The 57,671-nt window shown below is 68.9% G+C and carries 46 protein-coding genes (1 of these 46 only partly in view); 35 read left to right on the top strand and 11 right to left on the bottom strand.

Annotated features, from left to right (window positions below; genetic code table 11):
• Positions 1–24: 24 nt before the first annotated feature.
• Genes ABD231_RS06290 through ABD231_RS06280 form a run of 3 tightly spaced genes read left to right on the top strand, consistent with a single transcriptional unit; the run spans position 25 to position 4,365 of the window.
• A complete protein-coding gene (locus ABD231_RS06290; RefSeq protein ID WP_344146410.1) occupies positions 25–2,634 on the top strand; it encodes a preprotein translocase subunit SecA in 2,610 nt (869 codons plus the stop codon).
• A 31-nt stretch (positions 2,635–2,665) separates the two neighbouring features.
• Positions 2,666–4,069: a replication-associated recombination protein A gene (locus ABD231_RS06285; RefSeq protein ID WP_344146407.1), complete on the top strand. Its 1,404-nt coding sequence runs from the start codon at positions 2,666–2,668 to the stop codon at positions 4,067–4,069.
• Positions 4,066–4,365: a nuclear transport factor 2 family protein gene (locus ABD231_RS06280; RefSeq protein WP_344146404.1), complete on the top strand. Its 300-nt coding sequence runs from the start codon at positions 4,066–4,068 to the stop codon at positions 4,363–4,365. Before ABD231_RS06285 ends, ABD231_RS06280 begins: the two co-directional genes overlap by 4 nt.
• Here the strand turns inward: ABD231_RS06280 and ABD231_RS06275 are convergent.
• Together ABD231_RS06275 and ABD231_RS06270 are read right to left on the bottom strand one after the other, a co-directional pair.
• A complete protein-coding gene (locus ABD231_RS06275; RefSeq protein WP_344146402.1) occupies positions 4,362–4,778 on the bottom strand; it encodes a SitI3 family protein in 417 nt (138 codons plus the stop codon). The two genes, ABD231_RS06280 and ABD231_RS06275, sit on opposite strands and share 4 nt — an antisense overlap.
• Before the next feature lie 307 nt (positions 4,779–5,085).
• Entirely contained in the window at positions 5,086–5,280 is a 195-nt protein-coding gene (locus ABD231_RS06270; protein ID WP_344146400.1) for a hypothetical protein, read from the bottom strand.
• Positions 5,281–5,472: 192 nt separating this feature from the next.
• Between ABD231_RS06270 and ABD231_RS06265 the strand changes: the two genes are divergently transcribed.
• The 12 genes from ABD231_RS06265 to ABD231_RS06210 all read left to right on the top strand — a co-directional run bounded on the left by ABD231_RS06265 (position 5,473) and on the right by ABD231_RS06210 (position 17,324).
• On the top strand, positions 5,473–5,883 hold the full coding sequence (locus ABD231_RS06265) for a DUF948 domain-containing protein (protein WP_132402025.1): 411 nt from the start codon (positions 5,473–5,475) through the stop codon (positions 5,881–5,883).
• A complete protein-coding gene (locus tag ABD231_RS06260) occupies positions 5,880–6,119 on the top strand; it encodes a DUF6167 family protein (protein WP_344146396.1) in 240 nt (79 codons plus the stop codon). The genes ABD231_RS06265 and ABD231_RS06260 overlap by 4 nt, the downstream gene beginning before the upstream one ends.
• Before the next feature lie 4 nt (positions 6,120–6,123).
• Entirely contained in the window at positions 6,124–8,793 is a 2,670-nt protein-coding gene (gene alaS, locus ABD231_RS06255) for an alanine--tRNA ligase (RefSeq protein ID WP_344146393.1), read from the top strand.
• A gap of 19 nt (positions 8,794–8,812) precedes the next feature.
• On the top strand, positions 8,813–9,259 hold the full coding sequence (ruvX, locus tag ABD231_RS06250) for a Holliday junction resolvase RuvX (RefSeq protein ID WP_344146390.1): 447 nt from the start codon (positions 8,813–8,815) through the stop codon (positions 9,257–9,259).
• Positions 9,256–10,428 (top strand): endolytic transglycosylase MltG, encoded by a 1,173-nt coding sequence (mltG, locus tag ABD231_RS06245; RefSeq protein WP_344146387.1) that lies wholly within the window; start codon positions 9,256–9,258, stop codon positions 10,426–10,428. Before ruvX ends, mltG begins: the two co-directional genes overlap by 4 nt.
• Positions 10,429–10,432: 4 nt before the next feature.
• On the top strand, positions 10,433–11,257 hold the full coding sequence (locus tag ABD231_RS06240; RefSeq protein WP_344146384.1) for a shikimate dehydrogenase: 825 nt from the start codon (positions 10,433–10,435) through the stop codon (positions 11,255–11,257).
• Positions 11,244–12,686, top strand: coding sequence for an FAD-binding oxidoreductase (locus ABD231_RS06235; protein WP_344146381.1), 1,443 nt, complete (start codon positions 11,244–11,246; stop codon positions 12,684–12,686). The genes ABD231_RS06240 and ABD231_RS06235 overlap by 14 nt, the downstream gene beginning before the upstream one ends.
• Before the next feature lie 13 nt (positions 12,687–12,699).
• Entirely contained in the window at positions 12,700–13,737 is a 1,038-nt protein-coding gene (locus ABD231_RS06230; RefSeq protein WP_344146378.1) for a DUF2330 domain-containing protein, read from the top strand.
• Positions 13,727–14,434, top strand: coding sequence for a prepilin peptidase (locus ABD231_RS06225; protein WP_344146375.1), 708 nt, complete (start codon positions 13,727–13,729; stop codon positions 14,432–14,434). The genes ABD231_RS06230 and ABD231_RS06225 overlap by 11 nt, the downstream gene beginning before the upstream one ends.
• An 88-nt stretch (positions 14,435–14,522) precedes the next feature.
• Positions 14,523–16,115 carry an FAD-binding oxidoreductase gene (locus ABD231_RS06220; protein WP_344146372.1) on the top strand — a complete coding sequence of 531 codons (1,593 nt, stop codon included), beginning with the start codon at positions 14,523–14,525 and terminating at the stop codon, positions 16,113–16,115.
• 81 nt (positions 16,116–16,196) lie between these two features.
• Positions 16,197–16,661 (top strand): hypothetical protein, encoded by a 465-nt coding sequence (locus ABD231_RS06215; protein WP_344146369.1) that lies wholly within the window; start codon positions 16,197–16,199, stop codon positions 16,659–16,661.
• Positions 16,662–16,670: 9 nt separating this feature from the next.
• Positions 16,671–17,324 carry a hypothetical protein gene (locus ABD231_RS06210; RefSeq protein ID WP_344146366.1) on the top strand — a complete coding sequence of 218 codons (654 nt, stop codon included), beginning with the start codon at positions 16,671–16,673 and terminating at the stop codon, positions 17,322–17,324.
• A 5-nt stretch (positions 17,325–17,329) separates the two neighbouring features.
• On the opposite strand, the gene ABD231_RS06205 is transcribed toward ABD231_RS06210, so the two are convergent.
• A complete protein-coding gene (locus ABD231_RS06205) occupies positions 17,330–18,418 on the bottom strand; it encodes an ADP-ribosylglycohydrolase family protein (RefSeq protein WP_344146363.1) in 1,089 nt (362 codons plus the stop codon).
• Positions 18,419–18,540: 122 nt separating this feature from the next.
• Here ABD231_RS06205 and ABD231_RS06200 point away from each other — a divergent pair, with 122 nt between their 5' ends.
• The 4 genes from ABD231_RS06200 to aroB are packed head-to-tail and all read left to right on the top strand — an operon-like array spanning position 18,541 to position 21,605.
• Positions 18,541–18,753 (top strand): hypothetical protein, encoded by a 213-nt coding sequence (locus ABD231_RS06200; RefSeq protein WP_344146360.1) that lies wholly within the window; start codon positions 18,541–18,543, stop codon positions 18,751–18,753.
• A gap of 55 nt (positions 18,754–18,808) precedes the next feature.
• A complete protein-coding gene (gene aroC, locus ABD231_RS06195) occupies positions 18,809–20,014 on the top strand; it encodes a chorismate synthase (protein ID WP_344146357.1) in 1,206 nt (401 codons plus the stop codon).
• On the top strand, positions 20,011–20,511 hold the full coding sequence (locus ABD231_RS06190) for a shikimate kinase (RefSeq protein WP_344146354.1): 501 nt from the start codon (positions 20,011–20,013) through the stop codon (positions 20,509–20,511). The genes aroC and ABD231_RS06190 overlap by 4 nt, the downstream gene beginning before the upstream one ends.
• Complete coding sequence (gene aroB / locus ABD231_RS06185; protein ID WP_344146351.1) at positions 20,508–21,605, top strand: 3-dehydroquinate synthase; 1,098 nt, start codon at positions 20,508–20,510, stop codon at positions 21,603–21,605. The genes ABD231_RS06190 and aroB overlap by 4 nt, the downstream gene beginning before the upstream one ends.
• Here the strand turns inward: aroB and ABD231_RS06180 are convergent.
• Together ABD231_RS06180 and ABD231_RS06175 are read right to left on the bottom strand one after the other, a co-directional pair.
• On the bottom strand, positions 21,598–22,443 hold the full coding sequence (locus tag ABD231_RS06180; protein ID WP_344146348.1) for an NAD(P)H-binding protein: 846 nt from the start codon (positions 22,441–22,443) through the stop codon (positions 21,598–21,600). The genes aroB and ABD231_RS06180 overlap by 8 nt on opposite strands.
• 28 nt (positions 22,444–22,471) lie before the next feature.
• Positions 22,472–23,698, bottom strand: a complete 1,227-nt coding sequence (locus ABD231_RS06175; RefSeq protein WP_344146345.1) for an SGNH/GDSL hydrolase family protein — start codon at positions 23,696–23,698, stop codon at positions 22,472–22,474.
• 119 nt (positions 23,699–23,817) lie between these two features.
• Here ABD231_RS06175 and ABD231_RS06170 point away from each other — a divergent pair, with 119 nt between their 5' ends.
• Positions 23,818–26,673, top strand: a complete 2,856-nt coding sequence (locus tag ABD231_RS06170; protein WP_344146343.1) for a helix-turn-helix transcriptional regulator — start codon at positions 23,818–23,820, stop codon at positions 26,671–26,673.
• Here the strand turns inward: ABD231_RS06170 and ABD231_RS06165 are convergent.
• Positions 26,659–28,650, bottom strand: coding sequence for a HelD family protein (locus tag ABD231_RS06165; RefSeq protein ID WP_344146340.1), 1,992 nt, complete (start codon positions 28,648–28,650; stop codon positions 26,659–26,661). The two genes, ABD231_RS06170 and ABD231_RS06165, sit on opposite strands and share 15 nt — an antisense overlap.
• Before the next feature lie 64 nt (positions 28,651–28,714).
• Between ABD231_RS06165 and ABD231_RS06160 the strand changes: the two genes are divergently transcribed.
• From ABD231_RS06160 to ABD231_RS06150, 3 genes are all read left to right on the top strand, one after another.
• Positions 28,715–29,305: a TetR/AcrR family transcriptional regulator gene (locus ABD231_RS06160; protein WP_344146337.1), complete on the top strand. Its 591-nt coding sequence runs from the start codon at positions 28,715–28,717 to the stop codon at positions 29,303–29,305.
• A gap of 5 nt (positions 29,306–29,310) precedes the next feature.
• Positions 29,311–29,748, top strand: coding sequence for a type II 3-dehydroquinate dehydratase (aroQ, locus tag ABD231_RS06155; RefSeq protein WP_344146334.1), 438 nt, complete (start codon positions 29,311–29,313; stop codon positions 29,746–29,748).
• Between the two features lie 314 nt (positions 29,749–30,062).
• The gene (locus ABD231_RS06150) at positions 30,063–30,728 is read left to right on the top strand and encodes a helix-turn-helix transcriptional regulator (protein WP_344146331.1); all 666 of its coding nucleotides are present in this window, start codon (positions 30,063–30,065) and stop codon (positions 30,726–30,728) included.
• A 56-nt stretch (positions 30,729–30,784) separates the two neighbouring features.
• Here ABD231_RS06150 and ABD231_RS06145 read toward each other — a convergent pair whose 3' ends face one another.
• The gene (locus ABD231_RS06145; RefSeq protein WP_344146328.1) at positions 30,785–36,466 is read right to left on the bottom strand and encodes a choice-of-anchor D domain-containing protein; all 5,682 of its coding nucleotides are present in this window, start codon (positions 36,464–36,466) and stop codon (positions 30,785–30,787) included.
• 171 nt (positions 36,467–36,637) lie between these two features.
• Here ABD231_RS06145 and ABD231_RS06140 point away from each other — a divergent pair, with 171 nt between their 5' ends.
• Genes ABD231_RS06140 through ABD231_RS06130 form a run of 3 tightly spaced genes read left to right on the top strand, consistent with a single transcriptional unit; the run spans position 36,638 to position 42,377 of the window.
• Positions 36,638–37,276, top strand: a complete 639-nt coding sequence (locus tag ABD231_RS06140) for a Pvc16 family protein (RefSeq protein ID WP_344146325.1) — start codon at positions 36,638–36,640, stop codon at positions 37,274–37,276.
• Entirely contained in the window at positions 37,273–39,273 is a 2,001-nt protein-coding gene (locus ABD231_RS06135) for an ATP-binding protein (RefSeq protein ID WP_344146322.1), read from the top strand. Before ABD231_RS06140 ends, ABD231_RS06135 begins: the two co-directional genes overlap by 4 nt.
• The gene (locus ABD231_RS06130; protein WP_344146319.1) at positions 39,273–42,377 is read left to right on the top strand and encodes a hypothetical protein; all 3,105 of its coding nucleotides are present in this window, start codon (positions 39,273–39,275) and stop codon (positions 42,375–42,377) included. The genes ABD231_RS06135 and ABD231_RS06130 overlap by 1 nt, the downstream gene beginning before the upstream one ends.
• Here the strand turns inward: ABD231_RS06130 and ABD231_RS06125 are convergent.
• Positions 42,367–42,984, bottom strand: coding sequence for a class I SAM-dependent methyltransferase (locus ABD231_RS06125; protein WP_344146316.1), 618 nt, complete (start codon positions 42,982–42,984; stop codon positions 42,367–42,369). The genes ABD231_RS06130 and ABD231_RS06125 overlap by 11 nt on opposite strands.
• The gene (locus tag ABD231_RS06120) at positions 42,984–43,340 is read right to left on the bottom strand and encodes a cupin domain-containing protein (RefSeq protein ID WP_344146313.1); all 357 of its coding nucleotides are present in this window, start codon (positions 43,338–43,340) and stop codon (positions 42,984–42,986) included. The genes ABD231_RS06125 and ABD231_RS06120 overlap by 1 nt, the downstream gene beginning before the upstream one ends.
• 241 nt (positions 43,341–43,581) lie before the next feature.
• On the opposite strand from ABD231_RS06120, the gene ABD231_RS06115 reads away from it, so the two are divergent.
• The 7 genes from ABD231_RS06115 to ABD231_RS06085 all read left to right on the top strand — a co-directional run bounded on the left by ABD231_RS06115 (position 43,582) and on the right by ABD231_RS06085 (position 49,883).
• Positions 43,582–45,138 carry a phage tail sheath family protein gene (locus tag ABD231_RS06115; RefSeq protein WP_344146310.1) on the top strand — a complete coding sequence of 519 codons (1,557 nt, stop codon included), beginning with the start codon at positions 43,582–43,584 and terminating at the stop codon, positions 45,136–45,138.
• Positions 45,139–45,165: 27 nt separating this feature from the next.
• The gene (locus tag ABD231_RS06110) at positions 45,166–45,615 is read left to right on the top strand and encodes a phage tail protein (RefSeq protein ID WP_344146307.1); all 450 of its coding nucleotides are present in this window, start codon (positions 45,166–45,168) and stop codon (positions 45,613–45,615) included.
• Positions 45,615–46,076 carry an RING finger protein gene (locus tag ABD231_RS06105; RefSeq protein ID WP_344146753.1) on the top strand — a complete coding sequence of 154 codons (462 nt, stop codon included), beginning with the start codon at positions 45,615–45,617 and terminating at the stop codon, positions 46,074–46,076. Before ABD231_RS06110 ends, ABD231_RS06105 begins: the two co-directional genes overlap by 1 nt.
• Positions 46,022–46,231, top strand: coding sequence for a DUF6760 family protein (locus ABD231_RS06100; RefSeq protein ID WP_344146304.1), 210 nt, complete (start codon positions 46,022–46,024; stop codon positions 46,229–46,231). Before ABD231_RS06105 ends, ABD231_RS06100 begins: the two co-directional genes overlap by 55 nt.
• Positions 46,231–48,522 (top strand): hypothetical protein, encoded by a 2,292-nt coding sequence (locus ABD231_RS06095; RefSeq protein ID WP_344146301.1) that lies wholly within the window; start codon positions 46,231–46,233, stop codon positions 48,520–48,522. The genes ABD231_RS06100 and ABD231_RS06095 overlap by 1 nt, the downstream gene beginning before the upstream one ends.
• Positions 48,523–48,526: 4 nt before the next feature.
• Entirely contained in the window at positions 48,527–48,964 is a 438-nt protein-coding gene (locus tag ABD231_RS06090; RefSeq protein ID WP_344146298.1) for a phage tail protein, read from the top strand.
• Positions 48,965–49,253: 289 nt separating this feature from the next.
• On the top strand, positions 49,254–49,883 hold the full coding sequence (locus ABD231_RS06085; protein WP_344146295.1) for a tetratricopeptide repeat protein: 630 nt from the start codon (positions 49,254–49,256) through the stop codon (positions 49,881–49,883).
• A 118-nt stretch (positions 49,884–50,001) separates the two neighbouring features.
• On the opposite strand, the gene ABD231_RS06080 is transcribed toward ABD231_RS06085, so the two are convergent.
• Positions 50,002–52,725: an ATP-binding protein gene (locus ABD231_RS06080; RefSeq protein ID WP_344146292.1), complete on the bottom strand. Its 2,724-nt coding sequence runs from the start codon at positions 52,723–52,725 to the stop codon at positions 50,002–50,004.
• Positions 52,725–55,526: an ATP-binding protein gene (locus ABD231_RS06075; protein WP_344146289.1), complete on the bottom strand. Its 2,802-nt coding sequence runs from the start codon at positions 55,524–55,526 to the stop codon at positions 52,725–52,727. Before ABD231_RS06075 ends, ABD231_RS06080 begins: the two co-directional genes overlap by 1 nt.
• Positions 55,527–55,696: 170 nt before the next feature.
• Between ABD231_RS06075 and ABD231_RS06070 the strand changes: the two genes are divergently transcribed.
• Entirely contained in the window at positions 55,697–56,401 is a 705-nt protein-coding gene (locus tag ABD231_RS06070) for a CIS tube protein (protein WP_344146286.1), read from the top strand.
• Position 56,402: 1 nt separating this feature from the next.
• Positions 56,403–57,671 carry the 5' portion of a VgrG-related protein gene (locus ABD231_RS06065; protein ID WP_344146283.1) on the top strand. The gene runs 564 nt beyond the window's last position, so 1,269 of the gene's 1,833 nt are visible here — the first part of the coding sequence; the start codon lies at positions 56,403–56,405; the stop codon falls past the right edge of the window.

Genomic DNA, 57,671 nt, shown 5'->3' with positions numbered 1-57,671 from the left:
GTCAGGCTGTACGTTGCCGTCATTATGGCTCTGAAAATCACCTCGCGCTTTCGCCGGCTGCTGCAGCGCCCCGGATCGATCGACCTCGGCCCTTACGAGCGGCTCTCGCAGCTGGTTCTCGAGGCGGAGGAGTCTGTCGAGCCGCTGACCGACGAGGAGCTCACCGAGTCCGTCAGTGAGCTCCGGACCACCGGCGGGCTGCACGAGGACGAGCAGATCGAGTTCCTGGCACTGGCCCGGGACGCGGCCCGGCGCACGCTGGGTGAGTCGGCGTTCGACGGCCAGATCGTCGGCGCGCTGGCGATGCTGCAGGGCCGTGTGGTGGAGATGGCGACCGGTGAGGGCAAGACGCTCGCCGGTGCGTTCGCCGCGGCCGGGTACGCGGTCGGTGGCCGCAAGGTGCATGTGCTCGCGGTCAACGACTACCTGGCCCGCCGCGACGCGGAGTGGATGGCGCCGGTCTACGAGCTGCTCGGGGTGACCGTGTCGCACGTCGGCCAGGCTTCCACTCCGGAGGAGCGGCGGACGGCGTACCAGGCTGAGGTTTGCTACGTGCCGGTCAGCGAGGTCGGCTTCGACGTACTGCGGGACCGGCTCGTCAACGACGTGTCCGAGCGGGTGACGACCGAGCCGGACGTGGCGCTGGTCGACGAGGCCGACTCGGTGCTGATCGACGAGGCCCGCGTGCCGCTGGTGCTCGCCGGTGCGACCCGGACCGAGGAGCTGGACGACGACGTCGTACAGATCGTCCGCACGCTGCGCGCCGGGGTCGACTACGAGATCGACGGTGACGGCCGGACGGTCGCGCTGACCGATCGCGGTACCGACAAGGTCGAGAAGGCCTTCGGCGAGCGCATCGCCGTACCGGAGGCCGACGCCACCGAAGACGTGGCCGACGCCTCCGATGACGTTGACGAGACCGGCGCGGACGCTGAGGACAAGGACGCCGAGGACAAGGTCGAGGTGGAGGCGGCGCCGCCGAGCGTCAACCTGTACGACGACGAGAACCTCGACCGGCTGACCCAGATCAACGTCGCGCTGCACGCCGAGGTGCTGCTGCGCAAGGACGTCGACTACCTGGTCCGCGACGGCAAGGTCAGCCTGATCAACAACAACCGCGGCCGGATCGCCAAGCTGCAGCGCTGGCCCGACGGTCTGCAGGCCGCCGTGGAGGCGAAGGAAGCCGTCCCGGTCAGCGACTCCGGCGAGATCCTGGACAGCATCACCGTGCAGGCCCTGATCAAGGGTTACAAGTCGCTGTGCGGCATGACCGGTACGGCGGTTGTGGTCGGCGAGTCGCTGCAGGAGTTCTACGACGTCGAGGTGGCCGTCGTACCGCCGAACAAGCCGAACGTCCGCAAGGACGACATCGACCGGCTGTACCTGACCGTCGAGCAGAAGAACGTCGCCCTGGTCGAGCACATCGCCGAGGTGCACGAGACCGGCCGCCCGATCCTGATCGGCACCCACAGTGTCGAGGAGTCCGAGCAGCTCAGCGACCGGCTCGAGGCCGCCGAGATCCCGCACGTCGTCCTGAACGCGAAGAACGACGCCGAGGAAGCGGCCATCATCGCCGAGGCCGGTGTCCCCGGCACGGTGACGGTCTCCACCCAGATGGCCGGTCGCGGTACCGACATCCGCCTCGGTGGCAAGGACGAGACGCACGACAAGGACAAGGCCATCGAGCTCGGCGGCCTGTACGTGATCGGCACCGGCCTGCACGCCTCCCGCCGGCTCGACGACCAGCTGCGCGGTCGAGCCGGCCGTCAGGGTGACCCCGGTGGTTCGCTGTTCTTCGCCAGCCTCGGCGACGAGCTCGTCGTCCGGTACTCCGTTTCGTCCGGCCTGCGCCCGCACCCGGACAAGGCCGGGCGGCTCACCGACCGCAAGTCGATCGGCATGCTCGACCACGCCCAGCGGGTCGCGGACGGCGCCAACGCCGAGCTGCACCGCACGACGTGGCAGTACCACCGGCTCACCGGTCAGCAGCGCTCGATCCTGCTCGCCACCCGCGAAGAGGTACTCACCGAGGACCTGGCCGCGACCGAGCTGTCCGAGCGGGTCAAGGAGAAGTACGACGAACTGGTCGAGGAGCACGGCGAGGACAAGGTGAAGGACGCCGCCCGGCGGATCGCCCTGCACCACCTCGACCGCCGCTGGACCGACCACCTCGCCTACCTGGCCGACCTCCGCGAAGGTATCCACCTGCGCTCGCTGGCCGGCGGCATCGTGCACATGAAGCCGATCGACGAGTTCAACAAGTCCGCGATCGCGTCCTTCGACACCCTGATCGCCGATGCCTGGAAGGACGCCGCCGAAACCTTCGCCGAGGCCTCCATCACCGACGCCGGCCTCGACGAGGCGGCCTCCGGCGTACCGCGCCCGACCGCCACCTGGACCTACCTCGTCAACGACAACCCCTTCGGCACCGAAGCCGACCGAATCCTCGGCCGCCTCCGCAACGCCATCCGCCCCCAGTCGGGTGCGGAGGCCGAGGAGATCCTCCCGGAGAAGTTCGACGAGGACGAACTCCCGGAGGAGCTGCGTGACGTTGACGAGGCCGACCTGCCCGAGGAGCTCCGCGCGGCGGATGACTCGGACGACGAGGACGATGTGAAGGACAGCAAGAAATAACTGTCCGTAGAGGTAGGTAGGCTCTCACCTTGTGAGTGAGGGTTTGTTCGATCTGCCGGGAGCTCCTGCGCCTGCTCGGGGTGGCGGGAGCTTGGCCGACGTGGATCACACGGCGGCGCCGCTGGCTGTCCGGATGCGGCCGCGGAGTCTCGACGAGTTGGTGGGACAGCAGCATCTGCTGGCACCGGGGTCGCCGTTGCGACGGCTGGTCGAGGGCGACCAGCCGATGTCGCTGCTGCTGTGGGGTCCGCCCGGGACCGGGAAGACGACGATCGCAGCCGTCGTCTCGCACCAGACGAACCGGAAGTTCGTCGAGCTGTCGGCGGTGACTGCGGGTGTGAAGGACGTTCGGCAGGTGATCGACGGGGCGCGGCGGGACCTCGCCCGGCCGGGCGGTGCTGTCGAGACCGTGCTGTTCATCGACGAGGTCCACCGCTTCACGAAGGCCCAGCAGGACGCGCTGCTGCCCGGCGTCGAGAACCGCTGGGTCACCTTGGTCGCCGCTACCACGGAAAACCCGTTCTTCTCGGTCATCTCACCCCTGTTGTCCCGCTCCTTGCTCCTCACCCTCGAGTCGCTCACGGACGATGACATCTCCGTGCTGCTGGACCGAGCCCTCGCCGACGAGCGCGGCCTGGCCGGAGAGTTCACGCTGGCGGACGACGCGCGCGATCACCTGCTCCGGATGGCTGGGGGAGACGCGCGCCGCGCCCTCACCTACCTCGAGGCAGCGGCTGGTGGGGCCCGTGCCAAGGCCGCTGCGACTGCTGGCGACGACTCTCCACCCACCACCCCATCCACCATCGATCTGGAGACGCTGGAGACGGCGGTTGATCAGGCTGCGGTGCGGTACGACCGGGCGGGGGATCAGCACTACGACGTGGCTTCGGCGTTGATCAAGTCGATTCGTGGCTCGGACGTGGATGCTGCGATGCACTACCTGGCGCGGATGATCGTGGCCGGTGAGGATCCGCGGTTCATCGCCCGTCGGCTGGTGATCTCGGCCAGTGAGGACATCGGCATGGGCGATCCGACGGCCCTCGGTGTCGCGGTTGCTGCGGCGGACGCCGTACAGCTGATTGGTATGCCGGAGGCGCGGATCAACCTGGCGCAGGCGGTTGTGGCGCTGGCGCTGGCTCCTAAGTCCAATGCGGTCATCACCGCGGTCGACGCGGCGATTGCGGATGTGAAGGCCGGCAAGATCGGGCCGGTTCCGTCGCATCTGCGGGACGCCCACTACGCCGGTGCCAAGAAGATCGGCCACGGTGCGTCGTACCAGTACTCGCACAACGACCCTCGCGGCGTCTCCGCCCAGCAGTACGCGCCGGACGTCATCGACGGAACCGACTACTACACGCCCACCCGCCGGGGCGGCGAAGCGGCGTACGCGGACCGGGTCGAGGCCATCCGCAAGATCCTCCGGAACCGCAAATGACCCGTCTCGAGGACCACGTCACCGCCTTCAACCAAGCCGTCACGACCGGCGACTGGGACACCTTCGCGGACCGCTTCGCCGAGACCGCCCGGATGACCTTCGTCGGCGTCCCGGCCGGCCCCTTCGAAGGCCGGACCGCAATCGCCGCCGCCTACAACGCCAATCCGCCGGCCGAGACCATGACTCTGCTGAACGACACCGGTCACTTCCAATGGGCCGGTGGCGGGACCGGCCGGATGGAGCTGACCTGGACCGCTGACAGCAAGGTCCAGGAGCTGACCGTCACCTTTGACTAGTCCTCCGGGTAGGGCATCGACGCCCGGCGCTCGAACGACCACGGCAGCAGTTCGGGCGTCCAGAACAAGTCGCTGACCACCAACTGAGTACCCCGACGCAGCAGTAGGATCCGCTCGAAGTCCTGCTGCAGTACGGCGTCGCCCGGTTCCGCGGCGAGCAGCGTGATCACGTGCTGCGCGATCTCGGCGTACTGCGGCTCCGGCTCGGCGACCTTGTCGAGCCGGAAGCCGACCCCGATCTCGGGTTCACCGAGGACCAGGCTGGGATGTCCGTCGCGGTGCACCGTGAGGCGCAGGCCCGTCGACGTCCGATGGGTGGTGACGGGCGGCTGCCAGACCTGCGGTGTCAGCAGGCCGCTGATCGCCTCCGGAGACGCCGGCGTACAGAGCTGGAAGGTGTACTCGATCGCCACCTCGCCACGGTAAGGGTTGGAGGGGCTGGTTAGGCTGCAAGCGGCCTGGGGGTGAAGGGTTTTGTGTGTTCAACCTCGGTCGGCATGCCCGGAAGTCCGGTCCACGACACAGCCGGCGGCGGTCGCCGTTGGTGGTGCTGGGGGTGATCGCCGCGGGGGCGGTCGCTGCGACCGGTGGCTGGCTGGTGTTCCCGTTCGTGGGCAACGAGCCGGAGAGTGGGCAGGAGGCCCGGCAGCCGTCGATCGCGCGGAGTTCGGCGCCGTCGCGACAGGGCGTGCGGCCGTCGCTCCCGGTGGGCCGGCCGATTCAGCCGTGGGTGCCGCGCAGTACGCCGAAACCACGCTGGGCGCCGACAGTTCGCCGTACGACGGCCGCCGCGCCCGAGCGCGTTCCGCGACCGCTGTCCACGACCGCCGCGACGCCAACCCCCAGCCCCACAACGAGCTCACCGACCCCCACGACGCCGAGCCCGACCCCTACGCCCACACCGACGACGCCCACGCCAACTCCCTCCCCGAGTCCCACACCCACTCCGGTCCCGACCTCGACTCCAACCACTCCGTCACCCACCCGGTGACCCGGTTTGGTGGGGGACTGTTATGTGGGGGATGGTGTCCTGGACGGTTGTGCGGTATGGGCGCGCGATAGGGTCGTGCGGTCCACGAGGTCGCAACGGAAGGTGGATCGTTTTCCATGAGCGTCGGTGAAGTCGCAGGGCTGATAGCGGCCTGCGCACTGCTCATCCTGGTGGGCCTGCTGGCCTATCCGATCCTGAAGCTGGGCAAGGTGCTGGACGAGACCCGGATCATGGTCAAGGGCGTCTCCGACTCCAGCGTGCCGCTGCTCGGCGAGGTGACCACGACGGTGGCGACCACGAACGCGCAGCTGGCCAAGGTGGACACGATCACCGACAACGCGACCACGGTGACCACCAATGCGGCGGCGCTGGTGTCGCTGTTCTCGGCGACTGCGGGCGGGCCGCTGGTGAAGGCGGCGGCGTTCACGTACGGCGTGCGCCGGGCGCTCGGCGAGCAGCAGCGCAAGGACGTGAGCCGCCGGGTGAAGGACGAGATGAAGGCCGAGCGGAAGGCGCGGAAGCGGTGAAGCGAATCTTCTGGCTGATCGTCGGGATCGCCGTGGGTGTCTACGCGGTGACCCGGTTGAAGAAGCGGGCGCAGGTGCTCGCTCCCGAGGCTGTGCAGGAGTCGGCGGCCAAACTCGCCGCCGCGGTCCGGCACTTCGGTGACCAGGTCCGTGAGGGCATGGCGGAGCGGGAGGCCGAGCTGCGCGAGTCCCTCGGCATTGAGACGGCACAAGACGAACGTGAGGACTACCGGTAACACCATGGAAACCAGTGAGATCAGGCGGCGGTTCCTGAGCTACTTCGAGGACCGCGGCCACACGGTGGTGCCGAGTGCGCCGTTGCCGTCGCCGGACCCGAACCTGCTGTTCAACGTGGCCGGCATGGCCCAGTTCGTGCCGTACTTCGTCGGCCAGCAGACGCCGCCGTACGCGCGCGCGACCAGTGTCCAGAAGTGTGTCCGGACGCTCGACATCGAAGAGGTCGGGAAGACCACCCGGCACGGCACGTTCTTCCAGATGAACGGCAACTTCTCCTTCGGCGACTACTTCAAGGAGCAGGCGGTCCAGTACGCCTGGGAGCTCGTCACCAAGTCGCAGGCCGACGGCGGTTACGGCTTCGACGAGTCCAAGCTGTACGCCTCGGTGTACTACGAGGACGACGAGGCGATCGACATCTGGAAGCGGGTCGCCGGCCTGCCCGACGACCGGATCGTGCGGCTCGGGATGAAGGACAACTTCTGGTCGATGGGCATCCCCGGCCCGTGCGGCCCGTGCTCGGAGATCCTGATCGACCGCGGCCCGGAGTTCGGCGCGGACCGGGACTGGGAGGCGGGCGACCGCTACCTGGAGTTCTGGAACCTGGTCTTCATGCAGAACATCCGCGGTGAGGGTGGCGGCAAGGAGGGCTACCCGATCCTCGGCGAGCTGCCGAAGAAGAACATCGACACCGGTCTCGGCCTCGAGCGCGTCGCGTACCTGCTGCAGGGCGTCGACAACATGTACGAGATCGACGAGATCTTCCCGGTGATCGAGCAGGCCTCGGAGCTGACCGGCCGCAAGTACGGCGTGGACCAGGTCGACGACGTCCGGTTCCGGGTCATCGCCGACCACGTCCGCAGTGCGCTGATGCTGATCGGCGACGGCGTCACCCCGGGCAACGAGCAGGGCGGTTACGTCCTGCGCCGGCTGCTGCGCCGCGCGATCCGCTCGGTCCGCCTGCTGGGCTACGAGGACCCGAGCCTGGTCGAGCTGCTGCCGGTCAGCCTGCAGCAGATGAAGAAGTCGTACCCGGAGCTGGAGGCCGACTTCGGCCGGATCAGCCAGGTCGCGTACGCCGAGGAGGAGGCGTTCCGCCGCACTCTCACGGCCGGTACGACGATCTTCGACGTGGCCGTGAAGGAGACCAAGGCCGGTGGCGCGCACCAGCTCGAGGGCGCGAAGGCGTTCCAGCTGCACGACACCTACGGGTTCCCGATCGACCTGACCGTCGAGATGGCCGCCGAGCAGGGCCTGAACGTCGACACCGAGGGTTTCCGGTCGCTGATGAAGGAACAGCGCGACCGGGCCAAGGCCGACGCGCGGGCCAAGAAGGCCGGCCACGCGGACACCACCGGCTACCGCGAGCTGCGCGAGTCCGGTGTCACCGAGTTCACCGGCTACCAGGAGCTCAGCACCGACTCGCGGGTCCGCGGTCTGCTGCGTGAGGGTGTCGTCGCGAACGCGGCCGAGCAGGGCGAGACCGTCGAGGTCGTGCTGGAGAAGACCCCGTTCTACGCCGAGTCCGGTGGCCAGATCGCTGACGAGGGCCTGATCGTGGCCGACGGCGTGAAGCTGAAGGTGCTCGACGTCCAGCGTCCGGTCAAGGGCCTGATCGTGCACAAGGTCGAGGTTGTCGAGGGTGTTCTGCGCCCGGGTCTCGACGTGCACGCCGAGGTCGACCACGAGTGGCGGGTCTCGGCCTGCCAGGCGCACTCCGGCACGCACGTCGTGCACGCGGCCCTGCGCCAGGTGCTCGGCCCGAACGCGCTGCAGAGCGGTTCGTACAACAAGCCCGGTTACCTGCGACTCGACTTCGCCTGGTCGTCCGCGCTGGACCAGGCCACTCGCTCCGAGATCGAAGAGGTCGCGAACCTCGCCGTACGGCAGGACCTGCCGGTCGCGGCGCAGTACATGACCCTGCCGGAGGCTCGGGAGTGGGGCGCGCTGGCACTGTTCGGTGAGACGTACGACGAGCAGGTGCGGGTCGTGGAGATCGGCGGCCCTTGGTCGCGTGAGCTCTGTGGTGGCACGCACGTGAAGCACTCGTCGCAGGTCGGCGCGCTGACTCTCACGAGCGAGTCCTCGGTCGGCGCCGGTGTGCGTCGCGTCGAGGCCTTCGTCGGCATGGAGGCGCTGCGCTACCTGGGCAAGGAGCGCGCACTGGTCCGGCTGCTTAGCGAGAACCTGAAGGCTCGTCCGGAGGAGCTGCCCGCCAAGGTCGCCGACCTGGCCGAGCGGCTGCGGGCGGCGGAGAAGGAGCTCCAGCAGATCCGCGCCGCGCAGGTGCTGCAGGCCGCGGCCGAGCTGGCGAGCAGCCCCAAGGACGTCTTCGGCGTCCAGTACGTCGGCCACCGAGCCCCCGACGGCGTGAATGGCGGAGACCTGCGCAAGCTGGCCCTGGACATTCGTGGCCGGATGGGCGAGGACAAGCCGGCCGTCGTGGCCGTCCTGAGCGTGAACGACGGCAAGCCCGGCATCGTGATCGCGCTGAACGACACTGCCCGTGAGTGGCGGCTGTCGGCCGGTGACCTGGTTCGTGTCGCTGCCGAGAAGCTCGGCGGCAAGGGCGGCGGCAAGGCTGACGTCGCACAGGGTGGTGGCACGGACGCGTCCGGTGCCGACGCCGCCCTGGCCGCTGTCGAGCACACCGTCGGCCACCTGGTCACGGGCTGACACCCGGATGAGACGGGGCGTGCGGATCGCACTGGATATCGGAGACGCCCGGATCGGCGTCGCCAGCAGCGATCCGCACGGAATCCTGGCCACCCCGGTGGAGACGATCCGCCGGGGGCCCGGCGATCTGGGTAGGATCGCGGCACTCGCCGCCGAACTGGAGGCGTTCGAGATCGTGATCGGTCTGCCACGCTCCCTGTCCGGGGGCGAGGGGCCGGCCGCGGTGAAGATCCGGGAGACGGCGAAGCAGGTGCAGGACTTGGTGCAGGTGGGGAACGCAGGGCTCGCGGTGCGCCTGGTGGACGAGCGGTTCACCACGGTCACCGCCGAACGCGTGCTGCGCGAACGCGGGAAGAAGGGCGCCAAGCGCCGGGCCGTGGTCGACCAGGCCGCGGCCGTCGTGATTCTGCAGCATGCGCTCGATCTCGAGCGGGAGACCGGGAACCCACCGGGGAGGGCCTTGTGACGAGACCGACGGTGGACGACGACGACCTGGACCTGGGGCTGCGCCCGGAGAGCCGGCTCGAGCGTCGCCAGAACCGCCGCAAGCAGCGCGCCCGGAGGGGTTTCGGCTGCTTCGCGGTGCTCATCTCGCTGCTGGTCGTCGGCTCGCTGGTCGGCGGCGCGGTGGTCGGCTTCGGCAAGGGCAAGGACGCGCTGGAGAAGGTCTTCGCAGCCCCCGACTACGAGGGTGAAGGCACCGGCGTGGTCACGGTCGAGATCACCAAGGGCCAGAGCAACTCCTCGATCGCGGACACCCTGGAGAAGAAGGAAGTCGTCAAGAGCGCCAAGGCGTTCGAGCGGGTGGCCCGCAACGACAGCCGCTCGCTGCAGATCCAGGCCGCGACGTACACGCTGCGCAAGCACATGTCCGCGAAGGCCGCGCTCGAGCTGATGCTGAACACGGACGAGTCGATCAAGGTGCTGCGATTCAGCGTCTCGGCAGGCAAGACCAAGACCGAGGTGATCGGCATCCTGCAGGCCCCGAAGCTGAAGCTTCCGGCCGGCGCTGCGGCAGCCGCAATGGGCAAACCGGCCACGCTCGGACTCCCGGCGTACGCGCATGGCAATGCCGAAGGCTTCCTGTTCCCGGGCACGTACGACGTGCCGAAGGGCGCGACCGCGACCTCGATGATCAAGCAGATGACCGCGGAGTACGCGAAGAACGCGGCCGCGCTGAACTTCGTGAAGACCGCCCAGGCCAAGGACCTGGACCCGTACCGCGCGCTGATCGTGGCCAGCATCGTGCAGGGCGAGACGAACCGGAAGCAGGACTACGCGAAGGTCGCCCGGGTGATCTACAACCGGCTGCAGGCCGGGATGAAGCTGCAGATGGACTCGACCGTGCACTACGCGGTCGGCCGTACCGGCGGCGTGTTCACGACCGACGAGCAGCGCGACATCGACTCGCCGTACAACACGTACAAGCACGCGGACCTGCCGCCGGGCCCGATCGGTTCGCCGACCAAGGACACGATGCGGGCCGCGATCAACCCGGCCAAGGGCCCGTGGATGTACTTCACGCTGGTCAACCTGGACACCGGTGAGACCGCCTTCGCGACCACCTCGACCGAGCACCAGGCCAACGTGGCCAAGCTCCAGGCGTGGTGCAAGGCCAACAAGGGCCGGTGCTGACCGCATGACGCGTTGTGCCGTGCTCGGGTCGCCGATCGCGCACTCGTTGTCGCCGGCCATGCACCGGGCCGCGTACGCCGAGCTCGGGCTCGACTGGCGGTACGACGCCTTCGAGGTGGCCGAGGACGAGTTGCGCGGGTTCGTCGCGTCGCTGGGTGATGACGTCCGGGGGTTGTCCCTGACGATGCCGTTGAAGCGGGTCGCCCTCGAGCTCGTGGATACCGTCGACCCGGTCGCGGAGCTGATCGGTGCGGCGAACACGATGGTGTTCGAGGCGGACGGATCGCGGTCCGCGTACAACACCGACGTACCGGGGCTGGTGAACGCGTTCGCCGAGCGCGGCATCACGGTCGCGGACTCCGCCATCGTGATTGGCGGGGGAGCGACGGCGGCGTCGACGCTGGCCGCCCTGCGGAGTATGAAGGTCAGCGAGGTGACCGTTGTCGTCCGCGACCGGTCGAAGGCGGAACGGCTGCTCGACCTCGCCGCCGAACTGGGACTCCGGACTTCGGTTGCAGATTTTTCCCAGATCGAGCAAACCGGAGGGTTCGATCTGTGCGTCTCAACAGTGCCTGGTGGAGCAATCGATCCATGGGCGGGCCATTTCGCGAACGTCGCCCCGGTGGTGTTCGACGTGGCCTACCACCCATGGCCGACCCAGCTCGCCATCGCGGCGCACCGGATCGGTACAGAGCTGTTGAACGGGCTTGATCTCCTTGTGCACCAGGCGACTCTCCAAGTGGAGATGATGACAGGTAGGTCGCCTGCACCGCTGGCGGCCATGAGAGCCGCAGCACGTGAGGAGCTCAACGATCGTGAGCCAGCTTGACCGCCGTACCGTTCTGAAGGCAGGCGGCGCCGTCGCCGCCCTGACCGTAGCCTCCGCTCCTCAAGCGATGGCTGCCGCACCGAACTGGAACCGGCTGTCCAGATCGCTCCAGGGCGGCAAGCTCTTCATGCCCTCGACACCCGGGTACGCCGCTGCTCACCAACTCTTCAACCCGCGCTGGGATTCGGTGCAGCCGGCCGCGGTCGTCCGCGCCGCGAAGACCGCCGACGTCATCAGCACGATCAACTTCGCCCGGGACAACAAGCTCGTGCTGGTGCCGAAGGGCGGCGGCCACTCGTACGTCGGCGCATCCGTGATCAGCAAGGGCATCCAGCTCGACGTCGGTCCGCTGCGCGGGATGACGTACGCGAAGAACGGCGTACTGACCGTCGGTGCCGGCGCGCGCCTGTACGACGTCCACGCGTTCCTCGACCGGTATGGTCGCTCGCTGCCGACCGGGACCTGCCCGACCGTCGGTGTCGCCGGGCTCACCCTCGGCGGTGGGATGGGCATCCACACTCGCGCGTGGGGTCTGACCTGTGACCGGGTGGTCGGGATGAGCGTGGTCACCGCCGATGGCAAGGCGCGCGTGATCAACGCCAAGTCCGACCCGGACCTGTTCTGGGCGCTGCGTGGTGGTGGCGGTGGCAATCTGGCCGTCGTCACGTCGTTCCAGTTCGCGACGATCCCGGCCGCGAAGATCGGGTTCTTCCGGCTGACCTGGCCGGAGGCTCGCGCGGCCGCTGTCGTTGCCGGCTGGCAGAAGTTCATCCAGCACGCCGCGAGTACGGCGTGGGGCAACCTGCATCTCGATGCCAAGAGCAACGGAACCGTGTCGGTCCACGTGCTCGGTATCTCGACCACCGGCAACGCGGCCGCGGCGGCTGCACAGCTGGAGTCGTTCGTCGGCTCGAAGGCGACCGCGCGTTCGATCACCGTCAAGACGCACATGGAGGCGGTGAAGTACCTCGGCGGCGGCACGACCAGCCCGCGCACCGGGTTCCTCGCCGGGTCCGACGTCCTGCGGGCGCCGATGAACGCGTCGTCCATCAACGCGCTGATCGGTGCGGTCAAGTCCGCGGCGCGCGCCAAGACTCCGGCCGCCGCGATCATCGACCCACTCGGCGGACAGGCCGCCAAGCAGCCGGCCGGTGGTGCAGCCTGGCCGTGGCGCTCCGCACTCGGCGTTATCCAGTGGTACGTCGGGACCGTCGCGCACCCGTCGTCGGCCCAGCTGAAGGCCGCGCAGACGTTCATCGATCACGGTCATGGCGCGGTCCGCTCGTTCTCGGCCGGCGGCTACGCCAACTACGTCGAGGCCCGCCGCGGCGTCGGCACGTACTACGGCAGCAGCCTGCCCCGGTTGCGCGCCGTGAAGAAGAAGTACGACCCGCAAGGCTTTTTCCACACCCCGTACACCTTCGTTTAGCTAATCTCCCGCCATGAGGTTGTGGCGGGGGATTGCAGGAGTGCTGGCGCTCGGATTCGTGGCGGCCGGGGTGACGCCCGCTTGGGCGTGCGCCTGCGGCGGCTATCTGCCGAGCCTGGAGTCACGGGCCCGGGCGTCGGGCGAGAAGGCGTTGGTCCGGTACGACGATCGCGGGGTCGAGGAGATCACGCTTTCGATGGCGATCAACGGGTCGTCGAAGAAGGCCGCTTGGATCATGCCGGTGCCGAACCCGGCCAAACTCGAGCTCGGGGACACCAACCTGTTCCCGCGGCTCGACGAGGTGACGGCACCGAAGGTCGTCGAGCGTACGACGTACTGGCCGTTCCGCGGTCTCGACCTGATGGAGCGGGACGGCGCCTCGGCCGGTGCTGCGCCGGGCGGTGGGGTGAACGTGCGGGAGCAGATGACGCTCGGGCCGTTCGAGATCGCCCGCCTGGGTGGCAGCAGCGGGACCGCGGTGACCGACTGGCTGCGCACGAACGGGTACGTCGTACCGGACAGTCTCGGCGGCAACCTGAAGCCCTACGTGAGCGAGGGCTGGGAGATCGTCGCGGTGAAGCTGGCGCCGAAGTCGGCCGATGAGAGCCTGGGTGGTTCGACACCGCCGCTGCGACTGACGTTCGACTCCGACAAGATCGTCTACCCGATGCGGTTGAGCAAAGGCGCGACCACCCCGCAGGCCGTGACCGTGTACGTCGCTGCCCCGCATCGCGTCGACCCGACTGTGCTGCCGGTCGCGGGGCTCCAGCCGACGCTCCTGTACGCCGGTCGTGCGCAGGACCCCGCGCTGACGGCGCCGGCGGACTTCCTGACTGCGTTCGAGGTCATCTATCGCGAGCCGGGGCAGATCACCTCCGACTTCACGTTCGCCAAGGCGGCGACCGACGAGCCGTACCAGCGGATCGAGTACATCACCCGGAACGAGCCGGTCTGGAGCACGATCGGCGTACTGGTCGCTGCACTCCTCCTGATCGTCGGCGGTTTTGCGCTGTTCCGGAGGCGGTCTAGGCTCCAGGATCGTGCCGGCTGACAACGCGTTGCTCGCCGCAGGGGTTGGGGTAGTCCTCTGCGGGCCGACGGCGTTCGTCCTCGGCCCGTGGCTGATGCGACGGATCCCCGAGCCGGAACTCGAAGAGGGCGACACGAAGATCCCGTACGCCGACCTGGCCGGCCCGCGCGCGTCGTACTGGTGTGGTGGGCTGGCCGCTGTCTCCGGCGGACTGCTCGGCTGGGTACTCGGTACTGACGCTGCGCTGGCCGCCTGGCTGCTGCTCGCGGTGGCCGGTGCGGTGCTCGGCTACATCGACGCGCGGACGCGGTATCTGCCGTCGGCGATCATCTGGCCGTCGTACGCCGTGATCGGGCTGGCGCTGGTCACGGCGGCCCTGGTGTCGGGGGAGTGGGGCTCGTTGCGGCGGGCCGCGATCGCGGGAGTGATCGGGTTCGGCGTGTTCTACCTGCTGTGGTTCGCGTTTCCGCGCGGGGTCGGGTTCGGTGATGTGCGGTTGTCCGGGCTGCTGGGGATCGCGCTCGGATGGCTCGGCTGGGGTGAGTTCGCCAGCGGCCTGTACGGCGGGTTCTTCCTCGGCGCGGTGGTCGGGATCGTGCTGATCGTCGCCAGGGTGATGACGCGCAAGCAGATGGTGCCGTTCGGCCCGTTCATGCTGATCGGCGCGCTCGCCGGGGTGTTCGTCGGGGGACCGTTGGAGCGGCTCTACGCCGGATAGCTGACCCATCCTCTCCACCAGATGGCTGATGTGAGCGAACCCCGCGTTTTCGTAGGTTCGAACCAGTCGAACTAGTGGGGAGAACGACATGCCAATCAGCCGCCGTGGACTACTGGCCGGCACCGCCGCAACCGGAGCCGGACTCGCGGTCCCGATCACCAGTGCTGCTACCGCATCAGCCATTGGAACCGTTGCTGCCGGCGAGAAGATCCGGCCGGGTGACGCGCGGTACGCCGACCTCGTGCAGCGCGGTCAGAACAAGCGGTTCACCGCCAAGCCGGAGTACGCGCGGGTGATCCGGTCGACCGAGGACGCCGTACGGGCTGTGCAGGAAGCGGTTCGGGCTGGGAAGCGGATCGCGGTTCGCAGTGGCGGACACTGCTTCGAGGACTTTGTCGACTCGAGCGACGTCCAGGTGCTGCTCGACATGTCGACGTACGACGATGTCACCTTCGACGAGCGCTACCGGGCCTTCTCGATCGGGGTCGGGGCGACGCTGGAGAAGGTCTACAAGGATCTGTTCTACGGCTGGGGTGTGACGCTTCCGGCCGGTGGCTGCCTCGGTGTCGGGGTGGGCGGTCACTTCGCCGGGGGCGGGTATGGGCCGCTGTCGCGCAAGTACGGATCGGTGGTCGACCACCTGTACGGCGTCGAGGTGGTCGTCGTCGACAAGCACGGCCGGGCGCGCTCGGTGGTCGCGACTCGCGACAACGCGCACAGCGATCTGTGGTGGGCGCACACCGGCGGCGGTGGCGGGAACTTCGGTCTGGTCACCCGCTACCTGATGCGGTCGGCCGGTGCGACCGGCCGAGACCCGTCGGAGTCGTTGCCGAAGGCCCCTTCCGAGTTGCTGTCGAACGTCATCGTCTACGACTGGAAGACGATCGGGAAGGCCGGGTTCGTCCGCGCGGTGCGGAACTTCTTCGCCTTCTTCGAAGCCAACAACAGCGCCGATTCGCCGTACGCGACCTTGTACAGCCCGTTCATCCTGTCGAGCTCGTCGACCGGCGGCTTCCTGATGTCGAACCAGCTGGACGCCTCGGTCCCGAACGCGGCCGGGCTGCTGAAGACGTTCACCGACGCGATGCTCGCCGGGCTCGACCCGAAACCGCAGGTGTACGGCGGCGGTGCCGGACCGTTCCTGGTCACCACGATCCAGCGCTCGATCGCGGCCGGGCCGAACACGACCCGCAACAAGTGGAAGGCCGGCTACCTGCGCAAGGGCTACACCGACGCGCAGATCGAGACCATCCACGCGCAGCTCAACGACGCGAACAACACGGCTGCCGAGACGTCGATCCTGCTCATCCCGTACGGCGGCAAGGTGAACACGGTCAAGTCCGACGCGACCGCCAACGCGCAGCGCGACGTGATGGCCAAGATGGTGATGTCCGTCAGCTGGAACGACTCGGCAGAGGACGCGAAGCACCTGGCCTGGGCCCGGAAGTCGTACGCCGATCTCTACCGCGAGACCGGGGGAGTCCCGGTACCGAACGCGACCAACGCCGGGTCGTACATCAACTACCCCGATGTCGATCTGGCCGATCCGGCGTACAACAAGTCAGGCGTGCCGTGGCACGACCTGTACTACCTGGGCAACTACCCGCGGCTGCAGCAGATCAAGTCCACCTGGGACCCGCGGAACGTCTTCACCCATCGGTTGGCCATCCAACCTGCGTGAAATGGTCGTGAGAGATCGGTGAGATGCCTCCCCCGGAGAGTGGTTGAACGCGAACACCACCTTCCGGGGGAGACACCTCTCATGAAATTGCGACGTATCCATCTGGCGGCCGGCACGGTGCTGGCCGGCCTGGCTCTGACACTGAGCGGCTGCTCGGACTCCGGTTCGACCGACGCCGGTAAGGAGCCGACCACGCAGTCCACCACTTCCGCACCCAAAGCACAGACTGGCGGTGGGTCGGCTGAGGGCTTCTGCGCGGCGATCGAGAACGGTGGCGGGTTCGATCTCAGCAACTGGAGTCAGCCGCAGAAGGACCCCGCGTTCCGCGAGAAGCTGATCAAGCGGTTCGCCGCCCTGGTCGACGCGGCGCCGACCGACCTGAAACCGTCCATGCAGGACGTCGCCGTCGGCTACGAGGAGCTCTCGGCCGGCAAGGTCTCGGAGGCTGACCAGGCGAAGATCGCCAAGTACGCGAAGGCGATCACCGCGCTGAACGCGTGGATGCAGACGAACTGCCCGAACCTGAAGAAGCCTGCGGCGGGCTGACCGATGCGGATGAAAGCGTTGTTGCTGGCCGGCTTCGAGCTCGGCCTGCTGATCACGATCCTGACCGCCTGCGGAGACACGACCGCCCCGAACGGGCTGCCGGCCAAACCGCCCACGCCGACGAGCGGTTCGGCGACTCTCCCTGCGACGTCCGGTACGCCGGTGCCGGGGACCACCGGCGTACCGGGCACGAACGGCCCTTCACAGGGGAACGGGCCGTTGCCGGCGGTGTGCGCGGCGCAGTCGGTCCCGGCCTTGTGCGTGACCTTCAACCTGACAGGGGCGACCACAGTGACAGGGTCGAACTGGGTGTACGCCGAGATACCCGATGCCAACCTGCCCGATTCGACCTGCCCGGAGTACGGCGCCAGCACCCTGGAGTCCGACGAGCCCGGCCTGCCAAAGGTCAACAAGGTCATCGGCACCGAGGCGATCGAGGCCACATTCACCGCCGACAAACCAGGTGACGGCGCCGGCGTCGAGGGCGCGGAAGCCAGCGGCTCGATCGTCATCGACGACGTGACCTACGAGGCCGAAGACGGCACCGCAAAGATCGACCTCAACCGCGACGGCTCCGGCAAACTAGTCCTCCCTCGCCTGGTCGGCGGCTCCGGCAGCCTCTCCGGCAGCATCAGCTGGCGCTGCATCGACCCAAAGGAGTAACCCTTCTACCAGCCGGGGTAACGAGCAGCCTCATGCCCCCGCTGGGAGAACTCTCGCACGAAGTCGTCAGCCAGCTCGAGAATCACTTGACGGCCCTCGACGGCGCCTGCCAGTTCCGGCGGCAACGCACTCTCGCCATGGAGAGCACCCAGGATGTTCCCGCAGATAGCACCCGTCGAGTCGCTGTCCCCGCTATGCGTCACTGCCAACGCCAACGCATCCAATAACTGCCCCGGCTCCGGGTAGGCGAGTGCCGCGTACACCCCAATCGCCAACGCCTCCTCAGCCACCCAGCCCCCGCCCAGCTCTTCCACCCGCACTGGCCCATGCCCCGGGGCCGTCGCCGCCTGATGCCGAGCGCCCGCGAGCGCCGTACTGGTCTCCTCATGGCCTTCATGGCGAGTCAGCAGTTCGGCAGTGGCATCAAGCGCCGCTTCCAGCCCGGCCCCACCGCAGATCTCATGCACGATCGCGGCCAACGCCCCCGATGCCAACTTCCCAGTCGGATGCCCATGCGTATACCCCGCTGCCTCAGCCGCCGCATCGAACACCCCCGCGGTCCCGAACCGCTCCGGCAACAACCCGAACGGCGCCACCCGCATCACCCCGCCACACCCCTTCGAGCTGTTCACCGCCTGGACGCCGTACTGCGTGATCCGCGGCCCGCCCTGACGCGCTCCTCGCAGGGCGCCAAGGCAGGTGTTGCCTGGGGCACGGCGGGCGTACAGCCACTGCTCCGCCTGCAGCCAGCCGTCGCGCTCACCACTCGGCGCGGATCGCTGCTGGGTGTCCAGCCAGCGGTCGTAGGCGTGGTGGACGGGAGCCAACGTCAGTCCCAGGCCGCGATCCGAACGGACGCCGGCCCGAATCAGCCCTTCGATCGTGAACAGCGTCATCTGAGTGTCGTCGGTGACGGTCCCGGGTGGCCAACCGGCGCCTCCGGTCACGAACGTCCGCAAGAGCTGTGGGTGCTTCTTGAGGATCTTCCGCCCGCTCTCGAACTCCACCGGAGCCCCCAGCGCGTCCCCGATCGCCCCACCCAGCAAAGACCCTCGCACCCGGCTCCGCCAAGTCTCCAGCGCCTCACGATTCATGGCAGAACCCTATCGATGGTGGTGCCAGCGCTACCCCCAAGACGGGATTCAGCGCCAGTTCGCAACCATTCGCCCGCTCCTAGGGTCGTAAGTACCAACAGACGACCGGCAAGGAGCGCACGATGACCACCAGATTCCGTCGGAACGCCGCCCGCGTGGCCGCCGCGGCACTGGCTACCACTGCGCTCACCGGCGCCGCCCTGGCCGGCGCTTCCGCCGCCACCGCGACCACGAACTGCGCCGCGTCCCCGATCGTGAAGACCTTCGACACCGTCCTGAAGTTCCGCAACGGCTTCACCTCGGACTCCACCACCGACTCCACCACCTGCCGCTGAGTCCGCAGTTGAGACCGGGGTCCGGTGGGCGGAGCGGGCGTGGGAGGATGGCGGCATGCTGCGCTGGCTTACCGCCGGCGAGTCGCACGGACAAGCGCTCGTCGCCGTACTCGAAGGTCTTCCCGCTGGGGTCCAGGTCACCACGGACGATGTGGCCGATGCTCTGGCCCGTCGTCGGCTGGGGTATGGCCGCGGTGCCCGGATGAAGTTCGAGCGGGACGAGGTGACGTTTCTCGGCGGGTTCCGGCATGGGGTGACCATGGGGAGCCCGTGTGCGATCCAGGTCGGGAACACCGAGTGGCCGAAGTGGCAGCAGGTGATGAGCGCGGATCCGGTGGATCCGGCCACACTCGCCGACCTCGCCCGGAACGCGCCGCTGACGCGGCCGCGTCCCGGTCACGCCGACCTCGCGGGGATGCAGAAGTACGGCTTCGACGAAGCCCGGCCGGTGCTCGAGCGGGCCAGCGCGCGGGAGACCGCGGCGCGCGTCGCACTCGGCGAGGTCGCGGCCCGCTTCCTGCGCCAGGCGTACGGCGTGACGATCGTCAGCCACGTCGTCGAGCTCGGCACGGTCAAAGCGCCGTACGGCGTCATCCCGTCGTACGCCGATGTTGCCAAGCTGGACGAGGATCCGGTGCGGTGCCTCGACGCCGACGCGAGTAAGCAGATGGTCGCCGAGATCGACGCCGCGCAGAAGGCCGGTGACACCCTCGGTGGTGTTGTCGAGGTCGTCGTGGACGGTCTGCCGCCGGGTCTCGGCAGCTACGTGCATTGGGACCGGCGGCTGGATTCCAAGTTGGCCGGCGCGCTGATGGGCATTCAGGCGATCAAGGGTGTCGAGCTCGGCGACGGGTTCGAACTGGCCCGGACGCCCGGGTCGAAGGCGCACGACGAGATCGTCGCCGAGGGCGGGAGCGTTCGCCGTACCAGCGGCCGTTCCGGCGGGACCGAGGGCGGCATGAGTACCGGTGAGACGCTGCGCGTCCGCGCCGCGATGAAGCCGATCGCGACCGTGCCGCGGGCACTGCGCACGATCGACACCAGCACCGGTGAGGCCGCGGCCGCGCATCACCAGCGCTCCGACGTGTGCGCCGTACCGGCCGCCGGGATCGTCGCCGAGGCGATGGTGGCACTCGTGCTGGCCGAGGTGTCGCTGGAGAAGTTCGGCGGCGACTCGGTCGGCGAGACCGCGCGCAACCACCAGTCGTACCTGGCGGCCCTGCCGACCACGATCACGCCGCGGGAGTGGACCGAGCAGTGAGCCCTGTTGTCGTTCTCGTCGGTCCGCCCGGTTCGGGCAAGTCGACCATCGCCGCACTCCTGGCCGAGCGGCTGCAGGTGCCGCACCGCGACACCGACGCCGATGTCGAGACCGGAGCAGGCAAGCCGATCTCGGACATCTTCGTCGACTCCGGTGAAGAACACTTCCGTGCCTTGGAGCGCGCGGCAATCGTCGCCGCGCTGGCCCGCGACGGTGAGGTCCTGTCACTGGGCGGCGGCGCAATCCTCGACCCGGCCACCCGCGCCGACCTAGCCGGTCACACGGTGGTTTTCCTGGACGTCTCGCTCGGCGAGGCAGCCAAGCGCGTCGGCCTCAGCGTCGCCCGCCCACTGCTCCTCGGCAACGTCCGCACCCAGCTCCGCACGCTGATGGAAGCCCGCCGCCCCCTGTACGCCGAGGTAGCCAAGCTGACAGTCGAAACCGACGGCAAAACCCCCGACCAGATCACCACCGAGATCCTGGAGCACCTGGCATGACCGACGCGACGCGCATCCAGGTCGCGGCGGCGGCGCCGTACGACGTTGTCATCGGCAACAATCTGCTCGGTGAGCTGCCGGGGTTGCTGGGCGAGGACGTGCAGCGGGTCGCGGTGATTCACCCGCGGGCACTCCGCTCGACCGGCGACGCGATTCGGGACGACCTGGTCGGCTCCGGCTTCACCGCGCATGCGATCGAGATCCCGGATGCCGAAGAGGCGAAGTCCGCCGAGGTGCTGGCCTACTGCTGGTCGGTGCTCGGGCAGGCCGGGTTCACCCGCTCGGACGCGATCGTCGCGGTCGGCGGCGGCACCACGACCGACCTGGGCGGGTTCGTCGCGGCGACCTGGCTCCGCGGGGTCAAGTTCGTGACGATCCCGACCACTCTGCTCGGCATGGTCGACGCGGCGGTCGGCGGCAAGACCGGCATCAACACCGCCGAGGGCAAGAACCTCGTCGGCGCCTTCTGGGAGCCGGCCGGCGTCCTCTGCGACCTCGCCGCCCTGGAAACCCTGCCCCGCAACGACTACGTGAGCGGTCTCGCCGAGATCGTGAAATGCGGTTTCATCGCCGACCCCGTCATCCTCGACCTCGTCGAGAAGGACCCGGCCGGCGCCTCCACCCCGGCGTACCACGCCACCGCCGAACTGATCGCCCGCTCCATCCAGGTCAAGGCCGATTCGGTCGGCGCCGACCTCCGCGAGCGCACCACGGAGGTCGGTGGCGCGATCGGCCGCGAGGCCCTCAACTACGGCCACACCCTCGGCCACGCCATCGAGCGCACCGAACGCTACAAGTGGCGCCACGGCGCCGCCATCAGCATCGGCATGGTCTTCGTCGCCGAACTCGCCCGCGCCGCCGGCCGGCTCGACGACCCCACCGCCGACCGCCACCGCGCCGTACTGGAGTCCCTCGGCCTCCCCACGTCGTACCGAGCCGATGCCTGGCCGCACCTGCAGGACGCGATGAAGCTCGACAAGAAGACCCGAGCCGACCGCCTGCGCTTCGTCATCCTCGACGGCCTCGCCAAACCCACCATCCTCGAGGCCCCCGACCCCAGCCTCCTGATCGCGGCGTACGGCGAGATCAGCTGACGAAGTCGGCCTGGTAGTCGCGCGCCCACTGCAGGTAGGAACGGCCGGGCCGCCCGATGAGCTTCTCGACGGTGTCGTTCACTGGCGCGGGCTCGTGGATATGCCGGGCCCAGTCGTCGAGGAGCGCGTCGGCCGGTGCGTAAGGACCCATTGCCTCCCGGGCCGCGTCGACGGACAACTCCTCGTACCGCAACGGCCTTCCCAGCGCTTCGCCGAGCAGCTTGATCTGCTCCGCGTGAGTCAGGGATTCCGGGCCGGTGATCCGGTAGATCTCGCCGGCGTGCCGGTCGTCGCTCAGTGCCTCGATGGCGACGGCAGCGAAGTCGGCCGGGTGGATCGGCGCGTCGGCGGCATCGGCGTACGGGCCCCGGACGACGTCACCGGTCTTGACCTGCGCCGGTACGTCGAAGGCCCACTGGAGCGCGTTGGACGCGGACAGCTCCAGCCGCAGGAAGGTCCACTCCAGCCCGGACTCGCGGAGTTCCTGCTCGATGGCGTGATGGAACTCGGCGACGGCATGCGGCTGCTCCGGTGCCTCGTCGCTGACCGATTCGGACGACTGGAAGACGATGCGGCGGACGCCGGCGTCCTTGGCGGCGGCGAGGAAAGCCGGCGCGAACCCCGGGACGACCGCCAGCAGGAAGATCGCCGAGACGCCCTCCATCGCCGATCGCAGCGAGGCGGGATCGCCGAGGTCGCCCGCGACGACCTCGCCGGCGGCCGGGAGCCCGGACTTCTCCGGGTCGCGGGTGAGGGCACGGACGGGCCGGCCCGCAGCGACGAGTTGCTCGACGATCGAGCGGCCGACGGGAGCGGTGGCGGCGGTGACCAGAATCATGATGTCTCCTCGGGGTTGCAGTGGTGATTTACAGGGATGAGATGTCGATCGCCGCGGCCAGCGCCGCGAGGCCGGCATCGTTGGGGTGCAGGGCGTCCCCGGCGTCGTAGCTGGAACGGAGCGCGGTGGGGTCGGCCGGGTCGGCCAGTACGGCGGCGAAGTCGACAACTGCGTCGTACTCACCGCTGGTGCGGATCCACTGGTTGACCTGCTGGCGGACGAGCTCGCCGCGCGCCGAATCGAGCATGGAGCCCTTCATCGGCGTGATGGTGCCGCCGACGATCCGTACGCCGTACCGGTGCGCGGCGGTGATCAGTTGGCGATGCCCGGCGATCAGCTGGGCCGCGGTCACGTCGGGGTTGAAGCCGAGATCGTTGAGCCCCTGGCTCACGATCACCGTGCGAACGCCCGGCTGGCTGAGCACGTCGTGGCGGAACCTGTGCAGCGCGCTGACGCCGCAGCACTCCGAGTCCGCGAGCAGCCGATTGCCGGAGAGCCCTGCATTGACCACGCTGAGCCGCCGTCCGGAGGCCGCCACCCGCTCGGCGAGCTGATCCGGGTAGCGGTTGTCGGCGTTCCGGGTGGAGCTGACGCCGTCGGTGATCGAGTCGCCGAACGCGACGACGGCCGATCTGGTGGAGGTCCCGGCGACGTCGACACCCGTCAGGTAGTACGACGAGTGGCTCTCGTCCCGGAAGGCCCCGGCACTCGGGTCGGTCCGGTGCTCACCTGACGCCCGGTACGTCGTCGCGGCGGCAGACTCGTGGAAGGTGGCGGGCCCGGTGGGCGTCGCGAAGTACAGGGTGATCGTGAGGCGTTCGAGCGCGGTGGTCCGCAGCGGGGTGGCGTCGCTGACGGCGTCCTGACCGGCCGGTACGGCGACCGAGGCCAGGTGCCGGAATGTCAGATTGCGCGTCGTGCCCGGCACGGTCGAGGCGCCTGGCCCGGCCTTGGCGACGGTCGCGCCGGTCAGCCGCAGCGGGCCTGTTCCGTACCGGTTCGACAGGCGGACGCGGAGTTGGGAACCACCGGCGCTGATCCGGACGACCTGCCGGAGCGAGGAGTTCGCGAAGCCGTCGAGCGACCAGTTCTTGCCCTGCCAGGTCGCTCCCATCGGGCGCTGAACCGCGCTGGCCCAGGTCCCGGTCCAGCGGTCGGTCCGGGCTGCGGTGGCGGTGGTGGCGCTCGTGGGAGCGGACAGGGCGGCGAGGATGCCGGTTGCGAGGAGGGGGACGGCCAGACGGTGGATTCTCATACCGGCAAATCTGCCGTGATCCGGGCCGCCGGACATCGACAGAACTGTCAGGTTCGGCCGCCCTGCTCTTTACTTTGCCGGCCGCGGCTCTTTACGCCCGGGCTGGCATCATGACTGCCGTGACCACCCGCGCAACGAGTCCCGTCCTCATCGGGCGGCACGCCGAGGCGGCGGCGCTGGCGGCGGCGTACCGGGTCGCGGTGGCGGAGGCGGCCACCTTTGCCGTCGTCGCCGGGGAAGCGGGGATCGGGAAATCCCGGCTGGTCCGCGAGTTCACCGCCGGACTGGAGGGCGCGCGCCGGGTCACCGGCGAATGCCTGGAGCTCGGGGCGGACCAGTTGCCGTTCGCCCCGTTCCTCGCCGTACTGCGGCGGCTGCGCCGCGACCTCGGCGTGGAGGCGATGCGGGAGCTCCTTCCGCCGGGTGACCTGAGCCTGGCGCGATGGCTCCCGGAACTGGGACCGGCGGCGGTCGACCTGGATCCGCTCCAGGGCAGGTCGCGGCTGTTCGAGGAGCTGCTCACGCTGCTCGAGCGGCTGGCGGCGGACCGGCCGCTGGTCGTCGTACTGGAGGACCTGCACTGGGCGGACCCGGCCAGTGTTGATCTCCTCGCGTTCCTGGTCCGCAATCTCGACCAGGCCGGCCTGCTCGTCATCTGCACCTATCGGTCCGCCGACGTCGGCGCGACCGACCCGCTGCGTCCCGTCCTCGCTGACCTCGCCCGGCGGCCAGGGCAGCACTTCATCAACCCCGGTCCGTTGAGCGCGGCCGAGACTGCCGAGCTGCTGACCGGTCTGCTGGGCACTGAACCCGACCGGGGCCTGGTGGCGCGGGTCCACGATCGGAGCGACGGGAACCCCCTCTTCGTCGAGGCTCTGGCGACGGACCCTGCCGACGGCACTCCCGCTCCGTTGCGAGACTGGCTGGCTGCGGAGCTGGCGAAGCTTCCCGACTCCGCCCGCTCGGTACTGCGCGCTGCAGCGGTGGCCGGTCACGTGGTCCCGCATGCCCTGCTGGTGGCCGTGGCCGGGCTGACCGACGCGGATCTGGAGCCGGCTCTGCGCGAACTGGCCGAGAAGCAACTCCTGGTGGTCGGAAGCGACGGGTACGCCTTCCGCCACTCGCTGCTGCGGGACGCGGTGGTGGACGACGTACTGCCCGGCGAATGGCAGCGACTCAACGCCCGGTGTGCCGAGGCGATAGCGGCGGACCGTTCTCTGGTGGCTCAGCCCGACGCGGAGCTGGCGGCACATTGGGAGGCTGCGGGCGAGCGTGCGCGAGCCCTGGACGCCGCCTGGAACGCGGCCGCCGAGGCCGAGCGGTCTTTTGCCTACGAGCAGCAGTGGCGGATGCTCGAACGGGTGCTGAGCTGGTGGGACGAGGTCCCGGAGCCGGAGACGCGGCTCGGGGCTTCGCGAGCCGCAGTACGGCAGCAGGCTGCGGAGGCGTGTGCTTCGGCGGGTGCGTTCGAGCGAGGCATCACTCACGCGACTGCAGCGCTCGCCTCGGCTGGGCAGCAGGCATTGCGCGCCAGGGCACTTGCCACTCGCGGCTTCCTCAATCGGCGAGTCGGTCGCGACGGGGACGCGGATCTGGAGGCTGCGTTGGAGGTGCTGCCCGCCGATGCGCCGGTCGAGCTCCGCGGGCGACTCCTGGGTTCGCTGGCGATCAACGCGAGCCGGTGGAACGGTGATCCGCAGCAGAGCGCGCAGTACGCCGACGAGGCCCTTCGGATCGGCCGCGAGCACGGGCTGCTCGGCGTACAGGCGACGGCGTTGCTCGCCTCTGGGCGGACTGCTGGGCTCGCGGGCAACTCCGCTGAGGCGCTGCGGCTGTTTCGGAGTGCCGGTGAGCTGGCGAAGGCGGCGTCGTATCACTACACCGCCCTGACTGCGCTGCTGTCCGAGGCCTACACGCTGATGCTCTCCGGCGACTACGCGCAGGCGGCGGTGGTGGCCGGGGAGGGGCGCACGCTGGTCTATCGGGTGGGGCAGGGGCGTTCGAGGGGTGCTGATCTGGCCGCAGTACTGGCGCAGGCGCTGTGGCTGTCGGGCCGGTGGTCTGAGGCGAGAGAGGTCATCGACGACGCGCTGGCCGAAGACCCACCTGCGGCGATGGCGGGTGTGCTGCTCGACCAGGCAGCGGAGATTGCGCTCGCTCAGGGCGATCTGATCGCGGCCCAGCAGGCTGTGGACAAGTCGACGCCGCTACTCACCACTGCGGCCGGGCGGGAGACGTTGCCCGTGTACGCGGCTGCGATCCATTGCCGGGTCGCCCTCGCGCAGGGAGATCTGGTCACCGCGGACCGGATCCTGGCGGAGGCTCTGGCCGACCCCGCTATCTCCGGGGACCCCTGGTCCGTACTGCGCGCAGGAGCGGAGCTGCAACGCAGGCTGGCCGACCGGCCGGACCAGCTCGCGTCACGCCGGGCCGAGCTCGACGCGCTGGCCGGGAAGTCCCCGACCAACCGTCCAGCACTACTCGCCCACCGCCTGACCTTTACCGCCGAGCTCACCGGCGAGCTGGCTGCTTGGGACGCTGCGGTCTCCGCGTGGCGGGAGGTCGCACAGCCGTATCAGTTGGCATTGGCCTTGTTCGGCACGGCGGAGTCAGCAGTGACTGCCGGGCAGCGGGTGGCGGCGGAGGAACGGCTTCGGGAGTCCGCCGCACTGGTCCGTGAGCTCGGTGCGGCGGCGCTGCTCGACGAGATCGAGCAGCTGTCCGTGCGCGGTCGGCTCGACCTCGCCGTACCGGAAACACCTCAACCGGCGGTGGATAGACCATTCGGCCTCACCAGTCGCGAGATCGACGTACTGCGGCTCCTCACCGCGGGGCGCACGAACAGCCAGATCGGCACCGAACTCTTCATCTCCCCGAGCACGGCAGGCGTCCACGTCTCCCGCATCCTCGCCAAGCTCAACGTCTCCCGCCGTACCGAAGCGGCCGCCGTGGCCCACCGCCTAGCCCTCGTCTAGTTGGGTGGGGAGTTCGCGGGTGTGGAGGACTTCCAGGCGAGAAACGGCTCGGGTGAGGATGACGTAGAGGCGGTTGAGGCCGCGGGGTTCGGCTTCGACGATCTCGGCGGGTTCGACGGCGATCACGTGGTCGTACTCGAGGCCCTTGGCCAGGCTTGCCGGTACGGCGGCCACTCGACCGTCGCCGTCCGGTGCGACGGTTTCGATCCCGGCGGCCTTCAGGGTGCCGGCGAGTTCGCCGATCCGGTCGTCGGCGGCGATCACGCCGATCGAGCCTTCGTGGGGGAGCGCTCTCTGAACCGCGCTCACGATGTCGTCCGACTCGGTGATCGTGAGCAGCCCGTCGCTCCGGAACGACGTGGTCTGCGGAACCTCGACCGGTAACGCGATCAGCAACCGGTTCGCGAGCTCCACGACAGAGGTGGGAACGCGGTACCCGGTGGTCAGCGCGACCTGCTCGGCATCGGGTTTCCCGAGATGAGCGAGCTGCTCGCTCCACGTCCGGGCCGCCCACGGCGTCGTACCTTGCGCGAGATCCCCGAGAACCGTGATCGACCCGTGCTCACTGCGCCGGGCGATCGCGCGGCACTGCATCGGCGAGAGATCCTGCGCCTCGTCGACGATCACGTGTCCAGCGGTCTCGCCGCGTTCCAGGAGAGCGCTCACCTCGTCCAGCAGTACGGCGTCGGCTGCGGTCCAGGCCGCGGTCTTCGCCTTCCGCGGCCGGGGCCACGCGATCGCGTCCTGCTGATCCGCGGTCAGCAGATCCGCGGCGGCGCGAGAGAGCAGGGAGCGCTCTCCGAGGATCTCGGCCAGGATCTCGTCGGCCTTCACCAGCGGCCAGACCGCCTCGACAGCCGGCGTTGCCGCGCGCGCCATCTTCCGCAACCAGATGCCGTTGCAGTTCTGCCCCCGCGCCTCGGCCTGCCGCTGCAGCGCCGCCACGACGCGCGCGATCACCCGCTCCCGCCCGATCAGGTACGCCGTCGCCTCCGCGCGCGCCTCGGCCACCATCTCCGCGAACTCGTACTGAGGCACCCGCCACTTGTACGAACTGTCCGGGACCACGATCGCGTCCTCCGGCACCGAGATCCGCTCGTAGAGCGCTCTCCGGAGGATCTCGGCCATCTGAACGGAATGCTTGACCACCGCCGCTGCCGGCGAGTCCGTGGCCCGAACAGTGATCCGCCCGGCCAGCAGTTCCTCCACCGTGGTTTGGTCGACATCGACCTCGCCGAGAGTCGGCAACACCGCCGAGATGTAGTGCAGGAACGCCCGGTTCGGCCCGATCACCAGCACGCCGTTCCGCTGCAACCGCGCGCGATGCGCATACAGCAGGTACGCCGCCCGATGCAGCCCGACCGCGGTCTTCCCGGTCCCCGGCGCACCCTGCACACACACCGAAACCTCGAGCTCGGTCCGGACCACCTCGTCCTGTTCCGGCTGAATCGTCGCCACGATGTCCCGCATCGGACCAACCCGCGCGCGCTCGATCTCCCGCCGTACCAGCTCGCTGCCGAACCCTGCCGCCACCGGATCCGCGGACTCCAGCTGTTCGTCCTCGAAGCTGGTGAGCGTGTTCCCCGACCAGCCGAACCGGCGACGCGTCGCGAGACCGCGGGGATCGGTCGGCGAGGCCCGGTAGAAGGTCGTCGAGACCGGCGCCCGCCAGTCGATCACCATCGGCGGCCGGCCGATCGCGTCCGAGATGTGCCGCCGGCCGAGGTAGTACGTCTGATCGCGGTGCTCGCCGGCCGCGCCGCCGTACCGGATCAAGCCGAAGTACGGCGGGTTGTCACCCTCCTCGGCCAGGTCCCGCGCCAGCGTCTTGAGGTAGAACCCCAGTCGCTCGGCCGTGTACCGGTCGCCCCACGTGTCCTCGCCGACGACCACGTTCTCCCGGGCACCGCTCACCATCCGTCGCAGCGCTTCCCGGCACTGCTCGGCGTACTCCCGCTCCTCCGCCAGACCCCGCATCCCACTCCCTCGAAACTCAAAAAGATTAACCCGGTCAATCTTTTGCCTAGGTTAACATAGTGCGGTGACCGGACTTCGAGAGCGCAAGAAGCAGCAGACGTACGACGCCCTGTCCGAGGCGGCGATCGCGCTCTTCCTGGAACGTGGCTTCGACGAGGTCTCGGTCGCCGACATCGCCACCGCGGCCGATGTCTCCAAACCGACCCTGTTCAAGTACTTCGCCACCAAGCAGGACCTCGTCATGCACCGCATCGCCGACCACCGCCACGAGGCGGCCCGACTGGTTCAGGCGTCGCCCGAGTCCCCGATCGACACCCTCGCCGCGCACTTCCGCAACGGCCTGAAGGACCGCGAGCCGACGACCGGACTGAACGACCACCCGCAGGTCCTCGCCTACTACAACCTCGTCTTCGGCACGGCGGCGCTGGCGACGAGGATGCGGGAGTTCATGGACGATGACGAGCGCGCGCTGGCCGCCGTACTCGGGGGAGACCTGCAAGCCGAGCTCCTCGCGGCCCAGGTGCTCTCGACCCAGCGGATCCTCGGGTACCGCAACTGGAGAGCGCTCTCTGGGGGTCAGTCCGCGACCAAGCGATACCCAGCCGCGCTGAGAGAGGCAGAGAGCGCGTTCCGGCGGATCCGGCCACTAGGGTGAGCAACGTGAGCGAGACAGTGCTGGTGCTGAATGGGCCGAACCTCGGGCGGCTGGGGTCACGGGAGCCGGAGAAGTACGGGTCGGCGACGCTGGCCGATGTCGCGGCCGAGTGCGAGAAGGTCGGGGCCGAGCTCGGGTTCGCCGTCGAGGTCCGGCAGACCGACGACGAGGCCGAGCTGGTCGGCTGGCTGCACGAAGCGGCCGACGGGCGGATCCCCGTCGTACTGAATCCGGCCGCGTTCACGCACTACTCGTACTCGCTGCGGGACGCGATCGCGCAGCGGACCGCGCCGCTGATCGAGATCCACCTGACCAACCCGGCGACCCGGGAGGAATTCCGGCACACGAGCGTCGTCGCCGGCGTCGCCACCGGCACGATCGCCGGTTTCGGGCTGGATTCGTACCGGTTGGCGCTGCGAGCGCTCTCCAACCTCGGAGATTGATCACTGCCTGTGTGTAGCTGACTCCGGAATGAGACCGGCATAACCAATCTGCCCTTTCGTGCATCAGGGGAGTGAAGGGCAATTCATCCGGCCTGATGGGGATGTTTCAGCGCGTGCCGGGCCAAGAGATCGGGGTGAGACGCCGGTGAAATGCCGGTGCTTCACGCTAGGCGTTGGGTCGTGATACCGGCCGTCACCGGCTCTTAAGGCTGGCTGAAGGTGCAAGGGCACGATCGGAATCGACGATTTTGGGGGTTCGTGTGACTACGGATTCGATCCGTTCCGTTCATCAACGCTCTGGGGGAGTGACAAGCATGACGACGCAACAACGTATTCCGGTTTGGGTGAAGGCGCTGGACCCGCTCTCGCAGTTCGGGTTGGTGCACGCACTCAGGCAACGGCCGGAGATCGCCCTGATCAGTGACGCCGAACTGACGGCACTGCAGGCGCAGCAGGATCAGCGAACCGCCCCGCCAGTGGTCGCGCTGATCGCAGTGGATGCGCTGGACGCGGGTGCGGTCCAGGTTCTCCGGTCGGCAACACAGCGGGGCTGCCGCCGTACCGTGCTGATCGGCAGCACGATCGACGACGACGCGCTGATGACCGCGGTCGAGCTGGGGGTGTCCGGGGTCCTGAGGCGGACCGAGGCGACGGCCGACCGCATCGTGCACCTGCTGCAGACCGCCGCCGCGGGCGACGGCAGCCTGCCGGCAGATCTGCTGGGCCGGCTGCTCGGGCAGGTGTCGCGCATGCAGCGGCACGTGCTGGCACCGCGTGGGCTCTCCCACACGGGGCTGTCCGACCGCGAGACGCAGGTACTGCGCCTGGTGGCCGACGGCAAAGACACCCAGGAGATCGCCCGGGAGCTGTCGTACTCCGAGCGGACGGTGAAGAACGTCCTCCACGACGTGACCAGCCGTCTGCAGCTGAAGAACCGCTCGCACGCTGTCGCTTACGCGCTGCGTGAGGGCCTCATCTGACCAACCTTCTACCCGCCGGCCCTCGCACAAGCGAGGGCCGGTTCTTTTTGTGCCGTTCACCAGCGGAGCACGAAGTTCGGCGGCTGGTAGCTGAGCGGCATCACCAGAACGGGCTGACTCTTCACCGGCAACGGCCTCCCCGAAGATGACACCAGCCCCGGCACGGTCGCCGTCATCACCCGCTGCCCCAGCACATCCCGCCGATACACGAGCACCGGAGCCACGAACTTCCCGGTCTTGTCCGCCACCGCAGGCTGCCCGCCCAGACCGACATCCCAGCCCAGTACGGCGGGCCGCCCCGGCGGGAAGTTGGTCCCGGTCGCAATCACGATCTGCCCCGGCCGCGCCACCGGCGGCTCCACGAGCAGAGTCGGCGTCAACGTCGTACCGGAAACCTTCACCGGCACCGGGAACGGCGCCACCGCACCAGTCGCCGTCGCGGACACTGTGACCACCCCAGCTCGCGCGCCCAAGAGCTGAGGCACGAACTGTACGGCGATCACACACGACTTGCCGGGCGGTAGCGGCCCAATGCAGGTCACGGCCGACTTGAAGTCGGCGATCGACGAAACGCCGGTCAGCCGCAGCGGCACAGTGCCCGTGTTGGTGACCACAACCGACTTCGCCGCACTAGGCACCGTCAGAATCTGCGGCCCGAACACCACCGCCTGCGGCGCCACCGTCATCGAAGCCACCGCCGCCCCCGGCGTCCCGGCCCCACTCAACCCGACCGTCACCGCCGCCGGGCTCGCGACCGTCGGGTCCGCGGACGTCGGGGTGAACACCACGCTGCCCGTCCGCGTCCCCGCGACCCGCGGCGTGAACGTCACCGGTACGTCGCACGTCGTCCCCGGCATCACCGTCGTACAAGAGCCGAGCTCGATCCCGAAGTCGCCGGTCCCGTTGACCGTCGCCGCCACGTTCAGCGGTACATCGCCGGTGTTCTGCAACTTCACCGGCTGCGGCGACGAAGCCTTCCCAACCTCAACCGCCGGGAACGTCAACGAAGCCGGCGTGACCACGAACCGAGCCACCGGCGGCACCGGCGTACCGGTACCAGTCAGCCCAACCGCAGCCGACGGCCCAGTCAGATACCCCTGCTTGCTCGGCAACGTCAGCGTCCCGGTAGCCGGCCCAGCAGCCGTAGGTGCGAACCGCGCGTCAATCGTGCAGCTCTGCCCTCGATGCAGCGTCTGCGTACACACGTTGCCCCCAGCAACGAACGGCGCCGAGGCAACCGCCGGACCCGCAGCGGCCGGTCCATACCCGACGTTCTTCACCACCATCTCGCGCGCACTCGACGACTTCCCAACCTGTACGGCGCCAAAGTCGGCGCTCGCCGGCGTCGCCACCAGTTGCGCGAAACGCCGCCGGGTGAAGATGTCGTACAGCCCGTCGTCAGCCGTCCCGGCGACCAGGTCGGAGGTCGACTCGAAGGCTGTGAACGCCCCATCGCCGCTCAGCGACGGCGACCTGCTGACGCCCTCCTCGACCACGGCGCCTTCCTCATTCACCGATACCCGCTCGGTGAACCGCTCGCTCGCGGCCGCTCCGGCGAAGTCCGGGTCGAGATAGCGGACGTAGACGCCTTGCTTGTCGTTGCCAGGTTGCTCGACCAGGTCGGTGGCCATCGAGGCGAACCCGACTGTCGTTCCGTCGTCCGAGAGTGACGGTTCGTGACTCCAGCCGTCACCGTCCTCGCCCGGCTTGCCGGCCGCGGACGACGCCAGCACGCTCTTCCCGCTGGACAGGTCCCGCACCCAGATCCGGCTCGGGTGCGGCGGCCCGTCCGCCCGCGCGGCCTTCGTCTTGCGGGCCGACCCCTCCGGATCGCTGATCCCTTGGGTCTCGAAGGCGACCCGGTCACCGGAGGCCGAGATCGACGGGTACTGCGCGTCGTCGGTACCGATGTTGCCGTCGGCAAGCTTCGAGGCGAGCTCGGTGGTGCCTGCGGTCCGGTCCCGCCGGTACACCTGCACGGTCGCCGTCCCCGGCTGGTCGAGGCCGTGGACGCCGACGAACGCGACGTACCGGCCGTCGGCCGACGCCGAAGGCTCGAACCCGAGCACCGCCGTACCGGCGCTGTCCTTACTGACAATCTCCGGCGCACCGGCGAAGGTCCCGTCACCGGCACTGTCGGTTCGAGTCAGTACGACGTCCTGGATGCCGGCCCCGGTGAACCGGATCGCGTTCTGGATGTTCAGCGACGCCGCCACCGGGTTCACCGAACTCGGGCGGTAGCCGACGTACGCCGTACAGGCGGTTCCGGCCGGCAGCCGCTCGCCGTCAACGCACGGGCGTGGCCGGTCCGGCGCCGGGCCGGTCGGGGTGACCATGGCGAAGTCGCAGCCGGACACGAACTTGAGGTCCTGGACGGTCTCCTGGACGAGAACCGTGGCGGCGACGTACTTCACGGCGCCGATGGACACCCGCTCGCCGTCGGCCACGGTATTACCCGCGGACGTCGTCTCTGTCGAAGGCGCCGGGTAGAAATCGGGTGCCGGGATCGGCGTGCACTCCGCGGCCGCTCGCACCTTCGGCTGGTTCCTGATCTTGACACAGGTGCCGTTGGCAACGAGCGCGATCGCGGCCTGACCCTGCGGGGTCGACCCGTTCAGTCTCAGTACGCCGATGCCCGGGCCGGCGCAGGCGTCGTATCGGATGTCGACCGTGCAGGTGCCGTTGGCGGCCAGGTCGCCGTCGCAGGTCGTCCCGTCGACCCAGAATCCGGAGCCGCTGTCGACGCTCGCCTTGCCGGCGAAGTGGATCGCGTAGCCGGACCTGACCTGCAACTGCTTGAGCCCACCACGGCCCATGTCGATCAGCCCGCGAACATCGTGCAGCGAATCATCCTGCTCCTGCAGCTTCAGCGAGATGCCACTCCCGGCCAGTGGATCGAGGTGCGACGCAAACGCCACCGTCTTGCCATCACCGGAGATATCCGGCCGGCAGTCCCGGCTCATCGTTCCCATGGCACACGGCCGCTGGTACCGCAGATCCGACGTCGTCCCCGTGACCTGCTGCTCACCCGAGGCGTGCGCGACGAACACCTGCTCGTCCGAGTTGTCCCGCGCCTCGTAGGCGACCCGGGTCCCGTCCGCCGAAATAGTCGGCGGCCCGACCTCACGGTGATCGCCCACCTTGCGGATCTCGGCGGTGGCCTGGTTACGCACATTGATCTCGGTGTACTGCTGATCGCCGGTACTCCACCGGGACCGATAGGCAACGAACTGCCCGTTGTCGTTCACCGCCGGATCCAAATGCTCAAGCCGATTGGTCGACACATGCTTGGTCTCACCAGGCATCCGCGCATCACTACTGCCCCGACCCGTCAGGTCGGTGATGATCCAGGGGCCGACGCCGCCGCTCACATCGAACAGGTCGATAGTCCCCTTCCGAACGCCGATCGCTCGCGGCGTGAACTTGATCAGGAACGCGCAACTCTGCCCCGGGCGAATGGTGACCTCGACACACTGGTCACTGGCAGCAGCGAACTCCTCGTTGTAGAACTTCGGCGCCCGGAACTTGATCGGCACCGTGCCGGTGTTGGTGACCGTGAACGGCACCGGCCCCGCCGACGTACCGACCTTGGCCGTGCCGAGGTCGACGGGGTCCGGCGCGCCCGTCGCATAACTACGCCGCTGCGACCAGAACACATCCGACTCCTCGTCGGCGTCGTTGTACTCGTCCACCCGGTCGACGCTTGCGAAGGTCGCCCGGGTTCCGTTCTGGTTGATCGTGATGAACCGGTCTCCGGCGGCAGTGCCGGTCCCGGACGAGCGCGGCGAGATCAGCTCGTTCACGCCGCGGCCGCCGCTGAAGTCCTTGGTGAGATCGCGGGCGATCACCCGGTTGCCGGGCAAGGGACCGGCGCCGAGGTCGTCGGAGCCGGACAGGTAGAACAACGTGTAACCGTCGCCGGACAGCTCGGGACCGGAGGCCCCGTCGTCGGACGTCTGGCCGTTGGTATCGGCCGAGGCGAGGACGGATTTCTTCGCCACCACGTCGCGGACCCACACCTGGTCGGAGATGTCGTCGTGCGACGCACCCCGGAAGGCGATCCGGGTACCGTCGTCGGAGACCGACGGCTCGGTCCCGCTGGCCTCCTGGCGGCCGTTGGCGTTCAGCGAGACCAGCGTGGTCTCGCCCGGGCGGTAGCTTCGGTCGCCCGCGGCGTCGGTGTCGTGCAGATAGACCTGCTCCGAGTACTTCGGGAGGGCGTCCGCGGCACGCCCGTACGGATCCGTGGAGACGAAACCGACCCAGCGGCCGTCGGCTGACACGGTCGGGTCGGTGCCGCTCTCCAGCACCGCACCGTTCGCGCCGGTCACGCTGACGATCTGCCCTGCTCCGAAAGCGCCCGAGGCACCAGGATCACGCCAGGCGGCGATCGCGTTGCGGGCGGAGTGACCGCCGATCCGGTAGACGGTGTCACCGAGGTGGATGCTCGCGGAGAACGGCGCGACGTCGGGGAAGGTGTACTCGACGTACGCCGTGCAACTGGTCTGCGGAGCCACCGGCTGCCCGGGCTTGCAGGCGTACTCCTCGGTGCCCTCGGGCAGCACGAGCTTCATCTGGCAGCCCTTGGAGGTGAGATTCGGCACGAGTGGCACGGACATCGAGTTGGTGATGGTCATCCGCGCACCGCCGAGTCTGCCCGCGGTCACCTGCCCGAGGGAGGACCACGGATGCGGGTGGGCGGCATCGGTTGGTTGCGGCTCGGCGGCGTTGGACAGGCCGAACTCGCTGGGGCCGGTGCAGCTGGGCGTCGCCGCCGCGGCCTGCGGCGGGAAGGCGGCGAGCCGCGGGCACTCTCCACCGGCGGTCATCGCGATCGCGGTCTGGCCGGCTGCGGCGGCCGACTTGAACCGCAGCACACCAGTCGATTCGACGGTACAGTCGGGGCCGCCGGTGTACTTGACTGTGATCGAGCAGGACGCGTTGGCCGGCAGGGTTGCCGCACAGGTGCTGGAGGCGATCGTGAACTGCGGGTCGCCCTCGATCACCGGTCCGGTGTCGGGGTACACGATCGGCTGCTGGCTACGGTTCTTGAGCGTCACCGTGGATTCGCCGGAGGTGTCGAACGCCCAGAAGTCCATCACCGGATAGAACCCGGCGCTGGTCCGGGCGGGCAGGCCGTTGATCGTCAGCTCGAGGTCGGTCGATTCGACGGACTGCCGGATCGGCGCGACCAGCGTGGTGCCGTCCCGGGAAAGCTTCGGCGGGCAGACGGTGTAGCCGCCGTCGATCAGGCAGGCAAGGACGCGCTGGAACGGCAGGTCATTGGCGTTCCCGGTGACCTGCGTGAGCCGCGTGTTGTCCGGCGTCCGGCGATTCAGCGCGTACAGCTGCGCGTCGGCGACCAGGCCCCCCTGGACACTGCCGAACAGGCCACCGGCGAACGCGATCAGGCCGGCGTCTCCCGACATCGACGGCATCACCGCGGTCATGTCCTGGAGGTGGGGCAGTCGCGTGGTCTTCATCGGGTCGTTCAGATCGTTGAGCCAGATGCTCGGCGTCTCACCGTCGGCCGCTTCGAACGCGACCATTCGCCCGTCACTGCTCACACTCGAGCGGTACGACGGGCTCTGGCTGGCCGGGTACGAGACCGGGTGGACGATCGGCGGGTCCCCCTCGGCGGCGGCTGCTCCGCGACCGAAGTTCAGCACGGCGAGGCCCGCCGCTAGCAGGGCTGCGGCGGTGATGATGGCGGTCGGGACACGCGGGATACGGCTCACGCCGTCCAGCAAACTCGGTGCGGCGGGGGAGCGGCAGAGCGTGACGTGCGGCTTGGGGGGCAGTGCGGTCTGCCCTAGTGCGCAATGTGCCTGAAGGGGCAGCCCGGAGGGTCCTCGCTACGGCGCGGGCGCACCTGCCGTCGTGGTTGGTTCCGACCATACCTTGGGCGGGTGATTTCCGAAGCCGATGCTGCCCTTGCCGCGTTGTTGCGCCGCGAGCTGCTTGACGCGTCGCGGGTGCAGGTGGTGTTCGATGCGCCGACGAAGGAGTGGGCGGCGAAGCGGAACGGGCCGGCGGTGAACTTGTTCCTGTACGACATTCGCGAGGATACGCGGCGTCGGTCGAGTGGGTTGGTACCGCGGCTGGGGGATGACGGGCGGGTGGTTGCGCGGCAGACGCCGCCGCGGATCTTTCGGCTGTTTTACCTGTTGAGCGTGTGGGGGCAGCGAGCTGAGGACGAGCATCGGCTGCTGGGGCAGTTGCTGGACACGTTGCTGGTGCATGATCTGGTGCCGCCGGAGTTGTTGCCGGAGGCACCTTCGCCGGTGGGGTTGTCGGTGGGGCTGCCGCCGGAGGATGACCGGTCGTTCGCGGACGTTTGGTCCGCGCTGGGTGGGGAGTTGCGGCCGTCGATCGATGTGGTGCTGTCGCTGCCGATCGAGGCTGGGCGCTCGCGGGATGCCGGGCCGGCGATCGACGAGCCGCTGCGGGTCGCGCTGTCGGACAAGGACACGCCCGAGAACGCCGCAGAGAGCGCTCCCCAGCGATCTGAGAAACAGATCGGCCGCAAGCGGGCTCCGCGCGGATGAGCTCGCACTTGCGGCACCTGCTCGGGCGACTGAGCCTGGTCGAGGACCGGGTCCGCGTCCTGGTCGAACTGCGCCGCCGTACCGATCCAGCGCCGGATGACGCGTTCCGCGGTCTCTACCTGAGCCCGGCGGTGATCGACGGGATCCTGGACGGCCGCCCGACCGCGCCACCGGACCTCACCGAACGTCTGGCCGTCATCGAGGCCGAGGCCGACGCGGCCGAAGTCGACGGGTCGATACCGCGGTTGCGCCGGCTCGTCCATGCCTTCGGGCTGACCGAGCTCGACACCGAGATCCTGCTGACTGTCATCGCGCCCGACCTCGATGCGCGATTCGAGCAGCTGTACGGCTACTTGAACGACGACGTGTCGCAGCGCCGGGCGACAGCCCGCCTGGTGTTCGACCTGCTCGGCGTACCGGCCGCGGATCCCTTGGCTCGTGGGCGATTCGACGTCGCCGCACCGCTGATGGCCGGTGGGCTGATCGAGATCGAGTCACCGTCCAGACCGTTCCTCGGCCGGGCCTTGCGTGTCCCGGACCCAGTCACGGCGTACCTGGTCGGCGGCTACGCGACCGAACCGATGTTGCTCGACGTGACCGTCCCACCGCCGTTGATCGTGTACGGCGAACTGGAGGAGCGGATCGTGCGCGGCCTCCAACCCGGCCGTCCCGTTTACCTGCGCGAGCGACCCGGCAGCGCAGGTCCAGGCTTGGCCGCAGCCGCGTTCTCCAAACTCGATCTCGGTGTCCTGGCTCTCGATCTGACCAAGCTGGCCAAGGACACCGACCCGATCGTCTTCGCCCGTACGGCGGCCCGCCAGGCGCGCCTCCGTTCCGCCGGGATCCTCGCCGGACCGGTCGAGTCGGCGCCGATCGACGTACTGCGGGCGCTCGCCGTGGTACCCGTTCACACCGTCCTGACCGGCGTCCCGACCTGGGATCCGGCCTGGGCATCGGTGGTACCGGCAACGCTCGACCCACCTCTGCTGACCGAATCGCAGCGCGGCACCCTCTGGCACGCTTTGTTGCCCACGGCATCACCCGGCCTGGATGCGGCCGCGGAAACCAACACCTTCCGGCTCGGCGTCGACCAGATCGTCCGCACCGCCGAGGCCGCGACCACGCGCGCCGAAGTCGACGGGGTTCTGGTCACAGGCGACGTACTGCGGGCCGGAGCGCGCTCGCAGAACGGCGCGGGTCTGGAGAGACTCGCCCGCCGCATCCAGCCGGCCGTCACCTGGAGCGATCTTGTCCTGCCCGAGGAACAGCTCGCCCGGCTGCGGGAACTCGCGATCCGCGCGCGTCATCGCGAGCAGGTGATTCGTGGCTGGGGCATGCGTCCCGGCGGCGGCCGCGGGGCCGGCGTCTCGGCGTTGTTCACCGGCGAATCCGGCACCGGCAAGACACTCTCGGCCGAGGTGATCGCGGCCGAACTCGGCGTCGACCTGTACGTCGTCGACCTGGCGACCGTGATCGACAAGTACATCGGTGAGACCGAGAAGAATCTCGAGCGCGTGTTCACCGAGGCCACCGGAGTGAACGGCGTACTGCTGTTCGACGAGGCCGACGCGATCTTCGGCAAGCGCTCGGAGGTCTCGGACGCCCGCGACCGCTACGCGAACGTGGAAGTCGCCTACCTCCTGCAGCGGATGGAGAGTTTCGACGGTCTCGCGATCCTGACCACGAACCTGCGCGCCAACCTGGACGAGGCGTTCAGCCGCCGGCTCGACCTGATCATCCACTTCCCCCAACCCGAAGAAGCCGAACGCGTACTCCTCTGGGATCGCTGTCTGGGCCGCAATGTCCCCCGAGACCCCTCCCTCGACCTCACAGTCGCAGCGCACTTCGAATTGTCCGGCGGTGACATCCGCTCGGCCGCGGTGACGGCGGCGTACTACGCCGCGGCCGGGGCGCGCGCGGTCACGCTCGATGACCTGATGACCGCGATCGAGCACGAGTACACCAAGCTGGGCCGCCTGCCACCGGGAGCGCGCTGATGGAGAACGACTACGCGGACGCGCCCGCCGGACCGGTGTCCCGGCCGGCTGGTCCGGATGGGCCCGCAGCGGATCCAGGCGCCGGGAACCAGGCGTTCGTCGAGACCCGCCTGCAGGCCGAGGCGTTTCGCGGCAAGTTGATGGATGAACGCAAGGTTCTGCAGCTCGACTACGACACCCACAACGCGGCGCTCCTGCGGCTCGAAGAACTTGAGGCGGCCGGCGAGATCACCGAGAAGGGCATCGCGGACCGAACCGCCCTGGCTGCGCGCCGCGATCAGCTCTTCAAGGACCTGTCCGTCACGAACCAGGACCTGCTGATGCTCGATGACGCCTCGATCGGCCTCGGCCCGCTCAACGACATGATGGTCCGCCGCGGTACCAAGGCCTATGTGCCCCAGCAGAACGAGACCACCGAGGGCGGCACTCAGCTAGGCCCGGACGGCATCGTCACCAAGAAGCCCGGCTGGGTCGAGACCGACGTCACCAACGGAGTCTCGACGACTCGCAGTCATTCGACGACGAGCACGATCGACACCTCCGGCTGGTCCACCAAGACCACCGACAGCACGGCCACGCTCAGCAAGACCGCCGAAGGCGCGCTGAACTCGACCAGCAACTCGAAGACGAGCGGTCTCGCGATCGGACCCGGCGGCATCACCGGGACCTGGGGCGAACAGTCCGGAAGTTCGTCGACGACCGCGGCCGGTGTCACGACCTCGAGCAGTACGACGACATCGCAGTCCCTCGGCACCGGCGGGTACACGAAGAGCGCCGAGGTCAAGGACGACAAGACGACGCGGAAGGACACCTTCGGGGTCAGCCGCGGCGGCGGTCAGCTCGGCGTGAACTCGAGCAGTTCAACGACCACGGATGGTCAGGAAACCAAGACCAGCAAGGGCGGCGGCCTGCTCGCCGGGCCGGATGGAGTCGGTGCCACCGGCAACATCGGCAAGTCGACAAGCACCGAGAAGGACGGCGTCAAGTCCTCCAGGACTTCCGGCCTGGACGGCAAGTTCCTGCTCGATGTCGCCAAGGTCGAGGGTGAGCCGCTGCGCTACCAGATCACGATGACGATCAACCTCGGCGGCAAACTCGGCGCCACCGAGAGCCAGGAGGAGGAGTCGGCCACAACCGGTGCCAAGGGCAACATGGGTGGATCTCTCAGCGGCAGCATCTCCGGTACGGCGACCTTTGTCCACATCTACCCCGAGGAACAGACCAAGCGCTATCTCGGCGCGGTCGACAACAAGACCGGCTCCGAGAAAGAGTTGCAGATCATCAAGCTGGTTGCCGACGGCAAGCTGGACGCCGCCAAGGCTCTGATGACCGGGCTGAACTCTGCCCTGTCGCCCGAAGCCGCATCGCAACTGGACGACGGTGGCAGCGCGTCGTTCGAGGTGGCCGGCAGTGTCGAGGGTGGTGGCGAGGCCGGCGCGAGCGGCGGTGGGTTCGGCGCCAAGGGCGGCCTGTCCGGCAAGGCGAGCAAGAGCCTCAAGCGCAGCCTGTCCCGCAAGGGCGACAAGATCAGCATCACGACCGCGGAGACCGACAGCGAGAGCGTGACGGGTTCCGCCTCGGCGTCGTCGGGTGCCGCGTCGATGGGGGTCAGCGGGACGAAGACCGACAAGCACGCCGACGCCGTGACCTTCGAGCTGGACCGGACAGATCCGGCGTACGCGCAGCACTTCGCGGAGATCTCGGGCCGGATGTCGATCGCCGCTCTGCGCGCGTACGGCGCCGAGCACCCGAAGCTGATCGCGAGCGACACAGCGACCACTGGTACCGAAGGCAGTCAGACCACGACCGCGGGGGTCGGCGGCGTCAACCTCAGTTTCTCCAACGCCAGCGGGTTCGAGACGACGACCACCAAGGACGCGAAGGGAACGACCGAGACCAACACGGGTAAGGCCGGCGGCGGAGCTGAGCTCGACGTCGCAGGCCTGGTCAAGGTCGGGCACAGCGAGAAGACGGCGGTCAGTACGACGATCGACCCGGGCGGCTCGGCGACCGGCGATCTGAGCCGGACGACGTCCGACACCGACCTCGGCGCGACTGCCACGAAGTACGCCGAAAGTTTCAAGAAGAGCCCGATCGCCTCGACCGTCGGGTTGGTGACTGGCGCCTCGAAACCGGCCGAGGAGAAGACTGAAGTGATCGGCATGAAGCTGGCCGACTCCGACTTCGACCGGATCTTCGGCGCGGCCCAGGACCCGGTCGGCTGGGGACGGCCGGTCGCGCGACCGCGGGACCGGTCCGGTTGGATGGGGTTACGGTCGCGAATCGTAGCCGCCGGCAACGACCATAAGCAGATCGCCCGACTGATCGCGCACTACGGCGATGGGGTCGACGACGCACCGACGTACCTGGCCTCGATCGTGCGCGGTGTCGGGCGGACCGATGGTGGCGCGGTGTACGAGTGGCCGGGGGAGTTGAGTGCCGAGAAGGCGGTCTTCGCGAAGCTGGTCGAGGACGACTCGGTGGCGCCGGTCCTGGCGCTGGAAGGCACCGGGAAGAACAAGGACGCGCTCGAACTCGTCACCACGACGACAACCAAGCTAGACAAGCTCGCGACCGACATGCTGGCGAAGAAGAACGAGTTCAGCGAAGGTGCGTTCGGCGAGATGATGGTCCGGCTGTCGGACCGGCGGCGGGCGCTGGCCGGCCGCGCCTACCTGATCAACCAACGCGTCGCGACCGGTGGTCCGGATGCGCTCGCGACCATGGGCCCGCCGACCAAAGAGCAATCCGACCAGGAGACCGCCGAGGTGGCCAAGGCGACCGCGAAGGTCGCGATCGACGGGCACAAACAGGCGCTGACCGGGTTCGAGGCCGCGCAGGGCGCGCAGTTCTGGATCATCCAGAAGGAGCTCGCCCGGCGCGACGACTGGTTCGGCAAGCCGAGTGTGATCGACATGGAAGGTGCCTTCAGCAACCTCCGGGACAAGGTCTACCCGCCGTGGCGGGACACGCTGACCAAGATCCGTGAGGCGGCCAAACAGGCCGGGCTGGACGAGAACGAGGCGGCCAAACCCGAGCCGAACAAGCTCTACTGCAACCACCTCCATCAGCAGGCCTTCGGCAACGACATGTTCAAGCTCTGACGGCGATCCCGAGATTGAGCGCTGCCATCGGCCGTGGCGCCCCCTTCTCGTAGAACTGCTCGATCTCGACGATGTCGAAACCGGCCGCTGTCACGGCGTCACCGATCCTCCGCGTCAGGTGACAGCCGCCGAACAACCGCTTGTTCGTCGGCTCCAGCCTGCGCTGCCACCGCAGTACCGACTCGTCCGGCGCATACCCGTGCTCGAGGAAATGCAGCTTGCCACCAGGCCGCAGTACCCGCCGGAGCTCGAGCAACGCAGCATCGAGGTCGGGGATCGTGCACATGGTCCACGTCGACAGCGCAGCGTCGAAGCTGTCGTCGGGGAAGGGGAGCGCCTGCCCGTCCAGGCCCGACCGTTCCACCGGCACGCTGCTGGCCGTCACCCGCTTGGTGGCGAGCTTCCACGCCAGATCCGCCGGCTCGACCGCCGCGACCCGAGTGACCGTTTCCGGATAGAACGGGACATTGTGCCCGGACCCGAAGCCGATCTCGATGACCTCGCCGGACAGACCGGCACAGACACGACGACGACTCGGGTACGCCGATTTGGCGCCACAGGCACAGTTGATCACGCGCGGCAGCACCCCGCGCCGGTACAGGCTCATCAGCTCGTGGGCTTGGCGTAGCCGGCGATACCGGTGTCGAGGATCACGCACGCCTCGTCGCCGACCGTCCACGCGTCGTGGCCGGGATCGATGTCGACCACGTCGCCGGGCCCGAGGTCGAGCTCCTGGCCGTCGTTGAACCGGACGGTCATCTGACCCGAGAGGCACAGACCGGTGTGGTGCACCTGGCAGGACTCGGTGCCGGCGATCGGTTTGACGTCCTCGGACCAGCGCCAGCCGGGCTCGAAGACCGCGCGCCCGAGGGTGAACTCGCCGAGGGTGACCACGTCCAGATGCCCGTGGTCCTTGAAGGTGCGCCGCTCGTGCGGGCTGTCGATGCTCTGCTTGCCGGACATGATGTCTCCCTCTCCCCGGGGGGCGCCCCAGGCAACCATCCGTCCCCGCCTAGATATCCCTCTTTGCATAGCACGCCGGTTGTCCGGCCTTGTCAAGAACAGCTCTGCTTACCGACCGGTGACGCGCCTGCCCGATGGTGCACCGCTTCCTTCCCCGGGCCCAGTCCGCGCGGACGTACCGGCGAACGCCGTCAGCCCTGAGGCTTGGGTACGAGACCCAGACCAGCTCGAAGGAGTGAAAATGCCGACCTACCTGTCGCCCGGTGTCTACGTCGAGGAGGTGGAGGCCGGGCAGCGGCCGATCGAAGGCGTCGGTACCGCGGTCGCCGCGTTCGTCGGCTTCGCCGAGAAGGGCCCGCTGAACACCCCGACGCTCATCACCAACTGGACGCAGTTCACCCAGACCTTCGGTGATTTCGTCGAGGGGTCGTACCTGGCCCACGCCGTCTTCGGCTACATCCAGAACGGCGGCTCGGCGGCGTACATCATCCGGATCGGTGGCGAGTCGGCCGGTAACGGCCAGACGCCCAAGGAGCTGCCGGCCGGTGCGCCGCAGACCACCCTCGGCCACTACAAGGTGACCGCGATCGAGAGCGCGAACGGCAAGAGCCCCGACGTCACCGTCGAGGTCGCCGACAGCGGGACCGAGAACGCGCCCGAGGGTGCGATCAAGCTGACCGTGCGCGCGAACGGCCGCCCGACCGAGGAGTACGACCCGGTCGTCCCGGACCGCCGCGCCGACAAGGCGAACAACGTCGCGACCGTGGTGAACGCCAAGTCCAAGCTGGTCAAGGTCGAGGAGCTGACCCAGTCGGCCGCCCTCGAACCGGTTGCCAAGGGCAAGAAGTCGCTGGTGGCCCCGCCGGCCCCGGCCGCGACCGGCGAAGGAGTCGGTGCCGCCGATTACGTCGGTGACGTCGCCGACCGGACCGGATTCTCCAGCCTGGAAGCGATCGAGGACGTCACGATCGTCGCCGTACCGGACCTGATGAGCGCCTACCAGCGCGGCGCGATCGACCTGGAGACCGTGCACTCGGTCCAGCAGGCCGTCATCACGCACTGCGAGCTGATGGGCAACCGGATGGCGATCATCGACCCGCCGCCCGGGCTGAACGCCCAGCAGATCAAGGACTGGCGGATGAACCAGGCCGGCTACGACTCACGGTACGCCGCCCTGTACTGGCCCTGGGCGAAGACGTTCGACCCGGCGTCCGGCCGCAACATCCTGGTCCCGCCGTCCGGTCACGCAGCCGGCATCTGGGCCCGCACCGACGAGTCCCGCGGTGTGCACAAGGCCCCGGCGAACGAGGTCGTCCGCGGCGCGATCGCACTCGAGACCGTGATCACCAAGGCCGAGCACGACCTGCTGAACCCGGTCGGAGTGAACGCTCTCCGCGCGTTCCCGGGCCGCGGCATCCGGATCTGGGGCGCCCGCACGCTCTCCTCGGACCCGGCGTGGCGGTACATCAACGTGCGCCGGCTCTTCAACTACATGGAGGAGTCGATCCTCAACGGCACCCAGTGGGTGGTCTTCGAGCCGAACGACGACGCGCTGTGGGCGCGCGTCCGCCGTACCATCAGCGCCTTCCTGGTGAACGAGTGGCGCAAGGGAGCGTTGTTCGGGCTCACTCCGGACGAGGCGTTCTACGTGAAGTGCGACCGGGAGACCAACCCGGCCGAGGCGATCGACGCCGGTCAGGTGACCTGCCAGATCGGTATCGCGCCGGTGAAGCCGGCCGAGTTCGTGGTGTTCCAGCTGTCGCAGTTCTCCGGCGGCACCAGCCTCGTCAACGAGTAACCAAGCCTTTAGGAAAGGGAGATTCCGATGCCACTCGCTGACGCCATGGACATGGCGACCGCGTATTCGTTCAGCGTTTCGATCGACGGGGTCGAGGTGCCTTATGTCATGGAGGTCTCCGGCCTGAAGGCCGAGGTCGACATGATCTCGTTCTCCGAGCAGGCCAAGGACGGCAAGTTCGTGGCCCGCCAGGTGATGGGGCGGCCGAAGCCGTCCACGTTCACCGTCACCCGCGGCCTGACCGACTCCAAGACCGTCACCGACTGGCTGAAGTCGGTCATGCAGGGCGACATCAAGGGCGCCCGCAAGACCGCCGAGGTGTGCATCTACACCTCCGACGGCCAGCCGCTGCGCCGGCTGAACTTCCGCAACTGCTGGATCAAGGACGTCGAGCTCGGCGGCACCCTGAAGGCCGGTTCGACCGAAGCACTGACCGAGAAGTTCACCGTGTGCTGGGACGAGATGGAGTACGCGTGATGCGTCGCGCCCACACCAACACCCTCGTGGCGGACGCGGCCTCCCCTGCGGAGCCCGCGCCCGCCCCGGCGGCGGCCACGCCCGCACCGACGCTGCGCACCGAGTTCGACTTCGAGCTCCCGCGCGGCTACATGGACGCGGAAGGCGTCGTACACAAATCGGGAACGATGCGCTTGGCAACAGCCCGCGACGAGCTCCTACCCCTGTACGACGCCCGTGTCCAGGAGAACCCGGCCTTCACCACAGTCGTCCTGCTGGCCCGCGTGATCACCCGCCTAGGCGACGTGTCCCGGATCGACGCCCAGGTGGTCGAGAACATGTTCGCCTCCGACGTCGCCTTCCTCCAGGACCTCTACCGCCGCATCAACTCCGAAGGCCACACCCGCGCCGCCGTCACCTGCCCGTCGTGCGAACAACAGTTCGCCGTCGACATCGCCGGTGGCCGCCTGGGGGAATCCTGACGTACGCGACCGGCCGCCTGCAGGAGGAGATCGCGTACGTCGCCTATCACTTCCATTGGCGCCTGGACGACATCCTCGACCTCGAACACCCGCAGCGGCAGGCGTTCGTCACTGAGATCTCCAAGATCAACCGCCGCATCACCGAGGGAGACTGATGATCGGCCAGCTAGCCCAGGGCGCCCCCGCGACCCTGCGCCCGCCGAGCGGCGACTGGATCCCGTCCTGGCGCTCACCCGCCTTCACCGGCGACATGGCCCACCACCTAGACCCCACCGCCCCCAGCGGCCTCCTGTCCAACCTCATAACCCCCGGCCAACCCCGCCCCTACGCCGCAGACGCAGCCCTGGACGTCCGCCCGTACAGTTCGTTCCCTGGCGCCCTCACCGGTGAAGGCTCGGGTGCTGACGAGGCTCCGGCCGCCCCAGGGCCCATCGGCCGCGTAATCCAAGCAGTCCGCAACGCCCTCACCGGCAACCGCGCCGGCAGGCCCGCAGCAGCCAGCCCCGAGGCCGCACTCCTCGCCTCAACAGCCTCAGCCTCCGGCACTGCTGTCGGCCCCGGCTCTGGCCCCCTGGCAAATGCCAGCTCCGCCGCCACGGCGGCTGTGCTGGGCACTTCGGGTTCGGCCGGCTCTGCCGTGTCCGATGGAGCGCTAGCTCTAGCCCGCCCCACCCTTGCAGGCACAGGCGCAGGCGCAGGCGCAGGCGCAGACACAGGCGCGGGCGCAGCCGCAGCCGCAGGCTCCGCGCTCGGCGCCGCTCCTGCCGCCACGGCGGCTTTGCTGGGCAGTTCGGGTTCGGCCGGCTCTGCCGTGTCCGATGGAGAGCCAGCTCTAGCCCGCCCCACCCTCGCAGGCGCAGGCGCAGGCGCAGGCGCAGGCGCAGGCGCAGGCGCAGGCGCCGGCTCCGCGCTCGGCGCCGCTCCTGCCGCCACGGCGGCTTTGCTGGGCAGTTCGGGTTCGGCCGGCTCTGCCGTGTTCGACGGACAGCTAGCCCTGGCCCGCCCCGCCCTCGCAGCACTCATGAATGAGCCAACATTCGGCGAACTCCTGGCCGGCGGCGCAGCCCCCACAGCCACCTCAGCTCCATCCCTCGGCGAAGCTCCCGCGCTCACCTCCTCCCTCGCCTCCGCGATCGGATCCGGCTCCGCCTCAGGTGCAGCCGCCGAACTTCTCGGCTCATCCGGTCCGGCCTCGCTGCCTCTGGCTGGACCCGGTTCCGCAGCCGACCTGTTGCCATCAGCAATCAGTTCCGTCGTCGGTCCGGCAGACGCTGGTACGGCGGCCGCCCCGGCCCTCGGCGGTCCCGCTTCAGCAGCCTCGATGCCGTTGGCGCGGCTCGCGGCTCCGGGACTGAGCCAAGTCACCGCAGCACTTCCCGCCGACGCCCGCCGCGCACTCACCGTCCCAACCCTCCAGAACCTCCTGCCAACCCTCACGCCGACAGGCGGCCCCGTATCCGGCTCAGCCGACGTGGCTCAGGCGGTCGAGGCGACGGCTCCCGGCACAACCGCTGCCGGTCTGCCGGTGGCTTCTCAATCGGCCGGCCCGGCGGCTCCGGCAGGGGCGCCTGCCGGTCTCTCCCGCCGCCGGGCCGGCCTCGGGGCCCCACTCGCCGGACCGCTCCCATCCCAGGCCCTCCCGGTAGCCTCCCCACCCGCCGACCCATCCGCGATCGCCGCGAACCTCGCCGCCGCCGGATCCACCGAGGTAGCGATCCCCACTTCCCCCGCAGCCGCCGTACCACCCCTCGCACTAGCCCGATCGGTTGCTGGCAGCAACCAAATGCTCCCCGTGCCACCCGTCGTCACCGGCGCCTTCCAAGACATCGCAAGCGCAGCAGGCGCGACCGTACCTCTACTCGGAGAGCGCGCTCTCAGCTCCGACGTCAGCGAGATGCTGTCACCCCCGACCGGCAACGCCGCATCACCGGCCCAGCCGATCACCTACCTCCCACCGCACTCGGTCGACAGCGCAGGCCCCTCCGGCACCAGCTACGGCGTCCCACCCGTTCCCCCGAGCACCCCAGGAACATCCGGCTCATCCGCAGGCCTCCCCAGCCTGCCAACAGTTTCTGCCGCTCCGGCAGCCCAGGGGAACATGAGCACCGTCGGCAGCCCGGCCGGTGACGCCGGGCCTGCACCGGCGGTGGCCCGGCCGCCCGCTGCGGGGTCTGCCGCGGCGGGCGGTCTGGTCGAAGGCAACGTCGTCCAGAGCGTCAGCGCCGACGAAACCTCCACCTCGGTCGCCCTCCCACCCGCCGCCCCCGCCGCCCCACCAGCCAGTACGCCGGCCTCGGGAACGCCATCGGGAACCGGGGGAGCGCTCTCCGCCGCCGACGTCGACGGCCTGGCTCGGCGGCTGTACGAACCAATCGCCCGCCGCCTCCGCGCAGAACTGGTCGTCGACCGCGACCGCACAGGCACCTTGATGGATCGGATGTGGTGACGCAATGAGTGGAACCGACCTGATGCCGGCTGTCGGCGTCCGCTTCATGGTGCAGGTGGACGACGTCGACCTCGGCCTGTTCACCAGTTGCGAAGGACTCGGGGTCGAAGTCGTGATCGAGCAACGCAACGAAGGCGGCAACAACGCCTACATGCTGCAGATCCCGTCCCGCCTCAAATTCCCGAACATCAAGCTCACCCGCCCGCTCACCAAGGAAACCGAGCGCGTCGCCAAGTGGATCTCCGGCCTGGCCGCCGGCGTCCAACGCCGTACCGGCCAGATCACCGCCATGACCAACGACGGCACGGTAGTAGCCCGCTGGGGCCTCATCGACGTGATCCCCGTCCGCTGGACCGGCCCCACCTTCACCAAAGGCCCCGCCGACGTCCTCACCGAAACCATCGAAATAGCCCACCACGGCTTCATCGACACCGGCGCCTGACCCACCCGCCGACCGAACCCACCGCGCTGCCACGACTGGGTCCTGCACGCTGGCACCCCCGCGGACCGCCACCACCCACCAACCGCCGTTTCCCGACGATACTCACGCCTGAACCCACCTTCCCCAACGCAGTTAGTGGGTGACGCAGGTCCGCCTCCCCGCGCATTTGCCTGGCTAGGCAGTCAAATTGGGGGTTGTGTACTCATAACCACGGTGCGGAACCCCCGATATGGCTGGCTAGGCACGCAAATGGCAGAGGGCTGAGCTTGGTGGTGGCTAGGTTGGTGGGGTGGATGAGCGCGTGCGGCGGGCCGGTGAAGAGTACGAGCGGGCGATCTTTCAGGGGGACCTGACGGGACTGGCTGGGGCGGATCGCGAGCTGGATGCGGTCGAGGCTGAGTTGGCGCTGGCTCGGGGGAAGATGCTGCACGCCCGGTTCCTCGACACGCGCGACGAGGATCCGCGTGAGCTGGAGCTGTTTCAGCGTGCGCTCGAGTTGTCCGAGGGGGACGACAGGGCTCGGGCGGAGGCGTCGTTCTGGATCGGCTGTTTCCATCAGGTCGTGCGGCACGACGACGAGCCGGCGCTGGTTGCGCTGGAGTCCTCGGCTGAGCTGGCTCGTCGGAGCGGGGATCAGCTGATCTTGTCTTATGCGCTCCGGCATCTCGGTATTGCCGCTCACCGGGCCGGTCGTACCGAAGAGGCAGGTCGGCTGCTGGGGGAGTCGACCGAGCTCCGTCGGGCACTCGGTTTCACTGAGGGGGTGGCGGCGAACCTGGTCGGTCTCGTTCACCTCGCGATCGACGAAGGGCGATCGGCCGACGCCGAGGCTCTGCTGGCCGAGGCCACCGCGCTCGCGGAGAAAGCCGGCGCCACCGCTGTCCTGAACCAGCTGGCCGAGGCCCGCGGGCGGCTCTGACCAAACATCGCTCCGCCGGCCTGGCGCGGCGGATAGGGTCGTCCGCCAGTCCGCCGGTCCTTGCAATGTGTCTTGCACAAGAGATCTTGTCTAATCGCGAGGGCCGCGGGTCGAGGGATCAAAGGGCGAGGAGCTCGGCGGCGAGGGGTTCGGGGGACTGGTGGCGGGCGAGGGTGGCTAGGCGGTCGGTTTCGGGGCCTAGGGCGGCTCGGCATTGGGACCAGGCGGTGGCTTCGGCTTGCAGGCGGTCGGCGATGAAGACGGGGGCGCCGATCTCGGCGCGTTGGTGGTCGCTGACGGCGAGCAGCCGGACGGCGAACTCATAGGAACCCTCAGCGGCGGCCAGGATCGCGAGCAGTCCGAAACAGTCCAGTACGCCGGTCGAGTACCCGATCCCGCGAGCGATTCGGAGCGCCTCCAGAGCGCGAGATCGCGCTCTCTCGTGATCTCCGGCCTGGAAGTCCAGCAGACCGAGACTCCCGATCGCCAGCACCTTGCCCTGCTCGTCGTTCACCGCGGCCCAGACGTCGTACGCCTCGATGATGAAGGCCCGGGCCTCGACCGGATACCCCAGTTGCCGCAGCGCCATCCCGTTGCAGTTCAGCGCAGCCCCCAGTACGACGCCCATCCCGAGCTCGCGGGTGAGCACTTCGGCCTCGTGCCCGAACTGCAGTGCCGCGTACACGTCATCAAGCGCGAGACTCGTCAACGTCAGTCCCTGGGAAGCGATCGCCAGCCCACGGTTGTCACCGAGAGAACGGTAGATGGCAGCGCTCTCCAGCCCGGTCTCCAAGGCCTCGGCGAACCCACCCGCGAACCGCGTTTGCGCAGCCAATCCAGCCAACGCAGCAGCTCGCTCGACGGTCGGCTCGGTGAGTCCGGCCAGCGACGCGCGCAGCCACCCACGAGCCTGGCCCATCAGTCCGCGGAACACCCAGTGCCACGACAGCGGCGCGACGATCTCACCGACCCGCGCCGGATCGTTGCCCTCGGCAAGGCACCAGTCGATCGCAGCCACCAGGTTCGGCTCCTCGAGCCGCAGTACCCGGCCAGTCACCTGCTGCCGCAACGCGAGCCGCTGATGCAGCGCTGCCGCATGCCGGCTGAACTGCGCCAGCTCCACACACCACCGAACATGCCGATTCCGTACGGCGGTCTCCTCACCGGCCGCCCGGAGATGTTCGAGGCCGTACTCACGCACGGTCTCCAGCAAGCTGAACCGCTCGTCCGCATCCATCGTGACCAGGCTGCGGTCGACGAGAACCGCGAGCAGTTCGGCCACCTCGTCGGGCTCGATGCCGTCGCCCGCGAGCACCTGCTCGGCCGCATCCAACGCGCACCCGCCGGCGAAGACCGCCATCCGCCGCAGAACCGTTCGTACCGGTGGTTCCAGCAGTTCGTGGCTCCAGTCCAGCGCTGCGCGCAGACTCGAATGGCGAGATTCGGCAGGACGGAACCCGCGGATCGACAGCCGGAGCCGGCCTTCGATCCGGGCCGCGAGCTGTTCGACGGACAACGTCCGCGTCAGACCTGCGGCCAGTTCGATGCCGAGTGGGAGCCGGTCGACCGCGGCGCAGATCTGTTCCACCGCAGGGCTTGGCTCGGCGCCGCAGCGGTCGCAGAACAACTGCGCCGCATCCGCAGCAGCCAACGGCCCAACCCGTCGTACCTGCTCATCGGACAAGCCCAACGCGAGTTGCGAGGTGACCAGTATCGACAGGTCGACGGCTTTGAATCGCAACGCGTCGATCATCGGTACGACGGCGTCCGCGAGGTGCTCGGCGTTGTCGACAACGAGCAGCGCGCCCGCGAGCAGTTCGGCGGAGTGTCCTAGCGACTCGCCACCGCCGTCGGCTCCGACGGCACCAGCCAATGCGGCGATGAGGTTGTCGCCTTGGCGTAAGGGCGCAAGGTCGAGCCACGCTACTGAGCGGCCGTGCTCGGCAGCTTGGGCCGCGACTTCTCGGGCCAGTCTCGTCTTGCCAGCGCCCGGTCCGCCCAGCAAGGTGATCAGTGTCGGCCGGCGGAGTTCGCGCAGTAATGCGGTCAGTTCGCGATCGCGGCCGACGAAGTTTTTCGCTGCCGTAGGCAACGGAATTCGCGGAGCGGGTGGGCGATGACCGCGTAGGTCGTCTTCGAGCGCGACGGTCTCCGGGGTCGGGTCGATCCCGAGTTCATCGGCGAGCCGGGATCGCAGTCCGCGCAATCGATCGAGGGCCTCCGCCTGCCGACCGGCTCGGGTCAGCGCGAGCGCGGACAACCCGACCAGCCGTTCGTGCAGTGGATGGACGGCGATCATCCGCTCGAGCTCCGGTCCGACCGGCCGACCGAGCGCCAGCCCAGCCTCGGCCCATGCGAGCTGGAGATCCACGTGGAGCGTTTGCATCCGCCGCTGTTCCGCGTCGACGAACGGAATGTCCTCCAGACCGGCCAGCGGATCCCCACGCCACAGATCGATCGCGGCAGCGGCCGTGCCGAACACCCGGGCCTGATCTCCAGAACGCCGTACGGCGTCGATCGTAGAGAGCGCTTTCTCGGCGGCGCTCAGATCGGTGGGTTCGGCCAGCAGGCTGAACCCGGCTGGACTGCGACGCAACGCGGTCGAGTGTTCGCCGAGTGCGCCGCGGAGCCGCGAGGCCAGCACTCGCAGTCGGGCGGCTGGTCGGGCGGCGTCCTCATCGGCCCAGAGATCGCGGATCAAGATGTCGTCGGCAACCGCTTCACCACGGGCGAGCGCGAGCCGGACTGCCAAGGCCTGTGCGAGCGGCTGCCGTACCAGCAAGGTTTCGCGAGCTGCAGAGACGATCTCGGGCGGTCCAAGAACGCGGATCTCGAGACGCATCAGCCGGCCAGGATCTCGGCGGCGAGTGTCTCCGGTGATTGGCGACGCGCTAGCGCAGCCAGCCGATGGGCCTCGGCGCCGAGGGCGCGACGGCACTCCTCCCAGGCGGCGGCCAGCGCGCTGGCCTCATCGGCGACCTGGATAGGGCTGCTCAGCTCGTCGCGCTGATGCTGGACGACGGCGATCAGCCGGACTGCGTCTTCGTGGTTGCCCTCGGCGGCCTCGACTGTGGCGAGCAGGGCAAGACCGTCGAGGATCCCGAGCAGGCCGCCGATACCCCGCGCCATCCGGAGACAGAAGAGCGCGCGGCGTCGGCCCTCGGCGGTGTCACCGGCTTGAACAGCCAGTACGCCGAGATGGTTCGAAGCCAGCACGAGACCTTCGTCGTCGCGGACCGCGGCCCAGATGTCGTAGGCCCGCTCGAACAGGTCCTTGGCCTCGGCCGGGTAGCCGAGCATGCGCAATGCGAGGCCGGTGCAGTTGAGCGATGCGCCGAGCACGATCGGCAGATCTAAGGTCTTGGCCATCGTCCCGGCCTGGTGTGCGTAGTCGAGAGCGGCGTAGACGTCGTCGAGTCCGAGGCTGGTTAACGTCAGTACGTGGTACGTCCTGGCGAGACCGCGATCGTCGCCCAGTGCCCGGTAGATCTCCAGGCACTCCAGCCCGGCTTCAAGTGCTTCGTCGTACCGGCCGACGCTGCGGGCCTGGAATGCGAATCCTCGGAGAGCGCTCCCTCGTTCTGCCGTTCCCGGCGCCAACGCGGGGAGCGACGCACACAACCATTCGCTGGCCTGCGCCATCATCCCGCGGGACATCCAATGCCAGCCGAGTGGCGCGACGAACTCGCTGACCCGGCCGGGGTCGTTGCCCTCGCCCATGCACCAGTCGATGGCGGCGAGCATGTTGGGTTCTTCCAGGCGGACCAGGCGAGCAAGCTCCGGTTCGCCGAGAAGCAGCCGTTGATCCTGAGGTCCGTACGCTCCGCCGAACTTCGCGAGCTCCACACACCAGGCAGCGTGCCGATGTCGTAGAGCGCTCTCTTCCCCCGAGGAACGCAGTTGATCGAGTGCATACTCGCGAACCGTCTCCAGCAACCCGATCCGCTCCGGCCCGCTGGTGATCAGACTCCGGTCAGCCAACTCAGCCAGCAACCCATCAACCTGATCACCAGCAATCCCACCGGCCGCCCGCCCGTCGTCCGGTGCGTCGCCGCGCGCGCTTTGGGTCGGGGAGTTGTCGGTGAGAACGTAGGCGGCGGCTTCGGGGGTGCAGCCGGCGGCGAAGACGGCTAGGCGGCGGAGGGCTATGCGTTCTTGGGGGCCCAGGAGTTCGTGGCTCCAGTCGAGGGCTGAGCGCAGGCTTACGTGGCGGGGGCCGGCGTCGCGGAGGCCTCGGACTAGCAGGCGGAGGCGGTGGTCGATGCGTTTGGCGAGTTGGTCGACTGACAGGGTTCGGGTCAAGCCGGCCGCGAGTTCGATGCCGAGGGGGAGGCGGTCGACCGCCGCACAGATCCGCTCGACTGCGGCGCTTGGGTCTGCGCCGCTGCGGTCGCAGAAGAGCTGGGTTGCCTCTGCGGCGGTTAGTGCGGCGACTCGGTGGAGTTGTTCATCGGTCAGGCGGAGTGGGCGCTGCGAGGTGACCAGGATGGACAGGCCGGTCGACTTGAAGCGCAGTACGTCGATTACTGCGGCGACCTGGTCGACGAGGTGTTCGGCGTTGTCGACGACTAGTAGTGCGTCGGTGAGCAGTTCGGCGGAGTGGCCGATCGAGTGGTCGCCGCTGGTGGCTCCGGCGGCGCCGGCGAGAGCGCTCTCCAGGTCGTCTCCCGGCTGAGCGGGTGCCAGATCGAGCCAGGCGACGAGGCGGCCGTCGTCGGCCGTCCGGGCGGCGAGCTCGCGGGCCAGCCGGGTCTTTCCGGCGCCGGGGCCGCCGAGCAAGGTGATCAGGCCGGGCTCCTGGATCTGCTGCAGCAGCTCGGCCTGCTCCTGCCGGCGGCCGACGAAGGTTCTCGCGGCGGTCGGCAACGACGTCCGCAGCCTTGACGGTGCGGTCAGGCGAGTTCGCAGGTCGTCCTCGAGGGAGACCGTCTCGGGTGCTGGGTCGATGCCGAGCTCGTCGGCCAGCCGGACCCGGAGCGCGTGTAACCGGTCCAGCGCATCGGCTTGGCGGCCGGCCCGGAAGAGCGCTTGCGCGGAGAGCCCGACCAGGCGTTCGTGCAAGGGATGGACGCAGACCAGTCGCTCGAGCTCCGGCTCGACGAACTTGCCGAGAGCCAGGCCCGCCTCGGCCCAGGCCAGCTGTAGCTCCAGGCGCAAGGACTCCAGACGTTCCCGCTCGGAAGCAACGAACGGGACACCGTCCAGATCGGACAGCGGATCACCGCGCCAGCGGGCCAGTGCAGCGGCGGCGGTGTCGAACACGCTGGCCTGGTCGCCGCCGCGGCGGCTGAGATCGAGGCCAGAGAGCGCTTCCTCGGCTGCGTCCAGGTCAGCCGGTTCGGCCAGCAGGCGGAAGCCGGCCGAGGTCCGCTGCAGTGCCCCGGCGTGGTCGCCGAGTGCGCCACGCAGCCGGGAGGCCAGCACCCGCAGCCGGGCCAGCGGCCGGGCCGCATCGTCGTCATCACCCCAGAGATCGCGGATCAGGATGCCGTCGGCAACGGGTTTGCCGCGGGCGAGCCCGAGCCGGACCGCGAGCGCCCGGGTGAGCGGTTGCCGCAGCGGCACCGGTTCGCGGGCAGGGGTCAACAGCTCGGCCGGTCCGAGTACGTCGATCTGCAGTAACGGCGACCCCGTCGCTCTCACCCCCAGCGGAGAACGTTTGTGAGGGAATCCTAATTCGACCTGCCCTTTCGGGAAGAGGGGAGGTCCCTCGGTGCGGCGCTGGTGCACCTGCCTGTCCGGCGGCCGCGTCCCTAGCCTCGACAGCAAGGTCCGGTTGGAGAGCCGGCCGGTGATGAGGGGTGGTGCGGGCGGTGGCGCGTGGGAATCTGGCGAAGGCCTACCTGGAGATCCACGAGGCGATGCCGAACAAGGGTGCCGGCGCCACGCTGGGCGCGAGCAAGGGCACCATCGCGTTCCAGTTCAACCCGAACGAGCTCACCGTCAAGAAGGCCGCCAAGTGGAACAGCGAGCCGGCCCGCGGATCCAAGAAGGCCGCGCCGCCGGAGTTCCAGGGGCCGGAGCCCGGCAAGCTGACGGTGGAGATGTTCTTCGACGCCACCGACACCATGAACGACTCCGTGGTGAAAGCGGTGAAAGCGCTCTTCGAGTGCTGCGCCCCGACCGACAACAGCCTGGGCAAGAACAAGCCGGTACCGCCGCTGGTGGTCTTCCACTGGGGAGCGCTCGACTTCTTCCCGAGTTTCATCACCTCGGTCACCGCGAAGTACACGCTCTTCACCCCGGAGGGAACGCCGGTCCGGGCGACCTGCACGGTCGATCTGCAGGAGATGCCGGCGATCACGCCCAAGCAGAACCCGACCTCCGGCAGCCTGACCGCACGCCGTACCCATGTGTTGCTGGAAGGCGAGACGCTGGCCGCGGTCGCGTACGCCGAGTACGGCGACCCGGCGATGTGGCGGCCGTTGGCCGCGGCGAACGACATCGACGACCCGCACCGGGTCGCGCCCGGCAGCACGCTGCTGCTGCCGTCGCCGGACGAACTGCTGGCGGGCTGAGATGGCCAACGCCAACATCTCCAGCACCCTCGGGATCAGCGTCGCCGGGGGAGCGCTCCCCGACGATCTCATGTCGCTCGTGGCCGGCGTCTGGGTGGACGACAATCTGCACCTGCCGGACATGTTCACGCTGCGCTTCCGCGATCCGGACCGCCTGGTGCTGGCCAAGTCGCACATCGCGATCGGTGTCGAGATCAAGCTGTCCGTGCACGCACACCAGGAGAGCGCTCCCCGCGATCTTCTGGTCGCCGAGGTGACCGCGCTCGAGATCGAGGTGGACAGTACCGGCACGTTCACGGTGGTGCGCGGGTACGACGCGGCGCACCGGATGCTGCGCGGAACCCGGAGCATGACGTACCAGCAGTCGACGATCAGCGACATCGTTCGGAAGGTTGCTCAGCGCAACAATATCAAGGCCGCGACGATCGACTCGACCAGTACTGTGCACGACCTGGTCAGTCAGGCGAACCAGACCGACTGGGACTTCCTCCGCATGCTCGCCGACAATGTCGGCTACCACCTGGCGGTCGAGAACAAGACGCTCGCCTTCACCAAGCCGGTCGATGCCTCGACCGCCCCGAGTGGTTCGGACGGAACCCAGCCTCAGGCCCTGGAGCTCGGGTCCGACCTGCTGCGGTTGCGGACGGCCGTGACCGCGGCCGGCCAAGTGCCCTCGGTCGAGGTCCGGGGCTGGGACGACGCCAGTCAGAGAGCGGTTTCTGCGACCGCGCCCGTGCAAACGAAGACCGCTGAGATCGGCGCGAAGCCTGCGGAGCTGGCTAAGTCGTTCGGCGCGCAGCCTTGGGTGGTCACGCACGTTCCGCATCGCACCCAGGCGACAGCGGAGGCCGCTGCCAAGGCGCTTGCCGAGCGGGTGGCCGGGACGTTTGCCGAGCTGGAAGGCGTCTGCCGGGGCAACCCGAACCTGCATGCCGGATCGGCTGTTGCCCTCAGCAACCTTGGTGCGCCGTTCGACGGCAAGTACACGCTCTCTCGGGTCCGGCACGTGTTCGACAACGACAGTGGCTACACCACGCTGATCTCGGTCACCGGGCAGCAGGATCGCTCGATGCTCGGTCTGAGCGGCGGCTCCGGGTCCGAGCGGCACGGCATCGTCACCGGCGTCGTCACCGACATCAAGGACCCCGACAAGCTCGGTCGCGTCAAGGTTCGGCTGCCGTGGATGCACGACGACTTCGCCACCACCTGGTCGCGGGTCATCCAAGCCGGTGCCGGCAGCAACCGCGGTGCGATGGTCATCCCGGAGGTC

It is taken from the genome of Kribbella yunnanensis (assembly GCF_039529655.1).
Classification (GTDB): domain Bacteria; phylum Actinomycetota; class Actinomycetes; order Propionibacteriales; family Kribbellaceae; genus Kribbella; species Kribbella yunnanensis.
Note: the sequence above shows the minus strand (reverse complement) of the source record. Positions and strands in the feature narration are given on the sequence as shown.

Excerpts from the sequence above, each read along its gene's own strand:
- ABD231_RS06240 (WP_344146384.1), top strand. The coding sequence starts at position 10,433 with ATGACGCGTTGTGCCGTGCTCGGGTCGCCGATCGCGCACTCGTTGTCG.
- ABD231_RS06150 (WP_344146331.1), top strand. The coding sequence starts at position 30,063 with ATGACGACGCAACAACGTATTCCGGTTTGGGTGAAGGCGCTGGACCCG.
- aroC (WP_344146357.1), top strand. The coding sequence starts at position 18,809 with ATGCTGCGCTGGCTTACCGCCGGCGAGTCGCACGGACAAGCGCTCGTC.
- ABD231_RS06265 (WP_132402025.1), top strand. The coding sequence starts at position 5,473 with ATGAGCGTCGGTGAAGTCGCAGGGCTGATAGCGGCCTGCGCACTGCTC.
- ABD231_RS06125 (WP_344146316.1), bottom strand. The coding sequence starts at position 42,984 with ATGAGCCTGTACCGGCGCGGGGTGCTGCCGCGCGTGATCAACTGTGCC.
- ABD231_RS06115 (WP_344146310.1), top strand. The coding sequence starts at position 43,582 with ATGCCGACCTACCTGTCGCCCGGTGTCTACGTCGAGGAGGTGGAGGCC.
- aroB (WP_344146351.1), top strand. The coding sequence starts at position 20,508 with ATGACCGACGCGACGCGCATCCAGGTCGCGGCGGCGGCGCCGTACGAC.
- ABD231_RS06165 (WP_344146340.1), bottom strand. The coding sequence starts at position 28,650 with ATGCGGGGTCTGGCGGAGGAGCGGGAGTACGCCGAGCAGTGCCGGGAA.
- ABD231_RS06135 (WP_344146322.1), top strand. The coding sequence starts at position 37,273 with ATGAGCTCGCACTTGCGGCACCTGCTCGGGCGACTGAGCCTGGTCGAG.
- ABD231_RS06230 (WP_344146378.1), top strand. The coding sequence starts at position 12,700 with ATGAGGTTGTGGCGGGGGATTGCAGGAGTGCTGGCGCTCGGATTCGTG.
- ABD231_RS06205 (WP_344146363.1), bottom strand. The coding sequence starts at position 18,418 with ATGAATCGTGAGGCGCTGGAGACTTGGCGGAGCCGGGTGCGAGGGTCT.
- ABD231_RS06120 (WP_344146313.1), bottom strand. The coding sequence starts at position 43,340 with ATGTCCGGCAAGCAGAGCATCGACAGCCCGCACGAGCGGCGCACCTTC.
- ABD231_RS06175 (WP_344146345.1), bottom strand. The coding sequence starts at position 23,698 with ATGAGAATCCACCGTCTGGCCGTCCCCCTCCTCGCAACCGGCATCCTC.
- ABD231_RS06090 (WP_344146298.1), top strand. The coding sequence starts at position 48,527 with ATGAGTGGAACCGACCTGATGCCGGCTGTCGGCGTCCGCTTCATGGTG.
- ABD231_RS06105 (WP_344146753.1), top strand. The coding sequence starts at position 45,615 with ATGCGTCGCGCCCACACCAACACCCTCGTGGCGGACGCGGCCTCCCCT.
- ABD231_RS06200 (WP_344146360.1), top strand. The coding sequence starts at position 18,541 with ATGACCACCAGATTCCGTCGGAACGCCGCCCGCGTGGCCGCCGCGGCA.
- ABD231_RS06130 (WP_344146319.1), top strand. The coding sequence starts at position 39,273 with ATGGAGAACGACTACGCGGACGCGCCCGCCGGACCGGTGTCCCGGCCG.
- ABD231_RS06280 (WP_344146404.1), top strand. The coding sequence starts at position 4,066 with ATGACCCGTCTCGAGGACCACGTCACCGCCTTCAACCAAGCCGTCACG.
- ABD231_RS06220 (WP_344146372.1), top strand. The coding sequence starts at position 14,523 with ATGCCAATCAGCCGCCGTGGACTACTGGCCGGCACCGCCGCAACCGGA.
- ABD231_RS06210 (WP_344146366.1), top strand. The coding sequence starts at position 16,671 with ATGAAAGCGTTGTTGCTGGCCGGCTTCGAGCTCGGCCTGCTGATCACG.
- ABD231_RS06095 (WP_344146301.1), top strand. The coding sequence starts at position 46,231 with ATGATCGGCCAGCTAGCCCAGGGCGCCCCCGCGACCCTGCGCCCGCCG.
- ABD231_RS06180 (WP_344146348.1), bottom strand. The coding sequence starts at position 22,443 with ATGATTCTGGTCACCGCCGCCACCGCTCCCGTCGGCCGCTCGATCGTC.
- ABD231_RS06080 (WP_344146292.1), bottom strand. The coding sequence starts at position 52,725 with ATGCGTCTCGAGATCCGCGTTCTTGGACCGCCCGAGATCGTCTCTGCA.
- ABD231_RS06290 (WP_344146410.1), top strand. The coding sequence starts at position 25 with ATGGCTCTGAAAATCACCTCGCGCTTTCGCCGGCTGCTGCAGCGCCCC.
- ABD231_RS06110 (WP_344146307.1), top strand. The coding sequence starts at position 45,166 with ATGCCACTCGCTGACGCCATGGACATGGCGACCGCGTATTCGTTCAGC.
- alaS (WP_344146393.1), top strand. The coding sequence starts at position 6,124 with ATGGAAACCAGTGAGATCAGGCGGCGGTTCCTGAGCTACTTCGAGGAC.
- ABD231_RS06215 (WP_344146369.1), top strand. The coding sequence starts at position 16,197 with ATGAAATTGCGACGTATCCATCTGGCGGCCGGCACGGTGCTGGCCGGC.